Origin of the sequence: Pseudomonas asplenii, from assembly GCF_001293465.1 — a bacterium.
GTDB classification, from domain to species: domain Bacteria; phylum Pseudomonadota; class Gammaproteobacteria; order Pseudomonadales; family Pseudomonadaceae; genus Aquipseudomonas; species Aquipseudomonas fuscovaginae_B.
The window spans coordinates 344,810-399,358 of sequence record NZ_JSYZ01000004.1 but is presented as its reverse complement, the minus strand read 5'-3'; the positions used below and the strand labels follow the sequence as shown (position 1 = coordinate 399,358).

Sequence of the window (54,549 nt, the reverse complement as noted above, 5' to 3'; positions counted from 1 at the left end):
CGGCAAGCTGCTGCAGCGCCGTGCCCACACCTTCGAGCCGCTTGTACTTGAGCATGTCCTCGAGCATCTGCCGGTTGACCAGCGCCGGGGCGGAGAACAGTTGCACCAGCTGCGGCTTGAGCTCGTTGCGGCTGTTGGCCCTGACGAAGCCTTGCAGGTAGTCGCCGTTGATCTGCGTACCCAGCCCGGCGCTGGCCAGCAGGCTCAACGTGCGCACCCGCCGAGGCGCCAGCCGTGCGGTATTGAGCGCCACCGCGCCGCCCATGGAGTGCCCGGCCAGGTGTGCCTGCTGGATATCGAGGTGATCGAGCAGGGCGAGTACCGCGCCGCTCAATTCGTCGAGGTCGCCGCGTTGCAGCGTCTTGCCCGACTCGCCATGGCCCGGCAGGTCCAGAGCGATGACCCGGCGTCCGGCCGCCAGCGCCTCGTGGTTGAACAGCCAGTTGTTCAGGTCGCCGCCGAAACCGTGGATCAGCACCAGCGGTACGCCGCCTTCGCCGCGCTCGAAGTAACGCACGACACGCCCCTGCAGCTCGACTTTCTGTGGTGTGGGCCCGCTGTCAGCCTCGCTGCCGCCGTTCGGAACGAACTCGGCCTGGAAGCGCCTGACCACTTCGTCGATCTCTTCGTCGCTGGCTTCACCTTCGACGACCACGCCCAGCAGGGCGCCGACCGGCAGGACTTCTTCCTCGCGTGCCACCTGCCGGCGAAGGATGCCGCTGAAGGGCGCCTCGACGCTGCTGCTGATCTTGTCGGTCTCCACATCGAGCACCTCGTCGCCTTTCTCGATGACGTCGCCGTTATCTTTGAGCCACGAGTCGATACGCCCCTCGGTCATCGACAGGCCCCACTTGGGCATGGTCAGGGTATGGATTCGGCTCATGCCACCTTCCTCCCTTGCACCAGTTCCAGGACCGTGGCCTCGATCTTCGCCGCGCTGGGGATATACAGGTCTTCCAGGGCGTCGGAGAAGGGCACCGGTGTGTGCGGCGCGGTGACCTGGCGGATCGGGCCCTTGAGCGAATCGAACGCCTGTTCGGCCACCAGCGCGGCGATGTCGGTGGCCATGGAGCAACGGGGGTTGGCCTCGTCGATCACCACCAGGCGACCGGTCTTTTCCACGCTTTCGAGGATGCTGTCGGCGTCCAGCGGGCTGGTGGTGCGCAGGTCCAGCACCTCGCAGGAGACTCCCTGGCGCGCCAGGCTGGCGGCGGCGTCCATGGCCAGGTGGACCATGCGCCCGTAGGTCACCAGGGTCACGTCATCACCCTCGCGCAGGAAGTTGGCTTCGCCGAAGGGCACGGTGTACAGCTCCTCCGGCACCTCGCCCTGCATCGAGTAGAGCAGCTTGTGTTCGCAGAAGATCACCGGGTCGTTGTCGCGGATGGCCTGGATCAGCAGCCCCTTGGCGTCATACGGCGAGGACGGGCAGACCACCTTGAGCCCGGGGATATGCGTCCAGAGCGCGGTGAGCATCTGCGAGTGCTGGGCGGCGGCGCGCAGGCCGGCACCGACCATGGTGCGGATCACCAGCGGGGTCACCGCCTTGCCTCCGAACATGTAGCGGAACTTGGCCGCCTGGTTGAGGATCTGGTCCAGGCAGCAGCCGGCGAAATCGACGAACATCAGTTCGCACACCGGGCGCAGGCCACGGGTCGCGGCGCCCACGGCGGCACCGACGTAGCCGATCTCCGACAGCGGGGTATCCAGCACGCGGCCGGGGAACTGGTGGAACAGGCCCTTGGTGACGCCGAGTACGCCGCCCCAGGCGTCGTCCTCACCGGGTGCGCCAGCACCGCCGGCGTTATCCTCGCCCATGATGAACACCGTCTGGTCGCGGCGCATTTCCTGGGCCAGGGCTTCGTTGATGGCCTGCTGGTAACTGATCTTTCTGGCCATGATGGCTCTCCTCTTGTTGTTCCATGGGCCGGGGTGCGGGTCTGTCGCACGGCGCCCGGCGGCTGATCTCAGGGGTAGGCGACGTACACGTCGCTCAGCAGGTCGGCTGGCGACGGCTTGGGATCGGCCTTGGCCCGCAGCACGGCTTCATCGATGCTCGCGTGCACTTCGGCGTCGATGCCGTCCAGGGCGCTGGCCTGCAGCAGGCCGGCGCGCACGGTGCGTTCGCGGAACTGCATCAGGCAGTCGCGGGTTTCGCGGTAGTGCTTGACCTCATCGGGGGCACGGTAGGTCTGGGCATCGCCTTCGAAGTGGCCGTAGTAGCGGGTGAGTTTCACCTCGATCAGCGACGGGCCCTCGCCGGCGCGGGCGCGTTCGATGGCGGCCCCGGCGGCTTCGTGCACGGCGAAGAAGTCGAAGCCGTCCACCGTCACCCCGGGCATGCCGAAACCGGCGGCACGGTCGGCGATGTGATCGCAGGCCACCGACCAGTTCGAGGCCGTGGCCTCGGCGTAGCCGTTGTTCTCGGCAACGAAGATGCACGGCAGGTTCCACACCGAGGCCAGGTTCATCGCCTCGAACACCGCACCCTCGTTGGAGCCGCCGTCGCCGAAGAAGGCCACGGCCACCGCGCGGTTGCCCTTGAGTTTGGCGGCCAGTGCCGCACCGGCCGCCAGCGGTGCGCCGGCGCCGACGATGCCGTTGGCGCCGAGCATGCCCTTGGACAGGTCGGCGATGTGCATGGAGCCACCCTTGCCCTGGCAGACGCCGGTCTTCTTGCCGTAGATCTCGGCCATCATGCCGTACACGTCCACCCCCTTGGCGATGCAGTGACCGTGGCCGCGGTGGGTGGAGGCGATACAGTCCTCGTCGTCGAGGTGGGCCATGACCCCGGCGGCGGAGGCCTCCTCGCCGGCGTACAGGTGCACGAAGCCGGGAATCTCGCCGGTGGCGAACTCCACGTGCAGGCGTTCCTCGAAGGCGCGAATGGTGCGCATCACGCGATAGGCATGGAGCAGTTGTTCAGTCGGTAGCGTGGACATTTTCTTGTTCTCCAGGGTGGTTCACGGGCTTGCCGGCAACGGCCAGCAGGTGATGGTGGGCGGCGAAGGCCAGGGCGGCCTCGACGTCGATGCTCAGCGGGCCGTCAAGTTCGAGGGTGATGCTGGGGCGGTCGGCGGCGACGAACTCGATCTCGCGTTCACCGTCCAGCGCCAGGGTGCCGGCGGCCAGCAGCGGCAGGCGCGGCACACCCGGTTCGAGGCTGCCGCTGGCGACGATGCCGCAGGCTTGCAGCAGGCCCGGGGCCAGCGGCGCCAGCAGTGCCTCGTCAGCCTGCGGGGAGAGGCGCAGCCAACTGCCGCGGGGACAGCGCCGCGACACCGGGTTCCACAACCCGCACAGCGAGGACAGGCCGATGGCGTGGGGCTCGGCGAACGCCGCGTGGATTTCCGCCAGGTCCTCGGCGCGGCTGATGGCGCGGGCGCCGGTGAAGGTCAGCGGCGAGGCGGCGACCTCCACCAGGGCGATCTCGTCGATACCCCGTGCCGCCAGCCGCACGCGCAGGCGCTTGTTGCGCCGCAGGCCGACCTGCGGGGGAATCCGCCCGCTGGCATAGAGCCCGCCGGCCAGCCCGGCCCCGGTGGCCTCGCGCAGCTCCGGGAAGGCGTTGTTGGTTCCGGTGGACAGGCACAGCAGGGGGATGTCACCGACCTCGGCGGCCACTGCCTTGTGCGTGCCGTCGCCACCGAGCACGGCCACCAGGCTGACGCCTCGCTCGACCAGCAGGCGCGCGGCCAGGCGGGTGTCCTCCACGCTCTGGCGCAGCGGCATGTCGAGGAACTCCAGGCGTGGCCAGCGGCTTTCGCGGGCGTGGCGGCCGCTGCTCGCCTTGAGCACGGCGGCGGCGATGCCGGTCATGTCCGGAGGCATCAGCACCTCCTCGATGCCGGTGGCACCGAAGGCGCCCAGCAGGCGCTGGACCACGGCGGCCTTGTCGGTGCTGGAGTAGAGCCCGGCATTCGCGGTCAGGCGGCGCAGGTCCCGTCCCGAGGCGGGGTTGGCGATGATGCCGACACGCAGGGCGGCGCTCATAGGGACAGGCCGCCACCTACGGCGTTGATCAGGGCGACCTTGGCGGCCAGGAAGCAGGGCGAAGCAACAGTTGCGGACATGAGGCACCTCTGATTGTTGTTGTGGGTGCGGGATGACGTCCCGGTGTCTGCCGGGTCATAGCAAGGGCGGTGCCAGGGCGCTATTCATGACGGCACATGTGGCGGGCCAGAGCGGTTGGTGCCGTATCGGGCGGGGCCTGGGACCACAGCCGAATGAGACGGGCCATGTCAGCCTGCCCGGCGTTGCGGTGAGACGTTGAGACGCTGCGTCTCAGTCGGCCGCCGTCTGTTCGTGGCACTTGTCCCGCAGGCGAGGCGGGGCTTAAATGAGCGCAACAAGAACAATGAAACACGCCGTGGAGGCCCCATGCTTCCTGCCTACTCCAGAGCCCACGTGGACTGTGTCAGCCGTGTGTTGCGTCATGCTGGCCGCTTGCCTGAAGCGCCGGTACCGAACCTGATCCTCGACTCCTGGCGCCGCTCGATGGAGCAGCACCACCTGGATCCGGGCTCCCTGCAGGGCCCGCGGATCCTGAGCCAGACGCTGCTCAGGGAATACCGCGAGCGCGCCGAGAGCTTCCTGTGCATCGCCGGCGAGGAGGTCTCGCGGTTGCATGGCCGGGTGCGCGACGCCGACTACTGTGTGCTGCTCACCGACGCCCAGGGCAATACCATCGACTATCGCGTGGAGTCGGCGATCCGTGCCGATTGCCGGCGTGCCGGGCTGTACCTGGGAACCTGCTGGTCGGAAGGCGAGGAGGGCACCTGTGGCGTGGCCGCGGTGCTGACCAATGGCGTCCCGGTGACGGTGCACAAGCGTGACCATTTCCGCGCCGCCTTCATCGGCCTGACCTGCTCGGCGGCACCGGTGTTCGACCCCTGGGGCGAGCTGCTCGGTGTCCTCGACGTGTCGGCCGTCGAATCCCCGGATGACCGCCGCAGCCAGCACCTGATCCGGCAGATGACCGTGCAGAGTGCCCGCGACATCGAAAACGCCTTCTTCATGCACAGCACCCGTGGCCTGTGGGTGTTGCGGGCCCACGCCGCCCCGGGCTATGTCGACAGCCAGCCGGAGTTCCTCTTCGCCTGGGACGCCGACGGTTGCGTGCAGGCGCTCAACCCCTCGGCCCGGCATTACCTGCTGGAGCGCCATGGGCAACTGCCACGGCACATCGGCGAGGTCTTCGACCCGGACCTGTTGCACGCGGCCGCCGACGAGCACCCGCGGCATGCTGCCGAGCACGGCCTGCATATTCGTCTGAGCGTTCCCCGGGGCGCGCACAAGAGGGCGGCTGCGCGCCACGCCGCCGGCGAACCGGACCGGCGGATCGCCGAGAGCCTGCGCCTGGCGGTCCGCGTCAAGGACCGCAACCTGCCCGTGCTGATCCATGGCGAAACCGGCGCCGGCAAGGAGGTCTTCGCGCGCCAGTTGCATGAGCAAAGCGCGCGGCGCGACAAGCCCTTCGTGGCGCTCAATTGCGCCGCGATCCCCGAGAGCCTGATCGAGAGCGAGCTGTTCGGTTATGTCGCCGGCGCCTTTACCGGCGCCGAGCGCAAGGGCGCGCGCGGGCTGCTGCAGCAGGCCGATGGCGGCACGTTGTTCCTCGACGAGATCGGTGACATGCCGCTGGCCTTGCAGACACGCCTGCTGCGGGCGCTGGCCGAGGGCGAAGTGGCGCCGCTGGGGGCGGCGCGGCGGCAGGCGGTGGACATTCAGGTGATCTGCGCCAGCCACCGCGACCTGTCGACCCTGGTGGCCGAAGGCGCCTTTCGCGAGGACCTGTATTTTCGTCTCAGCGGTGCGCGTTTCGAACTGCCGCCGCTGCGCGAGCGTAGCGACAAGCTGGAGCTGATCAACCGCATCCTCGACGAAGAGGCCGCACGCTGCGGCTTGCGCCTGGGGCTGGGGGCTGCGGCCCTGGAGTGTCTGCTGGGCTACAGCTGGCCGGGTAACGTGCGCCAGTTGCGCCATGTCCTGCGCTATGCCTGCGCCATCTGTCCGGGTGACAGCATCCGCCTGGAGGACCTGCCCGAGGACCTGCACGGCCGCTTGCCACCGGTGCGGGCGGAGGTCCCCGCCAGCCCCGAACGCCAGGCGTTGCTCGAGGCCCTGGTGCGCCATCGCTGGCAGCCGGGGCCGGCGGCGCAAGCCCTGGGTATCTCCCGGGCGACCTTGTATCGGCGCGTGAAGCAGCATGACATCGTGATGCCGCGGGTCAAGCCCCATGAACCGGTGCCAGGCCGTTGAAACCCTCCAACGGTCGGCAACGGAGGCGGGCGCCGGGGCAGCGCCCGCAGCGAATCAGAAACCGTACAGGCTGACAGGGTTGTCGCGCAGGATCAGGGCGCGGGTGCTTTCCTCAGGCGCCCAGGCCAGCAGCAGGTCCAGGACAGAGGCATCATCCGGCTTCTGCCCGCTGGCGAGGGTCGGGTGTGGCCAGTCGCTGCCCCAGAGCATGCGCTGGGGGTAACGACCGATCAGGTGGCTGGCCACCCTCCCGACATCCTCGAACCCCGGAGCGCCAACCTTCGAGCGCACGTACGGTGCCGAGACCTTCACCCATGCCCGACCGCTGTCGAGCAATTGCACGAGCGAGGCAAATGCCGCCGACTTGAGGCCTTCAGGCTGGGGGACGTGGCCCATGTGGTCGATGACGATGCTCCCTGGCAATTTGAGCAGCCGCGGCGCCACTTCCGGCAGCAAGGGCCCGGTTGCGAACTGGACATTCCAGCCCAGCTCGTTGACCCGTGCGCCCAGACGCTCGAGATCGTCCAGGGCGGTACCGCCGAGGCTGAGGTTGAAGCGGATACCCCGTACGCCGGCGTCCTGCAGGCGGGCCAGTTCGGCGTCGGTGACCGAACCATCCACCACGGCGACTCCGCGCGCATCCCCCCGGCTGCGCAGCAGGCCATCGAGCATGACGCGGTTGTCGGTGCCGTAGGTGGACGGCGTCACGATCACCATGCGGCGGATGCCCAGGCGTTTCTGCAGCGCGCGGTAGTCCTCCAGCGAGGCATCGGGTGGCAGCAGGGTGGCGTTGGGGGCCGCCGGGATACGGCTGTCGTACAGGTGCATGTGGCAGTCCACGCTGCCAGCCGGCGGAGTCAGTCGGGGGCTGGCTTCCCCCTCGCTGAAGGGCACCTTGGCCAGGGCGCCCATGGAGGCGGCGGCGCCGAGTGCGCCTCCCGCCAGCAGGAAATGACGACGTGACAGGGACATCGGGTATACCTCGATTATTGTTGTTCTGGGGGCACGATACCCACCGCCGAGGGCGGAGGTGGGTATCGCGGGGAGGGGCAGCGACTTACTTGGCGCTGGCCGCGGGGACGGGTGCGGCCTGCTCAAGCTGGCGTTTGCGACCGATGACCAGCACGCTGATGCCGGCGAAGGTGCACAGGGCTGCCAGTGGCATCAGCGCCAGGGCATAGCTGCCGGTGGCATCGTGGATGGCGCCGTAGGCGTTGACCATCAGGCCGCCACCGATCAGGTTGGCCATGGCCCCGACGGCGGCCAGGCCGGCGGCGGCGGTGGATGACGAAAGCCAGCCGGAAACCAGCGCCCAGAACGGTCCTTTCATCGAGTAGGCACCGACCAGCACCAGGGTCAGCATGAACACCGTGGCGGCCAGCGACGAGGTGAACAGGGTCATCAGCAGGCCGGCGGCGATCAGCAGCAGGGTCATGGCGGTGTGCCAGCGGCGTTCACCGGTACGGTCCGAGCTGCGGCCCCAGATGATCATCAGTACCGAGGCGATGCCGTAGGGGATGGCATTGACCAGGCCGATCTGCAGGGAAGTCAGGCCGAAGGTCTTGAGCAGTTGTGGCGCCCACACGCTCATGGTGCTGCCCGCCGCGGAGGCTCCCGAATAGATCAGCGCCAGCACCCAGATATCCTTGTGGCGCAGCAGCTTCCACAGGGAAATGTGGCCGATGGCGGTCTTTTTAGAGGCTTCGTCAGCCAGGCGGCTGGTGAGCCAGGAGCGTTGCTCGTCGGTGAGCCACTGGGCCTGCTCCGGACGGTCGGTCAGCACGAACAGGCAGGCGATACCCAGCAGCACCGCCGGGATGCCTTCGAGGATGAACAGCCAATGCCAGCCGCGCATGCCCATCCAGCCGTCCAGTCCCAGCAGCAGGCCCGACAACGGCGAACCGATGAAGTTGGCCGCCGGAATGGCCACCATGAACAACGCCACCATGCGGGCACGGTAGGCCGACGGCAGCCAGTAGGTGAGGTAGAGCAGCACGCCGGGGAAGAAGCCGGCCTCGGCCGCCCCCAGCAGGAAGCGCATCACATAGAGCGAGTTGGCCCCCTGGACGAAGGCGGTGCCGGCGGAGATCAGGCCCCAGGTGATCATAATCCGGGCAATCCAGATTCGTGCGCCGTAGCGCTGCATGGCCAGGTTGCTGGGGACTTCGATGAGGAAGTAGGCGAAGAAGAACAGGCTGCTGGCGAAGCCGAAGACCTTGGCTGTCAGGTTAAGGTCCGCATTCATCTGCAGCGAGGCCATGCCGATGTTGCCGCGGTCGATGATCGCGATCAGGTAGCAGACGATGAGGAAGGGTAGCAGTCGCCAGGCGACCCGCCGCATGGTACTGCGCTCGAGTGCGTCAGGCTGGGAAGTTGCAGGATTCATGGGGCTCTCCGATTGTTTTTTTTCTGGAGTTTCGCTGGGTGAAGGCGCTCGGCCGGGCAACGGCCGGGCGCCTGTCTATCGATCAGTTGTCGAGCAGGTGGCGATTGACGACGCAGCGCGGATCCAGGGCCTTGCCCGCCCAGGTGTCGAGTACCTGGCCCAGGGCGACCAGTCCGACCCGATCCCTGGCTGCTGAGGTGTTGGCGCCGACATGGGGAGTGGCAACCAGTGTTGGCAGCCCCCACAGCGGGCTGTCGGCAGGCGGCGGCTCGGGGTTGAAGGTATCCAGGCCGGCACCGGCGATCCTGCGCTCGCTCAGCGCCTGTACCAGGGCGTCGGTGTCGATCAGCTCGCCCCGTGCGGTGTTGATCAGGATGCACTCGGGACGCATGCGGGCGAACTGATCGGCAGCGATCAGGTTGTGGTTGCTCTCGGTCAGCGGGCAATGCAGGCTGATGATATCGCTTTCGCTCAGCAGGCGATCGAAATCCTCCTCCCGCTCGACATGGGCGCGCTCCGGTAACTGCTTGAGGTAGGGGTCGTACACCTTGACCTTCATGCGCAGGGGCGCGACCAGGTCCATGAGAATGCTGCCGATCGAGCCCAGCCCGACCAGGCCGAGGGTCTTGCCGAACAGCTCGATGCCGTTGGCCGAGCTCTTGTCCCAGTGCCCATCGCGCATCCGCGCATCGAGCAGCGCGGTTTGCCGGGCCACGCTGAACATCAATGCAAAGGCATGCTCGGCCACGGACTGGGCGTTGGCACCGACCGCGATGGAGACCGGGATACCGTGATCCGCGGCGGCCTGGATGTCGATGGTGTTGTAGCCGACACCATGCTTGGCGATCACCTTGAGTTTGCTCGAAGCCTGGATCATGTCGCGGGTCAGCTTGCCCTGGCGAACGATGATCGCGTCGGGCTGCTCGGCGCGGATGATCGCTTCCAGCTCCTGCTCCGGCAGATACGGTGTGGTGGGGATCACTCGGATGCCGTGCTCGGCGGCGAGTGTCATGGCATCGGCGGCGAGTTCAGGGCCGGTAAGCAGCAGGGTGCGGGACATCGTGAGTACCTTGTTCTTGTCTGGGCAAATGCGCTCGCTCGGAAGCGGCGATGGATTAACCCTAACATAATGAAATGACGTTGCAAGAAAATGATTCTGCTATTCGTCTAGTCCACGAATTTAGGTTGAAAAAGCATTTGCCAATGCAAATATGAAATGACATTCTAAAAATGTGATTCGGCAGCCGTCGAAGACATCCAATAAAAACCAAGAGAGGTAGGTCACATGAGCATTGGCTTCCAAGTGCTTGAGCGCGCGCGCAAGGTCGGCACAGAATGGGTTGGGCGCTATCGCGAGGTTCCGGTCGCCAACGTCAGCGACTCGATGAATCGCATGACCGCAGGCGGAGCCCGTCTGCGCCCGATGCATCGCGCAGGCGTACTCGCCGGCCCGGCACTGACCGTCAAGGCGCGCCCTGGTGACAACCTCATGCTGCATTACGCGATCGATATCGCCGAGCCCGGCGATGTCATCGTGGTGGACGCCGGAGGCGACCTGACCAACGCCCTGATCGGCGAAATGATGGTGGCCTACGCGGTCAAGCGGGGTGTGGCCGGTATCGTGGTCAATGGCGCGATCCGTGATGCCGCGAGCATTGGCGAAGGCGACTTCCCGATGTTTGCCGCCGGTATTTCGCACCGGGGGCCGTACAAGGATGGTCCGGGTGAGATCAACGTACCGATCGCCATTGATGGTATGGTGATCGAGCCGGGCGACCTGGTCATCGGTGATGACGATGGCCTGCTGTGCGTGCCTTACGACCATGTTGCCGAAGTCTACGAGCGTGCGACCGCCAAGCATGCTGCCGAAACCGCCCAGATGGAGCACATTGCCCAGGGTACCAATGACCGCTCCTGGGTCCTGGATTCCCTGAAGAAGAAAGGTTGCCTGCTGCCGGGCTGATTCAGCACAGAATGCATACCTCGCCACCGGTATGCACGAGGCGATGAGTTGGACACGGACGCGGGCCTATTGAGGATACGCAGTCTTGTCCGATTCATCGTCGTCTCGTCGTAACCCGTGGCCCGCGGCCGTTCGGGCGCTCGCTTATCGCAACTTCCAGATCTACTTCATTGGCCAGGGTGTCTCGACCCTGGGCAAATGGGTGCAGCAGGTCGCCTTGTCCTGGCTGGCCTATCACCTGACAGGCTCGGCCGTCCTGCTGGGCCTGATCACCTTTCTTTCGCTGGCCCCCCAGCTGGTGATCGGTCCGCTCGCCGGTGCCTGGATCGACCGCCATGACAAGCGCCGGTTGTTGATCGCCGTGCAGGGGATGCTGGTGGTGCAATCGCTTGTCCTGGCCCTGGCAACCAGCCAGGGCTGGATCGATGGAGTGTTCATCGCCGGGATGGCGCTGCTGCTGGGTTTGCTCAATGCCCTGGAGACTCCTTTGCGCCAGGCGCTGATCGGCAGTTTCGTCGACGACCCCGCGGACTTGCCGAACGCCCTGGCGCTCAATGCCATGCTCATCAATGCGGCGCGTTTCGTCGGCCCACCCCTGGCGGGCGGCCTGATCGCCCTGGCTGGCGAAGCGCCCTGTTTCCTGCTCACGGCCCTGGGGTTCCTGGCGTTGCTCGGTGGCCTGCTGAAGGTGCGCGGCACGCCGGCGCCCAAGGCCGCCGGATCGACTGCCCAGGTGTTTCGCGAGGGGCTGGCCTACATGTGGCGCAGCCGAAGCGTTCGCCAGCTCATGGGCAACGTCATTATGGTGAACCTGCTGGCCTCCTGCTACGCCGCCTTGCTGCCCATTCTGGCCAAGGCCGTGTATGCCGGCGATGCGCGTATTCTCGGCTGGCTCTGGGGGGCGGCAGGGGCGGGCGCATTTGTCGCCACCCTGGTGCTGGCGGTCGGGGGCGCGCAGCAGCGCTTGCGGCGCTTTACCGATGCCGGTGCGCTGCTCTGCGCGGTGGCCCTGATCGGACTGTGGCTCTCGGAGGCGCTGCCATGGGCGCTGCTGGCCCTGGGGCTGCTGGGGTTTGGCATCACCTTGAACAACGTCAGCACCAACATGCAGTTGCAGAGCACTGCGCCGGCCCAGTTGCGTGGTCGCGTGGTCGCGTTCTACATCGCCATGCGTTTCGGTTTCGAAGCGCTGGGCGGCATGTTGGCGGGGTTGATGGCCGCCCATTGCGGTGCGCCGGCAACCCTGGGGATTGCCGGCGGCCTGTTGGCGGTCGGTCTGCTGGTGATCCTGTTCGCGCGGCGCCCTTTGCGATAAGGCGCCACGCGGCGGCTCAGGCGTGACTGTCGAGTGCCCGGGGCTGTGCCGGCTGCTGTTTGGCCGGGTCGCCCAGCCAGATCATCAGGCAGGTACCGATCAGCAGGATCGACGCCACGGCGAAGAACGGCAGGGTAAAACTGTGGGTCGCATCCTTGATCAGGCCGATCAGGAAGGGACCGGTGAAACCGCCCAGGTTGCCGATCGAAACGATCATCGCCAGGCCTCCCGCCGCGGCGCGGCCGGTGAGGAATGTCGAGGGAATGGCCCAGAACGTTGCCTGGAACGACAGGATGCTGGCCACGGCCACGCAGAGGCTGGCGATCCTGAGCACTGGATGGGTCGTAAGGGCGGCGGCAACCAGGGCCACTGCGGCCAGCGCCAGGGCCGCCACGACATAGGGCAGTCGCCGTTGGCTGCGGTTGGCCAGACGGGCCCACAGGGTCATCGACACCGCACCCAGCAGATAGGGCAGGGCCACCACCAGGCCAACCATCCCGTTGCTGATGCCCAGGCCCTTGATGATCTGGGGTAGCCAGATACCGATGCCGATGGAGCCGACGATACAGCAGAAATTGATGGCGGCCAGGGTAAACACCTTGGGGTTGGTCAGGGCGGCGCGCAGGGTATTGCCGTGCGATGCGCCAATGGTCCGCTGCTCTTTGGAAATCCTTTCGCTGAGCCAGGCTTTTTCGCGCGCGGTCAGCCACTTGGCCTTCGCCGGGGTATCGACCAGCACGAACAGGCAGGCAACGCCCAGCAGCACGGCCGGCATGGCCTCGGTCACCAGCAGCAACTGCCAGTTCTTCAGCCCCCAGACGCCGTGCTGTTCCAGCAGCCAGCCGGACAGCGGCGAGCCGACGATGTTGGCAACGGGAATTCCCAGGAGGAATGCCGCAGTCGCCTTGGCCCGCCATTTGCCCGGGAACCAGTAGGTGAAGTACAGGTACACCCCGGGGGTGAAGCCCGCTTCGGCCAGGCCCAGCAGGAAGCGTGCGATGCTGAAACTGATGGGGCCGGTGGCGAACGCTGTCGCCATGGAGACCAGGCCCCAGGTGATCATGATCCGCGCAATCCACACGCGTGCGCCGAAGCGTTGCAGCAGCAGGTTGCTGGGTATTTCAAAGATGAAGTAGCCGAAGAAAAACAGCCCTGCGGCCCAGCCGAACAAGGTTGCGGTCAGGCCCAGGTCCTGGTTCATGCTGATGGCGGCGAAGCCGACGTTGGTGCGATCCAGGTAGCTGATCACATAGCAGAGGAAGATGAACGGGATCAGTCGCCAGAGAACGCGGCGCATGAGGCGTTCGCCCTCGGCGTCGTCGAGCGGCGCCGCAACGTGGGGAGTGTCGTGGGACATGTCGTTACTCTTTTTGTAATTGTTGTGTGAGCCGTATGGCTGTCAGCTATGGGAATACAGGGGCAGCCCAGGGCTGGCGGTGCGAACCTGGAGGATGCTGCCGGTCTCGGATTCGGTGATGAACAGGGTCTGCCCATCGTCGCCACCAAAGGCCAGGTTGGTGTTGCTGATCCCGGCGCAAGAGACGATGCGCTCCAGGGGCTCCGCGACTCTGGACAGCTTCCAGACCGAACCGAAACCGGTGTGGGCGACATAGAGGTTGCTCTGGGCATCGAGGGCCAGGCCATCCGGCCCGCCGAGTCCGCCATGCAACTGGGCGAAGACGCCCACCTTGCCGATGATCGAGCCGTTGCCCAGGGGGATTCGCCAGATCTGCTGGGCGCGGGTCACCGCGATCAGCAGGTGGTTCAGGTGCGGGTCGAAGACGATGCCGTTGGGGCTGGGGATCGTATTGAGCAGGCAGGTGAGATTGCCGCCGGCGTCGAGCTTGTACACGCGCCCACTGGCATCCTGCAGGCCGGTCTGGCCCTGGTCAGTGAAGTACAGGTCGCCGTTGGGGGCGAACACCAGGTCATTGACGCCCTTGAAACCTTCCGAGCCTGCGGACTCCAGCAATGGCTCGATCTTTGCGCTCTGCGCATCGAGCACCATGATGCCGCGCTTGTAGTCGGTGATGAAGATTCGCCCATCCTGGTGGATTTTCAGGCCGTTCGGCCAACCGTCGTACTGGCAGACCAGTTCCCATTCTCCCTGGCGGGAGATGCGAAAAATCCGGCCGTTGGGGATGTCGGTCACGTGGAGGTTGCCTTGACGATCAAAGGATGGGCCTTCGAGAAACGAGTCGATGGCCCGGCCCTGGCGATTGGCATTGGCCCACGCAGTGGGGCGGACATCGCGGTAGCGATCGGGCAGGCGTGTGAAAACGGTGGTTTCGGTGCGCGGTGGCGCGGCGAAGAAGCTCATGGAGGCTCCGGGCGACAGGGGCGCAACAGGGCGCCTGGTTGTTGTTATGTTTCGCAATCTAATGAAATGCAATTTCAAAATAAATCATGGATTTTAAAAAAGCGATGCCGAATGTCTGGTATTCCGGATTTTTCTGCGTTTTAAAAATGCGGTTGACGGTTGGCACGGTTGTGAATAGCTTGAAAAAGGAATGTCATTCTAAAAACAAGAAAAATGGAGGTTCTCATGCACAGCCATTCCCGGCACGGAGCGTGCCGTCCAAGGTTGTCGTTCAAGGCGCTGTCCCTGGCCGTGAGCGTCTTCACCCTCAGTGCTGCGGCGCAGGCCGAGCAGGCCAGGGTGACCCTGGCGATCCAGTACGGATATGCCTATCTGCCCGTCACGGTCGCGGACAAACTGGGGTTGTTCCAGAAACAGGCCCAGGCCCATGGGCAGCCGGAAACCACGTTCGAGATCAAGCGCATCAGTGGGGCTCCGGCGATCAACGATGCCTTGATCAGCGGTAACGTCGACATTGGCGGCTACGGCTTGTCCGGTACCCTGATCGCCTGGGAGAAAACCCGAAAATCCCTGGATGTGCGGGCGCTCTGTGGGCTGGTGGCCGGTGATAATGGATTATTCGTGAACGATCCCGCGATCCGCTCGCTGGCCGACTTCAAGCCCGATGACAAGATCGCGGTGAGTTCGCCCAGTGGCCAGCAGGCCCTCTTGCTGCAGATGGCCGCCGAGCGCGAGTTCGGGCCCGAGCAGATCCACCGTCTCGACCGGCTGATGGTCAGCCTGCCGCACCCCGATGCGACCTCCAGCCTGATAAACAAGGCAGGCATCAAGGGCTACATCGGGCCCAACCCCTACCGTTACCAGCTGGCCCAGGACCCCCGAGTCAGCAAGCTCTACGACTTTTCCTCGGCACTGAACCTGCGCATGACCAGCGGCGTGCTGACCAGTAGCGGCCGTTTCGTGAAAAACAACCCGCAGTTGAGTGCCGCGGTGGTCGCGGCGATCGATGAGGCCAACGACTACATCCGTCGGGAGCCGCGCAAGGCCGCGCAGTTGTTCCTGTCCAGCGAGCCTTCCAGCCTTTCGGTCGAGCAGATCGAGGACATGCTGCGGCAGGTGGAAAGCGAGTGGTCGGTGGAGCCGACAGGGGTGATGGTGCTGGCCCGTTTCATGGTGCGATCCGGAGCCTTGAAAAAGGCACCGGACGATTGGCGCGAAGTGTTTTTCGCCCCGGTTTCGAACGGGGAGGGCAGCTGATGAGCCTCCTGTCGCCTATCGCCGTATCCAGCGATCTCGGTGCTGCTGCACTGCTGAGGGTCGAAAACGTCACGTTGCAGTACAAGACCCGGGATCAGTTGATCACGGCAACCCATGGCGTTTCGTTCGATGTGCAGCGCAACGATCGCTTCGTCCTGCTCGGTCCTTCGGGCTGCGGCAAGTCCAGCCTGCTCAAGAGCGTGGCCGGCTTCGTCGAACCGGTGGCCGGGCAGATCTGCCTGGATGGGCAGTTGGTTCGCGAGCCGGGCCCCGACCGCATGATGGTGTTCCAGGAGTTCGACCAGCTCATGCCGTGGAAAACGGTGATCGGCAACATCATGTTCCCGATGCAGGTCACCGCCCGCTTTCCCCGTGAGGAGATCGCCGAGCGTGCTGCCCGGGCCGCGACCAAGGTGGGGTTGGAAAAATTCAGGGATGCCTACCCCCACCAGTTGTCCGGGGGGATGAAGCAACGGGTGGCCATTGCCCGGGCCCTGGCCATGGAGCCGGCGATGTTGCTGATGGACGAACCGTTCGCCGCCCTCGACGCGCTGACCCGTCGCCGCATGCAGGAGGAACTGCTGGAACTCTGGGACCAGGCACCGTTCACCCTGATGTTCGTCACCCATTCCATTGATGAGGCGATCGTGCTCGGCACGCGCATTCTCGTGCTGACCCCGCATCCGGGGCAGGTGCGTGCCGAGCTGGACGCCAGTGCCTTCGGGTTCGCCGAGCAGGGCATGACGGCTTTCGCCCAACTGCACCAGCGCATCAGCCACATGCTCTTCGGTCACAGTGAGACTGCCCATGACTAAGCCAGTGATTCAAGCGCGTGCGGATGTCGAGTACGCCCCGGTAGCGCCCGGCCAGGTGGGCGATATCGCCCGGCGCCTGGGCCTGTTCGAACGTCTCTTCGCTCACGCCGGTGTCCGCCGGACATTGGTATTGGTGGTCCTGGCGGTGCTGTGGGAGGTGTATGCCCGCTACCTGGACAATTCGCTGATGTTCCCCACCTTCAGCGAAACCGTGGTGGCCATGACCCGGGACCTGCTCAGTGGCGTATTACCCCAGGCCGTGGTGAGTTCGCTCAAGGTGCTGCTGATGAGCTATGCCCTGGCTATCGGGCTTGCCGCGATACTCACGTCGCTGGCCGTGTCGACGCGCCTGGGCACCGACGTACTGGCCACCCTCACGGCCATGTTCAACCCGTTGCCGGCGATCGCCATCCTGCCGCTCGCCATGCTCTGGTTCGGCCTGGGTATCCAGAGCCTGATGCTGGTGATCGTGCACTCGGTGCTGTGGGCCGTTTCGCTCAACACCTACTCGGGCTTTCAGGTGGTCAGTCAGACCCAGCGCATGGCGGGGCGCAACTACGGGCTGCGTGGCTTGAACCTGGTGCTGCGCATCCTCATTCCCGCTGCGGTGCCGTCGATTCTGGCCGGCCTGAAGATCGGCTGGGCGTTTGCCTGGCGTACGCTGATCGCGGCCGAGCTGGTGTTCGGTGTCTCCGGCAATTCCGGCGGGTTGGGCTGGTACGTGTTCCAGCATCGCAACGCGCTGGAAACACCCAACGTGTTTGCCGGCCTGCTGATGGTCATTCTTATCGGCCTGGTGGTGGAGGGCCTGGTATTCCGCAGTATCGAAATGCTCACCGTGCGCCGTTGGGGCATGCAGAGCTGATGCAACGCCACTTCTCGTAAAGCGTCACCTTCCATAACAAGAAAACCGGCACCCATTCCCCGGGTGCCCAGGGAGCTTTTGTCTTGAATATCTCGTCGTCCGTCCGTTGCCTTGCCCTCGCCGCTGGTGGCAGCCTTCTCGGCCTTCCGGCCTATGCCGATCTGCTTTCCGACAGCCATGCCAAACTGTCGATGCGCAACTTCTATTTCAACAGCGATAACCGCGATGGCACGGCGAAACCGTCGAAAACCGAGGACTGGGCGCAGGGCTTCCTGCTCGACTTTCGCTCCGGCTACACCGATGGGCTCATCGGCTTCGGGGTGGATGCGACCGCCATGATGGGTATCACGCTGGACAGTGGCCGGGGCAGGCATAATGGCAGCTCGATGATCCCGTCCGATGGTGAGCGTGCTGCGCACCAGTGGGGCAGCGCCGGCGTCACCGCGAAGATGAGGCTGAGCCAGAGCGAGTTGCGCGTGGGCCAGTTGATGCCGAAGGTGCCGGTGCTGGTGGCCTCCGACGGCCGACTTCTGCCGCAGACCTTCCAGGGCGTGCAACTGCAGTCCCGGGAACTCGACAACCTCACGTTCATCGGCGGTGCGCTCAACCGTGCCAGGGGGCGTGCATCCACCGATCTGACCGGCATGGCCGTGAGTGGCGGCACTCGCGAGAGTGACCGGTTCTATTTTGCCGGGGCCGACTATCGCGCGACGGACTCGTTGTTGCTGCAGTACTACATGGGTCAATTGCAGGACTACTACCAGCAACATTTTGCCGGCCTCAATCACACCCTGTCCCTGAATGACTATGGCTCGCTGACCACGGACCTGCGCTATTTCCGCACGGGGTCGCAGGGCGCCAACGGCAGTGCCTCGGGCCGCCGGCAGGGGTACAAGGTCGGGGGATACACCGCCGAGGGTGATGGCGAGATCGACAGCGACCTGTGGAGCGCCGCCTTTACCTATCGCCTGCGTGGTCACGCCCTTGCGCTGGGCTACCAGAGTGTTTCGCAGGGCAGCAACTTCGTACAGCTCAACCAGGGTTCGATCGACAAGGGCGCTGGCGGCAGCAGCCTGTACCTGTGGACCGACAAAATGCTGCTCAGCTTTACCCGGGCCGGTGAGCGCACCGGGTTCGCCCAGTACGGCTATGACTTCGCGGAACTCGGTGTGCCGGGCCTCCAGGCATCGGTGATGTACCTCAAGGGCGACAATATCCAGACGGCAAGCGGTGTGGACCAGTCGGAATGGGAGCGCGACTTCTCCCTGGAATATGTCATCCAGAGTGGGACGTTCAAGGGGCTGGGCATCGTCTGGCGCAATGGTGAGGCCCATAGCGAGGCCACCCGCAATGGTGACCAGAACCGTCTGATCATCAATTACACCCTGGCACTTTTCTAAGCCTTGTCACCGGAGTCAGCCATGCACTCTCCCCATGCCCCCGTTCGGCCAGAATGGCTCGCCCAGGTCAGCGAAGCGCCGCTGGAGCCGCAACGGGCGATCATCGACGCCCATCACCACCTGTGGGACCGGCCCGGCCAGCGCTATCTGGCCGAGGACTACCTGGCCGATATGAACTGCGGGCATCGGCTGGTGGCGTCTGTTTATGTCCAGTGCCGTTCGATGCTGGACCTGGACCGCCCCGGGCCTTTCCAGGCCGTGGGCGAGGTGGAGTACGCCAATGGTGTGGCCGCCTACAGCGCCAGCGGGCTGGTGGGGCCGCTACGCCTGTGCGCCGCGATCGTCGCCGGTGCCGACCTGATGCTCGGCGATGGCGTCGTGCCGGTCCTGGAGGAGATGCGTCACCGTGGTGGCAACCGCTTGCGGGGTGTGCGCAACACCACCGCCTGGCACGTCGATCCTCGACTGGTCTCCAATCCCCGGCCGCCGCCCGCGGGTGTATTGGCGGAGCCGGCGTTTCGTCGGGGAGTGGCGCACTTGCAGCGTCACGAACTGGTCCTGGATATCTGGGCCTACCACACCCAGCTCGCCGAAGTGATCGAGCTCGCCGAGGCGTTTCCGGAGCTGGTCGTTGTCCTCGATCACCTCGGCGGGCCGTTGGGGGCCGGGCCTTATGCGGGCCAGCGCGAGGAGGTTTTTCAACGCTGGTCGATCGACCTGCGCAGGCTGGCGCAATGTCCCAACGTACGGCTCAAGCTCGGCGGGCTGGGCATGCGGGTCGCGGGCTTCGACCTGGATGCTCAGGCGCGGCCACCGGGTTCACTCAGGTTGGCAGCGCTGTGGCGACCTTATCTGCTGCAGGCTATCGACTGCTTTGGCGTGGAACGTTGCATGTTCGAGAGCAACTTCCCGGTGGACAAGGGCATGTACGGTTACGGGGTGTTGTGGAACACCTTCAAGCGCGTCGTGGCGGACTTCAGCGACAGCGAGAAGGAGTGGCTGTTCAGTGGTACTGCCCGTGAGGTCTACCGCATCCCCTGAACGGGGGAGGTAGCCTCGACCATCGGTCCTGCCAGTCTCGGGCAACTGCGCGATCTCTTCGACGCCAGTCCACCGATTACGCCGAGGCCAGGGACGGCTGGCCTTCTTCTTGCCCGAATCCATCCAGGGCCGCATCGGCGGCACAAGGATGGCGAGGAGCAGGGGGTTGTCGGATAATGCGTGCATTAGCCCTTGCGAAACATGAGGGCACCAATCACGTGAGGTCTTTCTGATGGTAAAAGCGCGGCCGCGTCCAGCGGTAAACGGTGTGGCTTCGGCCGACCGTGTATTGACTGTGCTCTCAGCGTTTCAAATGGGCGATTCGGCGTTGAGCCTGGTGGAACTCACGGAGCGTACGGGGCTGATCAAAAGCACGATCATGCGGCTGATGGTGTCGCTGGAGAACCACGGTTTCATCACTCGAATGAGCGATGGCCGCTATCAACTGGCCAGTGAGGTCATGAGGTTGAACGCGGTGTACCAGGAAACCCTCGACCTTGAGCGGCATGTCATGCCTCGGTTGCATTATCTGGCCGAGCAGTCCGGCGAGACCGCCTCGTTCTACGTGCGTCATGGCGCCTATCGGATGTGCCAGTATCGGGTCAACTCCTCCCATCGCCTTCGTCTCAACATGCAGCCAGGCGACATGCGGCCCATGGACGAGGCCGCCGGTGCCCAGGCCCTGCGCGCGCCGTTCCAGACCGGCATTACCCTGGAGAAACCCTATTATTCCTGTGGTGCGACCGACCCGCATGCCTCATCTATGGCCTTGCCGATCTATGGTGCGCAGCATGAATTGATGGGCGCGCTGGTCATCTCCGGGCCTGCCAGCCGGTTGACGGAGGAATGTGCGGACAGCTTCAAGCAGGTGTTTTTCGAAACGGCGCGCGATCTGATGCGCAGCCTGGGCTACAAGCCTTCCAATGCGGAGCTTGACGCTGAATGACGGGGAGCAGCCCTTCGCCGATGGTGTGAAAACCCGCTGGTCCTCGTCTGAAGCCCCCGGTTTTGTAACGTCGACTGCTGCTCGGGCAATGGCAGGGCCGCGCTTCGGCATGATGCTGCAGAGTGAATAAAAGTATTGCGAATGAGCATTTGTTCATTTTAGCATCCTGGGCTTACCCTCATGGGTCACACCAATCGCTATCGGAGCCCCTTTCATGAAGACCATCACCAGCGCCAATGCCCCCGCTGCAATCGGCCCGTACTCCCAGGCCAAGGCTTTCGGCAATCTGATTTTCACCTCCGGCCAGATTCCGCTGGACCCTGCCAGTGGCCAGGTGGTGGAAGGCGGCATTCGCGAGCAGGCGCTGCAGACCATCAAGAACCTGGAAGCTGTCCTGAAGGAAGGTGGGGTCGGCTTCGAGCAGGTGATGAAAACCACGTGCTTCTTGCATGACATGGCCGATTTCGCCGTCTTCAACGAGGTTTACGAGCAGTTCTTCGTGTCCAAGCCGGCACGCTCCTGCGTGGCGGTCAAGACCCTGCCAAAAGGTGTGCTGGTCGAGATCGAGGCGATCGCCGTCTCGGCCTGATGCCCCGGAGCATGGTCAAGCTTTCGCCGGCAGACCAGGCCATCCTGCAGTCCCATTCGACGCTGCTGGACGGCCTGGCAGCCTACCTGGGGGCGGGCTTCGAGTTCGTCCTCCACAGCCTGGACAACCTGGACGCCTCGGTGATCAAGATCATCAACGGGCACCTGACCGGGCGGCAGGCGGGGGCGCCGATCACCGACCTGGCCTTGCGCATGCTCGCCGAGATCAACGATTCGCCGAACCGCTCCGGCATGAGCTACTTCTGCAGCAATCGCAACGGTGAACCGCTCAAGTCCACCACCCTCGTTATCCGCGGCGAGCAGGGCACGCCGATAGGGCTGTTGTGCATCAACTTCCACCTGAACACGCCGCTGCACGAGATCCTCGGCAGTTTCACGCAACTGCCCGCCGGCGCCCCCGAGGTGCTGTCGGAGAACTTTGGCGCTGACGTCAATGAAACCGTGCTGGTGGCGCTGAGCACGGCGCGCAGGAAGGTCGCCGAGACGATGGCGGTGTCCTCGGGCGGCTACAACAAGGCGGTCATCAACCTGCTTCACGAGCAGGGCATCTTCAAGCTCAAGGGCGCCGTCATTCGGGTTGCCCAGGACCTGGGGGTTTCCAGGAACACCGTCTATCTGCACCTGCGTTCGGCACAGGACGGCGAGTCGTCTGCCTGAGCGCAGCCACCCTGTTCCAGCTTGCCTCAGAGCAAGGGCCGAGAGCAAAGCTCAAGGCCAAGCACGAGGAGCAACAGCAGGAAACACTGGCGGAAGCGCAGGGGGCTGATCCGCCTCCGTACACGTTGGCCCACCCACATGCCGATCAGTGCCGGCACGACGGCTGCTGTCGACATACCGAACTGCTCGACGTGAAAGGCGCCGTGGGAGAACAGCCCGATGGCCAGGGCCACCGTGGAGAGAGTGAAGGACAGGCCCAGTGCCTGAACCAGTTCCTCACGGTTCATGTTCAGTGACCCGAGGTAGGGCACCGCAGGCATCACGAACACACCTGTTGCCCCTGTCACCACCCCGGTTATCAGGCCGATGACCGCCGATAGCCATTTTTCCACCCGGCCCGGCACCGCGAGGGTGGGCGCAACCAGGGCGTAGACGGCATAGACGATCAGCGCCATGCCCAGGCCGAAGCCTGACCAGACGGGGTCTGCCTTCACCAGTAATGCCGAGCCGCCCACGGTGCCGAGCAGGATGCCCAGCATCATCGGCCAGAGCCTGCGCAGCAGGCGCGTTATCGATGGGCCGCAAAACAGTTGCCAGACGTTGGTGACGAAAGACGGTATGAGCAGCATCGCGGCAGCGGCCGCCGGCGGCATCGCCGTGCCGAGCAATCCCATGGCCACCGTTGGCAGCCCCATGCCGGTGACGCCTTTGACCAGGCCGGCCGCCAGGAAGGTGCCCGCCAACAGAACAATGTACAGCGTGTGATCGTGCATGAGTGATCCGCTTCGAGGGGGGGAACAGGGCTGAATTGAAGCCTCTGGCGGAACGCTGCACAATGCGGAAATATCAGCACAGCCTTCGGATGATCCGAAGGCATGAGCGAGGTGATCCATGCGTTTCGACTTGGCGGACCTGCAGTTGTTCCTGTGTGTCGTGGATGCCGGCAGCATCACCGCCGGCGCGGCCCGGGCGAATCTGGCCCTGGCCTCGGCCAGCGAGCGATTGCGCAGCATTGAAAGCGCTGCCGGCGTGGCCCTGTTGCATCGACGCCCGCGAGGAGTGGTGACCACCGAGGCGGGCGAGGTGCTGGCGCATCACGCCCGGCTGATGCTTCGGCAGCAGGAGAGGCTCAAGGGCGAACTGCAGGACTTTGCCACCGGTGTCCGGGGCACGATCCACCTGTATGCCAACACCGCCGCACTCACCGGGTTTCTGCCGAACCGCCTTGCACCGTGGCTGGCCGAGCGCCCCCGTTTACGCCTCGAACTCAGGGAGCGCACCAGTGCCGACATCGTCAGCGCGGTGGCGGCCGGATTGGTCGAGGCCGGTGTCGTCTCGGATGCCGTTGACGCGCAGGGCCTGCAGTTGCAGGCCGTGGCGAAGGATCACCTGGTGTTGATCGCGGCGGCCGGGCAGCCGTTTCCGCCAGGCAAGGACGTCACGTTCTCGCAGGTCGTGGATCTTCCCTTCGTCGGCCTGTCCCCCGGAAATGCCCTGCAGGATCACCTCAACGACCATGCCCATGCCGCGGGCAGGCCTCTCGATCTCAGGGTTCGCATGAAAACCTTCGAAGATTTGTGCGAAATGGTTGCCCATGGCGTCGGTGTCGGGATCGTGCCCCAGGACATCGCCCGGCGTTACAAACGGCGGTACCCCCTTCGGCTGCTTGCCTTGAACGATGACTGGGCACGGCGGCAGCTCTGCCTCTGCTTTCGGCAGTGGCATGAATTGGCGGCGCCGATGCAAAGCCTGCTGGTTCATCTGGGAGGCGGGCCGCAAGCGGTTTGAGCCTCTGCTGGCACGGCGCACCGGCTTCGGGGCAGCTACATTGATAGCGGTGAGACATTTCCTTTTCAGGAGGACGACCATGCGTAACGCTCGTTTGTTGGCGGCCCTGACCACCGCCCTGGTGCTGGCTGCCGGCTCCGCCTGGGCAGATCCGGGCAATGGCCAGGGAAACGGCAAGAAGTTTTCCCAGGGTTTTCAGGGCCAGGACGATCAGGGCGGTCACGGTAAAGGCAGGAAATCCGCTCATGGCGATCGGGCGCAGGGTCCCAGCATCGACCGCAATGGGGTGCTCGTCGTGCTGGGTGGATACCGTGACTACTGGAGCCCGGGGCCTGCCTTGCCGCCGGGGATTCGCAAGAACCTGGCCCGGGGCAAGCCGCTGCCACCCGGTATCGCCAGGAAGCTCGATGGTCGACTGCTGGGGCAGTTGCCGCGTTACGACGGCTATGAATGGCAACAGGCAGGGGCCGACCTGATCCTGGTTTCGATTGCCAGCGGGATCATCTATGAAGTGCTCAGTGGTGCCTTCAATTGACCCGTTCCACCGGCCATTCGCTTCGGCGGTGGCCGGTTGTCGAAGGGATCCAGGGAGAGGCGTTCTCATTCACTTTATAAAAGGCCATGAAGGCTTCCGTCTGTCGTCTTCCATTGAACGGCAACCCATTGATCGAGTCCCAGGCAGTGCAAAAGACTCACTCAACTGGAAGCCATCATGCGTTTCAAAAAAACCAACCTGATTGCCGTCATGTCCTGCTTCATGATGTTTGCAACTGCTCCGCTGCTACCGGCACAACTCTCCCTCATGACCTCCGCGTATGCCAAGGGCGGTGGCGGTGGAGGTGGAGGTGGCAACGGCGGTGGCGGCCACGGTGGGCATGGGGGAGAGGGCGGCGGTCACGCCGGTGCCGGGCGCTCGGCGAGCGCCGAGGGGCGAGGCCAGGCACTGGGTCACCAGAGCGATCATGTCGGCAAGGCGGTTCGGGATCATGGGGTGAGCGGCCAACATACTGGCCTGGCCCGTAACGGTTCCAAGGGACATGGCGTTGCCACTTCCGGCGTCGCCCACTCCAAGGCGACCCAGGGCCTGTCGAAGGCGACCGCCATTTCGGCCACCACGCCGGGCGATCACAATGCCAAGGGGCTGAGCAAGGCCAGCGTGTCAAAGGCCAGGTAGGGCGGTCGATCAGGCTGCGTTCGTGCGGTATAGCCTATAGCTATAGCCGGGGAGGGGCGGCGGCGAGCGGACAACAGCATACCGTAGCCTTCGTGCCAACAAAGGCTTGTCCCGTGCCGCTGCCGGAAAACACGGATCCATTCACCTGTTTTCAGTCAGCTGCGAAACCTGGGCAATGGACGCTCGATGCTCAGCGAGGTGAGCGTCTTGCGCACCTGGGCATCCTCGGCCTCCAGCGCCTTGAGACTCGCGCGGATCTTGCCGGCCGCCGGCATGTCGCCCTGGCGGTCGATCCAGTCGGCTATCTCCTTGCAGGCACTGCTCAGGCAGGCCTGGCGCTGGTTCATCAACGACAGCAGGTTGGTGAGTTCTCGTTCGGACATGATGGGATCCTCCGTTCGACCTCATCAGTGTAGCAGCGCTCTGTCGGAACATGGCGGCAGCTTGTCTCGGCGTTTGGCCCGCCGGCCTACAGCGCCGAGCGCAACCCTGGCTCCACGAGTCAGGCCTGTGGCCGCCCTGGCCCGGGCGGTGTTGGCAGATACCTGGGCAACAGCAATTTTTTCCAATATTCCGCCGCCGCGTTCTGGCTCAATCAGCGACCTGTTTACGTTTGCCTGGGTTTGTCCGTGCAGTTCACCAGTGGTTTTCTTCTCAGTCTTTCGCTTTGTCTCGACATCGGCCTGGCCAATATCGCCATGATCACCCTGGCGATGCAGCGGGGCTTTCTGCAGGGTTTCTGGCTCGGGCTGGGTACCTGCTTCGGCGACCTGATCTACGCGATCCTGGCCCTGGTCGGGATGACCGTCCTGCTCCAGTTCACCTGGGTGAAATGGAGCCTGTGGATCGGAGGATCGGCGCTGCTGATCTACTTCGCCGTGCGCATGATCATCAATGCCTGGCAGAGCCATGGCACCATGCAGAACGCGGGGCAGGTCGTGGAGCGCTCGGCGATCAAGGCGTTCCTGCGGGGAATATTCATGGCCGTCTCTTCTCCCAGCGCCATCCTCTGGTTCGCGGCGGTGGGCGGCACGCTCATCTCCCGCTCCGGTGCCGGTGGGCTGGGCAATGCATTCCTGTTTCTCGCCGGTTTTTTCGTGGCGGGCGTGTGCTGGAGCGTCGGTTTGTGCACCGCGGCCAGCCACGGCGGCAAGCTGCTGGGTGACCGCATGCTGAGGTACAGCTACATCGCCTCGGCACTGATCTTCGCCTGGTTCGCGGTGTACGTGATCGCAACGGGGTACCAGGAGTTCATCCTCGGGCAGCCTGTCGCCTAACGCCGTGGGCCCTTGCGTGGCATTCGCGGGCTGTCCCTGTAAGCGTCCGAGTAGGCCTGGGGAGAGACGCCCATCACCTTGCGAAAGGCGTTGATGAAGTGGCTCTGGTCGTAGAAGCCCAGTTCGGTGGCGACGTCCAGCACGCTGGCCCGATCACGTAGCCGCCGGCGCGACTCGATCAGCCGCAGTTGCATCTGGTATTGCAGGGGCGCCAGTCCGATCTGCTTCTTGAAACATCGCACCAGGTGGTATTTGCTCAGACCCACGGCTGCGGCCAGGTCATCCAGATCGGCCTTGCGGGTCAGGCAGTCACGCAGGTACTCGACGGCCCGCGAGACGGCGGCGTGCTGTTCGCCGAACCGCGTATTGCGGGGTTCCAGCCATTGGCAGAGCAGGCACAGAAAAGCTTCCTCCCGCTGCCTGCGATGAGCGGCCGGTGTCCGAGCGAAGTCGAGCAGGGCCTGGTGCAGGCCCGGATGACTGAAAACGCCTTGCTCAAAGGTGCTGCTGGCCAGGTTGTTGTCCCTGACCACGCGGGCAATACCCTCAGGGTCCAGATGCAGGCTCACATACTCGACCCCGGTCGGACAAAACTCCGAGGCCTGCATGGCCAGCGGGTTGTACAGGGTGATCTCGCCGGGCCTGGCGGTCAGCGTCCGGCCATCGAGCCAGATGTGTTCGGTGCCCTTGAGGTTCGTGCCCAGCACATACTCATCATGGGTATGGCGGGGGAAACTCGCGGCATCGGCACGCACCCATGAGGCTTCGATCAACGTGCCAGCTTGCCAGTCGTCGGTGACAAGGGGCATGAGTCACGTCCTCCTGGTCAGCGCATCAGACTGTGGCGGGGTTATCGGCTGGGGATCGGGCAGGAAAGTCATGCTGCCATTGTGCCAGAGCGCAGTCCTGGCGGCGATAAACTCCGGGGTGAATCGTCAGGCAATCGTGGCTTTTGGCGAGGCCTTTGGCTCGCAGGCGGGTACACTGGCCAGATCGATTACGCAGACAGGAACAGGTGATGATCGAGTTTGAGGAGCAACGCTTGCGTGATGCACGCCATGTGGTGGTATTCACCGGTGCAGGCGTTTCGGCGGAGAGTGGCATCCCGACATTTCGCGACGCCTTGACCGGTTTATGGAGCCGCTTCGACCCGGCGGCCCTGGCCACCGCCGAAGCCTTTCGCAACGATCCTGCGCTGGTCTGGGGATGGTATGAGTGGCGACGCTCGAAGGTCCTCGCCGCCAGCCCCAACCCCGCCCATCTGGCTATTGCCGAACTCGCCAGACGGGTCCCCCGGCTGACGGTCATCACCCAGAATGTCGATGATCTGCATGAGCGTGCGGGGTCTCGGGACGTCATTCACTTGCACGGCAGCCTCCATTCGCCGCGCTGCTTTGCGTGCACGCGGCCGTATCAGGGCGTCAGTGGGCCACTGGCTGAACCTGAGGAGGGGCGCAGGGTCGAGCCGCCACGCTGCCACAAATGCAATGGCAAGATCCGCCCCGGTGTGGTCTGGTTCGGCGAGGCGCTGCCGGCACAGGCCTGGCGGGACGCACTGGCGGCGGCCGGCGATTGCGATCTGCTGTTTTCAATCGGCACTTCGGGCGTGGTGCAGCCTGCGGCGCAGATCCCCCAGGTCGCCAGGAAACAGGGCGCGGTCGTCGTGCATGTCAACCTGCAGCCGGAGTCGGTCGAAGGGGAAAACGAGTTCGCCCTTGTCGGCCAGGCGGCAGACATTCTGCCGCGGCTGCTTGCCCGGATGGACGCATAGCCTGGAAGTATTTCAGCCAGGCCCGCTGAGTCACGCCTGGCGAACGCTGATCCTGTTGGACGCCTTCACTTCGCGCAACGAGAAGCTCGACTGCATCTCCTTGACGCCGGGGATGGTGCGCAGGCGGTTGAGGGCAAACGCCGAGAAGCTTTCCAGGTCATCGGCCAGCACCTGCAGCAGGTAGTCGTGTTGCCCGGAAATGTTGTGGCAGGCGGTGACCTCGGGCATTTGCCGGACCCGCTCTTCAAAGATCCGGCAGGTGGCTTCGGTGTGGTTGTCCAGGAGGATGCTGACGAAGGCGACGACACCCAGGCCCATGAGGTGCCTGTCCAGGATGGCCTGGTAGCCCCTGATTGCACCGATCGACTCCAGGCGCTTGAGGCGTTTCCAGCAGGGCGAGGGCGAAAGGGAAACGCGCTCCGCCAGTTCGGCGTTGCTGAGTCGACCATCGTCCTGGAGGATCTTCAGGATTTTCAGGTCTGTGTCGTCCAGTTCGATCTTCGCAGTTCTTGTTTTCATCATTCTGACTTTTTATGGAAGAATATTTCCCATACTAGGTTTTTCGTGATGGAAATGGAAAGAATCTTTTTGTGGGCAGTGGATACACTGGATGGGTTCACCACCCGCTCGGTTCGTCGTGTCTCGCGTGGCTGAGACGAGGTGCGTGGGCTCTATTTCAGTTCAGGGAAGACTCACGAATGTCCTACTCCAGCTACCACAAGAAGAAAATTGCCGATCACGAGCTGCACCCGGAAACGCTGATGATGTCGTACGGCTACGACCCGTTTCTGTCCGAGGGCGCCGTCAAGCCGCCGGTCTTTCTGACTTCCACGTTTGCCTTCCGTACCGCTGAAGACGGTGCGCAGTTCTTCGATATCGTTTCCGGCCGCAAGCCGCTGCCCGAGGGGGAGGCCGCCGGGCTGGTGTACAGCCGTTTCAACCATCCGAACCTGGAAATGGTCGAGGACCGCCTGGCGGTGCTGGATGGCGCGCAGGCGGCCGCGGTGACCTCCAGCGGCATGGCCGCCATTGCCGCGGTGCTGCTCGCCTTCCTGCGGCCAGGAGACCAGATCGTGCAGTCGGCACCGCTGTATGGCGGTACCGAAACCCTGATCGCCAAGATCCTGCCCGAGTGGGGCATCGGTTCCCACGGCATCGACAACGGCCTGTCGCGCGAATCGATCCGTGAGGCACTGGAGGCCGCCGCGCGCCATGGCGCTGCGCGAATCTGCTACATCGAGACGCCGGCGAACCCGACCAACACCCTGGTGGACTTCGAGGCGATCCGGACGGAGGTCGATGATTTCACGGCCCGGCATGGCTACCGTCCGTTGATCGTGTGCGACAACACGCTGCTGGGGCCGATCTTCCAGCAGCCGATCCGCCATGGCGCCGACCTGTGCGTCTACTCGTTGACCAAGTACGTCGGTGGGCACAGCGACCTGGTCGCCGGCGGCATCACCGGCAGCAGGGAACTGATCGCCAAGGTGCGGGCGATCCGCAGCGCCTTCGGTTCGCAGTTGGACCCGCATTCCTCGTGGATGATTTCGCGCTCCATGGAAACCCTGGTGCTGCGCATGAAGCAGGCGGCTCGCAGCGGCAGCGCCATTGCCCACTGGCTGGCGAACAACCCCTATCAGAAGATCAAGGTGCTGCATCCGGAACTGATTGACGATTCGCGTTATCAGGCGGTGTACGAGCGCCAGTGCAGCGGGCCGGGCTCCACCTTCTCGTTCATCCTCGACGGTGGCCGCGAGCGGGCGTTCAAGTTCATCAATGCGCTGACCCTGTTCAAGTCCGCCGTGAGCCTGGGGGGCACCGAGTCGCTCATCTGCCATCCGGCCTCGACCACCCAGTCCGGCGTGCCCGCGCAACTGCGTGCCAAGGCCGGTGTGTCCGAGGGACTGATCCGTGTTTCGATCGGGTTGGAGCACGAGGCGGATCTGATTGCCGACCTCGAAAACGCCCTGCGCAACAGCTGAGGCAAACGCAAGGTTCCAGGGCTACTCGGCAAAGCAGAACTCGGTTTGCCGAATGGCCTGGGATGAATCGCGCAGGCGGGGCTGGGCACGACGCGGCGGTACCCGTGGTTCCTCGCTGAACGGAATCTGCAGTTCCTTGAGCACCCCCGACTGCGCCAGCTCGGCGGCTTCGCGTTCCAGGCGGCCGAGCAGCACCTGGATCGGTTCACCGGTCTGCGCGCCAAGCGTGACAGCCATCAGCGTCAGCGGGCTGACGTTCAGCGGGACGCTCAGTGCGCTGATCATCTCCAGGGTCGGGCAGCATTGCCCACGTTCCAACTTCGAGATGTACGTCCGGCTGCTGACTTCGGCGAGTTTTTTCTGGGAGAGTCCACGGGTGGCGCGCATGGCCTTGAGCACAGCGGCAAAGGTTGCTTTGAGCGACATAAAACGTTCCTGAGAGAGCGGCATTTCTGTGTCAGTCAGATGAGGATCAACGTGCCAGAGCTGACGCGGCCAGGCTCTGTACAAAATGGATCTGCGCTGGCCCAGGCTGCGTTGAAAACCGGCTCGCCATGCTCGTTGACTCCAGTCAACTGGGCTTGCTCGCCGGTTTTTGCCTTGCCTGGCCCTCGCTCGAAAACATTTCGTACAGACCGCTGACACAGCGGCGTGCATGATCGCTTCAGCCCTGGCGCTGAGTTTCGGCGTTGACCGACCATTGTGCAACCAGGCTATCGATTGAATCGTTCGACCAGGGAGTATTGCGTGGAAGCGGTCCTGGTCAGGTCCTTGCTCAGTTCCGTGGAGAGGATGGCCTGCTCCGAGGACTGATCGGCCAGCTGGGCGATCGTGCTGATATTGCGGCTGATCTCGTCGGCGACCGCCGTCTGTTCTTCCGTGGCGGTGGCAATCTGCGAGGTCATGTCGGTGATATGGGCGACGGCTTCGCTGATCCCCACCAGCGCCTTGTCCGCCTCGAGCACCCAGGCCACGCCTTCCTCGGCCTGGCGATTGCCGTTCTCCATGGTCTGCACGGCATTGCTGGATGAGGTCTGCAGCTTGGTGATCAGTTCGTGGATCTGGTTGGTGGATTGCGAGGTGCGCTGGGCCAGTTGTCGAACCTCGTCGGCCACCACGGCAAAGCCGCGCCCCATGTCGCCGGCGCGGGCCGCCTCGATGGCGGCGTTCAGAGCCAGCAGGTTGGTCTGGTCGGCAATGCCCTTGATCACGTCGACCACGGTGCCGATCTCGTCGCTGTCCCTGGCCAACTGCGCCACGGTCATGCCGGTTTCGCCGACCACCGCCGAAAGGCGCTCGATGGCCTGGCGTGTGTCGCGGGCCACATCGCGACCGTGGCGGGTGAGCTGGTTGGCCTGCTGGGTGGCATCGGCGGTGCGCTGGACATGACTGGCCACTTCCTGGGTGGTCGTGGCCATCTGGTTGACCGCGGCCGAAACCTGTTCGGTTTCCAGGCGCTGGCGCTCAAGGCCCTTGGAGCTGTCGGTGGCCAGCAGGTCGGACTGTCCGGCCAGTTCGCTGACCTGCTCGGCAGTGTCCTGCAGGCGGGTGAGGCAGGTCTTCAGGCGCGAATCCTGGCTGACCAGGGCGGTTTCCAGGCGCGCCTGGTGGCCTCGCGCATCGCTGTACATCTTCGCCAGCAGTGCATCGCTGGTCGAGGGCTCGACCAGTTGCAGCAGACGCTGCAGACCTTGCCGTTGCCAACGCGAGGACAGCAGCGCGATCGGCACGGAGAGGCCCACGGTCACGGCGATCGCCAGCGGTGCGCTGAGGAACAGGCCGCTCACGGCGGCCGCCAGGCCCAGTCCCAGGTAGGGCAGGTAGTCGAGCAGCAGCGGCAGCCAGGTGTCCTGGCGCGGCACGGCGGTCTTGCCCTGGCTGATACGCCGGTACAACGACTCGGCACGACGGACCTGTTCGGCCGTCGGCTTGACCCTGACCGATTCGTAGCCCACCACCTGGCTGCCTTCGAAGATCGGCGTCACGTAGGCGTTGACCCAGTAGTGATCGCCAGTCTTGGAGCGGTTCTTGACGATGCCCATCCAGGGCCGCCCCTGCTTGAGGGCACCCCACATATGGGCGAATACCGCTGGAGGGACATCGGGGTGGCGGACGATATTCTGGGGTGCGCCGATCAGGTCGGCCCGATCGAAACCGCTGATTTCCACGAACGCGTCATTACAGTAGGTGATCACGCCTCGGGCGTCTGTCGTCGAGATAAGCTTTTGTTGCGGGGCAAGCGAGACTTCACGCTGTGTAACAGGCTGGTTGTTTCTCATTCCGACTGCTCCTGTCTTCCATACAAAGCTATCTGCCGACTCTATGAAAAGAATTAGGCTGATGCGGATAAAAACTCTAGCCCAATCGTGCGGGCGTGCCGGGGATGCAGGTTGGAATGGTTTGAATATGCCACTATTTGTAGAATGACCGATACCCGATTGCCGATAAATCGTACTTTTTCCGTTTCGTCCCTTTGATAACAAGCTTTTGCAAGTGGCCTGGAGGCCATCCAGCCTGGAGATCAAGGGAGATCGGGTAAATGGTGGATGTAACGCGTCGTTCGGTGGTGGGGTTGATGGCAGCACTGCCGTTGTTAGGGGGTTCGGCAAGGGCATTTTCGGCGGCCTTGCCCGCCGCTTCGAAGGCTTCGTCCAGCGAGGTCCATCTCGACTTCAACGAGAACCCCTGGGGGCCCTCGGCGGCGGCTCGGCGGGCCATGGAGCAGGGCGTCGCCCTGTCCGGACGCTACCCTTACCGGTTCCAGTACCAGCTGGTTGACTTGCTGGCGCGGCAACTGTCGGTGCCCGCAGAACACATCGAGATATACGCCGGCTCCAAGGTCGCCCTGCAGCAGGCGGTCATGGCCTTTACCGGTGGCAGCCGCAGCCTGGTGCTGGCGACACCCACCTACGAGGCACCGGCTCTGGCCGCCAGGGCACAGGGAGCGGCCGTGCATGAGATCGACCTCGATGCCCGGCATGCCCATGACATCGGCGCCATGCTCGCGGCGGATGCCAACCTGGGCGCGATCTATATCTGCAACCCGAACAACCCGACCGGCACCCTCACGCCGATGGTGCAGATCGAGCGGGCCCTCAGGGAAAAGCCTGCCGGTGCGCTGGTGGTGGTCGACGAGGCCTATATCCACTACTGCGATGCCCCCAGTTGCGTACCGCTGGTCAAGGACCATCCCGATCTGCTGGTGCTGCGTACCTTCTCCAAGATCTACGGTATGGCGGGGGCGCGACTGGGCTATGCCGTCGGCCAACCGGCGCTGCTGGAAAAGCTGAACGTGCTGGGCGAGCAGAATGTCGCCGCCGCTTCGTCGTTGCTGGGTGGCATCGCCAGCCTGGAAGACCGTGCGCTGCTGCCGGAGCGCCGGCAGGCCAACGCCCGTATCCGCAGTGAGAACATGGCCTGGTTCCGCGACCGCGGCTTCACCTGCACCGATGCCCAGGGCAATTTCTTCATGGTCGACCTGCGTCGCCCGGCCAGTGACGTGGCCCAGGCCCTGGCGCAGCACGGAGTGCGGGTGGCGCGAACCTGGGAAAACTGGCCGACCTGGATGCGCGTCACCGTCGGCAAGGAAGAGGAAATGGCCCGCCTGCGCAAGGCGTTCGCCCTGGTGGCACTGCCGGCCAAGCACTGATTCGGGGTTGATAGCGTGACGGGGTTCACATTTCCTTAAAGTGGTGAGCCAGGAACGGTTCCAGACCGTCACGCCGCAGGCACTTTGCGGCAGGTGGTCTACGCTGGTTCGGCAAGAGCTGCCTCGAGCTCGCCTTCAGGGATGACCGCCATGCTTCCAGAACGTGAACTGTGCCAGATCATTGAGTCCGGTTTTCTCCCGTTGTCCTGCACCTGCACCGCCAACGGCAGCGGTGCGCTGATGATCAAGATCTTCGACCCGGTGTCCGGACGCGTGGACCTTCAGCTCAATGGTGTCGCCATCAGCAGTTTCACCAGCATCAGGTCGGTCGCCAACTTCATCGGCGAACTGCGCACCGAGATGCAGGCTGGGCGCCGGGCCTTTGCCGGCGCCCTCTAGGCGCGATCAGCCCGCTACTGCGGCGAGGGGGCGGCGGGCGCCTTGCAGGTGGGTGGCGATCACGGTGTTCTTCAGCAGGTAGGCAATGGTCATCGGCCCGACGCCGCCCGGCACCGGCGTAATCGCGCTGGCCACCGTGCGTGCGCTGGCATAGTCGACATCTCCGACCAGCCGCGCACCCGCTTCGGTTTCAATGCGGTTGATCCCCACATCGATCACCACGGCGCCTGGCTTGAGCCAACTGGCGTCGACCAGCTGCGGCCGCCCGACCGCGACCACCACGATATCGGCCAGGCGGCACAGGGCGGCGGCGTCGACGCTGCGCGAGTGGATCACGCTGACCGAGCAGTGGGCCTGCAGCAGCAGGGTGGCCATCGGCTTGCCGACGATGTTCGAACGGCCGATGACCACCGCGTGCAAGCCACTGATGTCACCGCAGGTTTCCTGCAGCAGGCGCAGGCAGCCGCTCGGTGTGCAGGGCGTCAGCACTTCGGCACCCTGCACCAGGGCGCCGACGTTTTCCCGATGAAAGCCGTCCACGTCCTTGATCGGGTCGATGGCGTGGATCACCGCCTGTTCCTCGATGTGCGCCGGTAGCGGCAATTGCACCAGGATGCCGTTGACGGTCGGGTCGGCGTTGAGTTCGGCAATCAGGTGCAGGACCTCGGCCTGGCTGGCGCTGGCCGGCAGGCGATGCTCCAGGGAGCGGATACCGGCTTCCCCGGCACGCAGCAGCTTGTTGCGCACGTAGACATGACTGGCCGGGTCGTCGCCGACCAGCAGCACTGCGAGGGACGGCACGACACCTTGCCCGGCCAGGGCCGCGACATCCTCGCGGACTTCTTCGAGTACCCGGGCGGCAATGGCCTTGCCGTCGATATCGCGGGCGAGGGGAAGGGGATTGCTCATGGAATGCGTCACCGTCGTCTGTAGCCAAAAGATCGCCAGCGCCTCGGGGCAAGGCCCGGGGCGCTGGCGGAGTGACGGGAATATAGCACCTGCGCAGCGGCCGGCGGTGTGACATAGCGCAGCAGCCTGGCCGGAAAATCACACCCCTGTGACGAGAGAAACTCCTCTGGGGGAGCGGGCTTGCCCGCGAAGCTTCTGGCGCACTCGAGAGCGCCTTCGCTGGCAAGCCAGCTCCCGCAAGGGGGGCTATGGAGGACTTCAGCGGAACGCCGGCACCACGTGCTGGATGAACAGCTCCAGGGACTTCTTCTTCTCGGCATGCGACAGGCTGTTGTCACACCAGAAGCTGAACTCGTCGACCCCCAGTTCCTGGTAGTAGCGCAGGCGGCAGATGATCTCCTCCGGCGTGCCGATCATGGTGTTGCGGCGGATGTTCTCCAGTTCGAACTCCGGGCGCTCGGCGAACTTTTCTTCCGGGCTCGGGGCGAGGAACCCGTTCTGCGGCACCTGCTTGTTGCCGAACCAGGCATCGAAGGTGCGGTAGAACCGGTTGATCGCCGTGGCGCCGACTTTCCAGCCTTGCGGATCGTCCTTGGCGTGCACGTGGGTGTGGCGCAGCACCATCAGTTGCGGACGTGGCACGCCGGGGTTGTTGTCCAGCGCGGTCTGGAACTTGTTCCTCAGGTCCAGCACTTCCTCGTCGCCCTTCATCAGCGGCGTGACCATGACATTGCAACCGTTGGCCACGGCGAAGTTGTGCGAGTCCGGGTCGCGGGCGGCGATCCACATCGGCGGGTTGGGCTGCTGGACCGGCTTGGGCACGCTGGTGGAGGTCGGGAATTTCCAGATCTCGCCATCGTGGGCGTAGTCGCCTTGCCACAGGGCACGGACCACCGGGACCATCTCCCGCAGGGCCAGGCCTCCGGAAGAGGCCGGCATGCCACCGGCCATGCGGTCGAATTCGACCTGGTAGGCGCCACGGGCCAGGCCGACTTCCATCCGGCCGTTGCTGATCACATCCAGCAGGGCGCATTCGCCGGCGACCCGCAGCGGGTGCCAGAACGGCGCGATGATGGTGCCGGCGCCCAGGCGGATGGTGGTGGTACGGGCCGCGAGGTAGGCCAGCAGCGGCATCGGGCTGGGCGAGATGGTGTATTCCATCGCGTGATGCTCGCCGATCCACACGGTGCTGAAACCACCGGCTTCGGCCATCAGCGTCAGTTCGGTGAGGTCTTCGAACAGTTGGCGGTGGCTGACGCTTTCGTCCCAGCGTTCCATGTGCACGAACAGGGAAAATTTCATGACGCTTACCTCGGGTCTCTTGTAGTTGGCCGGTCGACTGCGGGCCTGTTGCCTGGATGGCGCGCGGGGCGCTGCCGGATATGTTCAAGCGGGTTCGAGTCGGCCAGAGAAACTGGCTCATCGATAGGTTATTGGTATACCATAATATGGAATGTCTGCAAAAGTTTTCTCACCGACGATTCGCACTCACCTGACAAGGAACGCGTCCTACCCGATGAACATAAAACAAAAACTGATCCTGGCATTCGCCGCAATTGCCGCCTTGCCTGTCATCCTCGTGGCAGTCCTGATCATCATCAACCTGCGCAACGAGGCCCGCGAGGCGTTCCTGGACAGCAGTGGCCGGGAAATCCGCCAGGTCGAGAACGCCATGCAGCTGTTTTTCGAGGGCATCACCCAGAACGTCGAGTTCCTCGCCGAAGCCCCTCAACTGCACAATGTGGATGGCCAGCTCAAACGCTATCTGGATGCCGAGGCACCGAAAGTCGCCATGGGCGAGCAGGACCAGCAGGTGTTCCGGCTGTTCGCGCAATTGGCCAAGAGCCATCCGGCCTACAGCTATCTGTCCCTCGGTACCCGTGAGGGCGGCTATGTGTTCTGGCCGGGCGATCCCAATCTCGCCAACTATGACCCGCGTACCCGTCCCTGGTACCAGGCGGCCATGGCCCAACCGGGCAAGACCCTGCGCACCGGTGCCTACTACTGGGCTGCGGATAACGTGGTGCTGGTCAGCACGGTGCGCAGTTTCGCCAATCGCCTGGGCGAGCAGGGCGGGGTGGTCAACATCGACGTTTCGCTCAAGCAACTGACCGACCTGGTCAAGCAGATCCGCCTGGGGGACAGTGGCTACCTGATGCTCACCGAAGGCAGCGACAAGGTCCTGGTGGACCCGCAACAGCCCGAGCACAACTTCAAGAACCTCAGCCAACTGGGCGATGGCTACGCGGCCCTGGCCAAGGCCGGCAAGGGGCTGGTCGAGGTCGAACTGGCCGGCGAGCGCTACATGGCCAACGTCCAGCCTTCCGAGGCCCTGGGCTGGCGCTTCGTCGGCCTGGTGCGCGAAAGCGAGGTGATGGCCGGCGTCACACGCCTGACCTGGATCATCGCCGCCATCGCGGTCGTCTGCGCCGTGCTGTTCGCCTTTGCCGGGGCGTTTTTCGCCGGCCTGATCGTGCGGCCGATCCGTGGGGTGGCCAATGGCCTGGAGGGCATCGCCCAGGGCGAGGGTGACCTGACTGCACGGCTGCAGGTGCGCGGGCGCGATGAAACCGCGCAGCTGGCGGGCTGGTTCAACCAGTTCCTGGAAGCGATCCGCAGCCTGATCCAGCGTATCGGCGAGGCGGCGGTGCAGATCCACAGCACCTCCGGCAGCACCACCGCGGTCTCCCGGGAAATGGCCGAGGTCGCCGCGCGCCAGCGCGAGGCGGTGGACATGGTCTCGACCGCCTTCCATGAAATGGTCGCCACCTCCAATGAGGTCGCGCGCTCCTGCAACCAGGCCGCCGACTCGGCGGACAACGGCCAGCGCCAGGCCCACAGCGGGCAGAAGCAGATCGAGACGGCGGTGAACAAGGTCGACCGGCTGAGCCAGGAGATCGGCCTGTCGGCCGAGGCCATGCAGCAACTGGCGCAGGACAGCAATGACATCCAGTCGATTCTCGGCACCATCCGCTCGATTGCCGAGCAGACCAACCTGCTGGCGCTCAACGCGGCGATCGAAGCCGCCCGTGCCGGTGAGCAGGGTCGCGGTTTTGCCGTGGTCGCCGACGAGGTGCGGGCGCTGGCCAAGCGCACGGCCGACTCCACTGGCGAGATCGATGAGCTGCTCGGCACCCTGGCCCGTCGTACCCACCAGATGGGCCAGCAGATGCACGCCAGCCTGGAGGTGTCCCAGGAAACCGTGGTGTCGATCAATGAGGCGCGGGCCAGTTTCGAGCTGATCCGTGAGTCGGTGGACGTCATCCGCGACATGAACACCCAGATCGCCACGGCGGCCGAAGAGCAGCACCAGGTGGCCGAGGACATCAACCGGCACATCAGCCAGATTCATGGCGATGCGCAGTTGGTGGCGGATCTGGCGGACTCGACCAGTCAGGATGCGCAGAACCTGACGCACCTGTCCGAGACCTTGAATCAGTGGGTCCGGCGCTTCCGGACCTGAGGCGGGGGAGCGCGGCGGTGCCCACGGGCACTGCCGCAGCAAGGCCGGTCGATCAGGCCACGGCGGGCAGAGAGCCCATCTTGCCGTGGCAATACACCAGCGGGCCGCAGTCACGTTGCGGCACGATCAGGTTCTTCACCGCGCCGACCATGATCGCATGGTCGCCACCCTCATATTCACGCCACAGCTCGCACTCGATGATCGCCGTGGCGTTGCCCAGCAGCGGGTTGCCCAGCTCGCTCAGGCTCCACTCGATGCCCTGCGCCTTGTCCTTGCCCTTGCGGGCGAAGGCATAGGCCTCCTTCTGCTGGGCTTCGGACAGCACGTGGATGGCGAAACGCTTGCTCCTGATCAGGTGCGGGTACGAGTCGGAGCTGTAGTTGGGGCAGAACAGCACCAGCGCCGGTTCCATCGACAGCGAACTGAAGGCGCTGGCGGTCAGGCCGACGATCTGGCCGTCGTCGTCCAGGGTGGTGATCACGGTGACACCGGACGGGAACGAGCCCATGACTTGCTTGTAGAGGGTTGCGTCGATCATTGGAGAAACCTCGGCCGCCGCCAGCGGCATTTTTTGTTGAATTATTGTCTGATGGTATACCGTAATTCTGTCTTTGCAAGGGCTTTTTCAGGAGGCCGACAAACGTTTAATCATTGACGAAATCCCAATGTTTACGGGGCCTTCAGTTGATTCTACCGGGTTTTTTCGGAGTAGAATTGCGGATCAGATGCCGTCAGGAAATGCGGATCAGTCTTGTGGATTTTTTGGAATACCATAATATGGTGTTCATTGGGCGGTGCCGTAGAGCACCCCCTGGTTTGGCTTCGTACAAAGATAAGAACAGACAGAACCGAGTTCATGACTATGTCCCAGCAAGATCCGTTGATCGAACAGCATACGGTCGACTACGTGCCGTTGTCCGAGCGCCATGGCCAGGCGCGTGACCTGTTTACCCTGTGGTTCAGTACCAATATCGCGCCCCTGCCGATCGTCACCGGGGCGATGGTGGTGCAGGTGTTCCACCTCAACCTGTTCTGGGGGTTGGTCGCCATCGCCCTCGGGCACCTGGTCGGCGGCCTGGTGATCGCCCTGGCATCGGCCCAGGGGCCCAGGATGGGCATTCCGCAGATGGTCCAGAGCCGCGGCCAGTTCGGCCGTTACGGCGCGTTGCTGATCGTGTTCTTCGCGGCGATCATCTACATCGGCTTCTTCATTTCCAATATCGTCCTGGCGGGCAAGTCGATCACCGGGATCGTGCCGTCTATGCCGATGTCGGCCAGCCTGCTGATCGGTGCCCTGGGCGCCACCGCCATCGGCGTGATCGGCTACCGCTTCATCCACAGCCTGAACCGCCTGGGTACCTGGGTCATGGGCGGCGCCTTGCTGGCCGGGTTCATCTACATCTTCGCCCACGACCTGCCGGCGGACTTCTTCAGCCGGGGCGGTTTCAACCTGTCCGGCTGGGTGGCCACGGTATCGCTGGGGGTGATCTGGCAGATCAGCTTCTCGCCCTATGTCTCCGACTACTCACGCTACCTGCCGGTCGACATCGGCATCAGCCGGCCGTTCTGGGCGACCTACCTGGGCGCGTCTCTGGGGACCATCCTGTCGTTCTCCTTTGGCGCGGTGGCGGCACTGGCCACGCCCGAGGGCACCGAGGCGATGCTGGCGGTCAAACAGGCCACCGGCTGGCTGGGGCCGATCCTGATGGTGCTGTTCCTGCTCAACATCATCAGCCACAACGCGCTCAACCTGTATGGCGCGGTGCTGTCGATCGTCACCTCGATCCAGACCTTCGCCGGGCACTGGACGCCGAGCATCAAGGTACGGGTGCTGTTGTCCGGGGTGATCCTGGCGGGTTGCTGCCTGGTGGCGCTGGGCGCTTCGGCGGACTTCATCTCGCACTTCATCGGCCTGATCCTGGCGCTGCTGCTGGTGCTGGTGCCGTGGGCTTCGATCAATCTGATCGACTTCTACCTCATCAAGCGCGGGGCGTACGACATTGCCTCGATTTTCAGTGCGGATGGGGGGATCTACGGGCGCTTCAATCTGCATGCGATCGTGGCGTATTTCATCGGGATTCTGGTGCAGTTGCCGTTTGCCAATACGTCGCTGTATGTCGGGCCCTATGCCAATCTGGTCGAGGGGGCGGATCTGTCGTGGCTGGTGGGGTTGGTGGTGACTTGTCCGCTGTACTACTGCCTGGCGACGCGGACTCGCCAGGAGCGGGTCGGGGTGGGGCGGTTGGGGGTTGCCGACTGACCTCCACTCAGCCTGCCGGGAACTGGGCCGAAGATCAAAAGCTTCGCGGGCAAGCCCTGCTCCTACAGTTTGGTGGTGTACACGAGTGTGTACGACATAGCCCTGTAGGAGCAGGGCTTGCCCGCGAAAGCGTCATCACGGTCACTGCAAAATTCCCAGGCTTCTCCCTGCTGCCTGCTTCAAAGCGCTGCTGGCACCGACTTCAGTGCTGCAGGTCGATGCGCCAGGCCAGTCGGGTGCCGAGCAGGTCGATGAAGCCTTGCAGGGCCGGCAACTGGAAATGCGCCTGCAGCGCTGCGGCGGACTGCCAGTGGCCGGTGACGGTCCACTCGCCGGGTTCGCCCGCGCAAGTCACTGCGTAGTCCAGGCAGCCGGGGGCATGGCGCAGGGTTTCGGCCAGCGTTTCCAGGCGCCGCCCGAGTTCGGCGCTGCACCCCGGGGCGGCCTTGAATCGAAGGGTATTGGTCGCCTGGACAGACATTGGCGGTTCTCCTGTTTGGACGGCCCCCCGATAAGCAGGGCGGCGTGAACAAGAGTAGAGGCGGTAGGCGAGCGCACCTATAGCCAATTTCCGGCAAAACCCACGGGCCAATTGCGGCGGTGCTACTGGCCCGAAACCGGCCGCTGCGGCTTGACCGAGGTGCCGAAGGTATTGCCCATGCGTATGTGGGTGGCGGCTGGCGTGGCCAGGCCGGCCTGGTTCGGCGCCTTTGTGCGGATATCCGGGTTCATCGCTTCCAGGTTGCGGCGCCTGGCTTCGCGGTTTTCCGGGCTGCTCATCTGCTGGCTCAGACACGGGTAGTCCGGTGCCTTGTAGCCGTCGACGCTGACTTCGACGCAACCGCTCGGCTCGCCCTGTGCGGCGTGGCCCAGGCCGGGCAGGGTGGCGAGCACAAGCATGCTGGCAAGACGTGAAAGGGCTTTCATGTGGCCTCCTGGCTGACCGCGCGACGGCGGTCCTGGTGCCCTGAAGTCTAGTGCAAAGCCCGGCCGGCCTGGGTGATGGTTTTTTTGCGGCGACCGTCATACCAGGTTCATAAACAGCCCTCAGGATGACGGTTTTCAGGGACACGTCAGCAGTGCAGGGACTTCGATCCGTGGCCGTGCGTCTGTCGTTTTTTCGCCTGGGTCCGCTACTCATCGCCCTGGCTGCGCTGCTGGCCGGGCAGGCGCCCGTCTGCCTGGCGGCCGAGCCGCTGAAGGTCGATCCACAGGCCCTTGTCGAGCTCGATATCGCTGCCCAGGACCTGGCCGGTGCGCTGGATGCCTTCAGTCGCCAGACCGGCATGGCGGTGCTGGTCGACCGCGACCTGACCCGGGCCCGCCGCTCCCTGGCGGTGCACGGCCACTACCGGGCCGGCGAGGCCCTGGCCCTGCTGCTCACCGGCAGCGGGTTGATGGCGCGTTATGCCCGTGCCGACGCCTTCACCCTGCAGGTGGCCCAGGTCAGCGAGTCGTCGGCCCGGGCGCCGGCCGGCAAGGGCGGGGCCCTGGCCGGCAGTTACGCACGGGCGATCCAGCAGGCCATCGAGCAGGCCCTGTGCGCCGTCCCCTTGACCCGTCCCGGCACCTACCGGGCGGTATTGCAGGTCTGGATCGGCCAGGACGGTGCCCTGCAGCACAGCCGTCTGGTCAGTTCGACCGGGGATGTTCAGCGCGATGGGGCGCTGGTCGAGCGTTTGCGTACGGTGCGGGTCGAGCGTTCGGCCCCGTCGTCGCTGCGCCAGCCGGTGACCCTTCTTTTAACACCGGATTCAGCAGGAACGAGCATGGATTGCACAGCACCAAAGGGAGCCGCTGGGGTATGAAGAATATCGGGCACAGTCCGATGGTCCGGTTGTTCCTGACCTCCTACGACGATTTCAAGCTGCGCCTGCGCCGCCGGCTGGGGTCGGAGGAGTTGGCCAATGACGTGCTGCATGAGACCTACCTGCGGGTCGACCGCATGGAGCCGCCGCTGAACCTGACCCAGCCCAACGCCTACCTGTACCGCATGGCCCTGAACATCGCCGCCGACCGCCGCCAGGCCGATGCGCGCCTGCTCACCGGCGAAGAGGTCGAGGAACTGCTGCACCTGAGTGACGAGGCCCTCGACCCGGAGCGGGTGGTCGGTGGCCAGAAGGAGATTCAGGCGCTGCTCGACGCGTTGTACGAACTGCCGGCCCGACGCCGGCGGATCTTCATCGCCGCCCGCCTGGAGGAGGCGCCTCACCTGGAGATTTCCCAGCGTTTCGGTATTTCCACGCGCATGGTCGAGAAGGAACTGAAGGCCGCCCTGGGGCATTGTGCGGCCCGTCTGGAAAGAAAAGTGATTCAGCGGTTCGGTCCCGGGGCGGGAAAACCGTCTTAGTCATACATCAGCGAAATCTTCGTGAGTATCTGTGCGCTTGAACACGACTTCCATCACCCCATTGCGGGCCGGCCCGAGCGCCCGCCTGCAGAGCGAAGCCCGGGATTGGCTGATTCTCCTGACCTCCGGCCAGGCCACCGTCGCCGATGCGCGGGCCTTGCGCCAATGGTGCGAACAGAGCCCCGAGCACGCCCGGGCCTTCGAACAGGCCAAGCTTTTGTGGCAGTCGCTCAAACCGGCTCTCGAACACCAGCAGCATCCACCACGGGCCCGGCATTTCGGGCGCCGGGCCTTCCTGGGGGGGGCGATTGCCGCATCGGCGGCGTTTTTCCTGGTCCGCGGCACCGTGCCGGGCGGTTTCTCCGGCCTGGGGGCGGACTATCGCACCGAGGTCGGCGAGCAACGGCGCGTCGACCTCGCCGATGGCGTCAGCCTGGAGCTCAACACCCAGACCCGGATCAACCGGCTGCCATCGGATAACGGTGATGCGCGGATCGAACTGCTCAGCGGCGAGGTCGAGGTGTTGGCACGGGCCCGGGCACCGGTCAAGGTCCAGGCCGGCGGCGGGCTGATGACGGCCGAACAGGCGCGCTTCAATCTGCGCAACCTCGACCGGAGCGTCTGCGTCACCTGTATCGAAGGCACCCTGACGGTGGAGATGCTGGGCCGGCGTTTCCGCCTGGAGGGCGGCCGGCAACTGGTGTACGACACCCGCCAGGCCGGCGAGCCGCAGACTGTCGACCCGACGGCGGTGATTGCCTGGCGCAACAGGATGCTGGTGTTCAACGATGCGACCCTGGCCACGGTGATCAGCGAGATCAACCGCTATCGACCGGGCATGCTGGTGCTGCTCAACAGCGAACTGGGCAAGCGCAAGGTGCAGGCGCGGTTCAGCCTGGATCAGTTGGCGGGGGTGGCGTTGCTGATTCGCGATGCGTATGGGGCCAAGTGCACCGAATTGCCGGGTGGGGTGGTGTTGCTCAGTTGAGTATTGTGGGCCCGCCCATCTTCCGCCCACTTTCCGGATTCACTCCAACGGCCCCAACACCTGCCGATAGCGCTCCACGCCTTGTGGCGTATCCCGCACCAGGCTGATCTCCAGCCCTGTCGGATTGTCCTGGCGATTGCCACTCAACGGCCGCCAACCCTTGCCCGGCTGCCACACCCGCAGCTCCATCGAGGTCACCTGTTCCAGCACCGCCACTCCGTCCTGCGGCGCCGGTAGCGGAAACCTCGAGCGCGCCTCTGCCGCCGACCGGTAAAGCGTCCCACCCTTCAACCACCAGCGCACCCGTTGCAGGCGGCCATCCTGCTGCGGCGACGCGCGAATCAGGTCCAGCCGAAAGCCCTTGCCCTCGGCGCTGCGCACGCTCAACGGAACTGGCCCGGCCGACGACGAAGGCGCCTGGTCGGGCGGCAGCGGTTCCACCAGCTCGATCCCGGCGCGCAGCGCCACGTCACGCTCCAGTTGGCCCAGTGCGGCCAGCAACTGTTGGGTCTGCGCGCTGCTGCGCCTGAGGTGTTCGTCGGTGCGATTGACGCTGTCCAGGCCACGCCAGGCAATGAGGCTGACCACCGCCATGAGCATGAGCGCGATCATCACCTCGATCAGGGTAAAACCGGCCTGGCGCTTCATTGCACGTGCACCTCGCCGTTGGCGCTGCGTACCACGCCAATGCTGTGCAGCCCATCGGAGAGCGACAGGCGCATGGGCTGGGCAATCCACTCGGCGTCGAGTATCAGGGGCCTGTCGCGATCCCGTTGCACCTTTATCGACGCGCTCTGCCAGCGGGTCGGGCGCAGTTGCGGGTCACCGTCGAACTGCTCCTTGCCGCCCTGGCCATCGGTACGGATGAACTGGTAGCCCTGGCGGTCGCTCAGCCAGAGAATCGGCCGGCCATCGGCGCGGGCTTCGGCCTGGGCCACCTGGATAGCCTGGGCCAGGCGCTCGGCATCCTTGCGCAAGAGTTGCCGTGGGTCGGGCCGGATACTCAGGCTGATGGCGGCGCTGGCGATGCCGACGATCACCAGCACCACCATCAGTTCGATCAGGGTGAAACCCGCCTGGGCGGGGCGTAGGGCATCCATTCGACAAGGCTCCTCGAGGCTGGCTCCATGCTGCCTGGCAAAGATGATGGGCGTGTGAAATAAAAACGTGAGAATTGCCCGGTAGGCTGTTCGGACGTGCCCCTGTGGGCCCTTCGTTGTGGCGCAGACCGATAGAAAAGGAGCCTCAAGCATGCAATGGACCCCGCGCTTTTCCCCGGTGCAGATCGTTCAGTCGGCGGCCCTGCTCGCCGCCCTGGCCGGTGTGCTGGTCTGGTCGACGCTGCTGCTGACGCCGGCCGTGTCCCAGGTGCCCGCGGCTCAGCCGGCGGTGGCGGCGACGCGCAGCGACAATCCGGCCTTGCAGTGGTTTTCCAACCAGCCGGTCCGGCTCGACATCAAGGTCTCCGGGGTGATGGCCAGCTCGCGTGGCGCGGTGGCGATCCTCAGCCTGAACGATGGCCCGCCGCGCAGCTTTCTCGCCGGTGAGCGGCTGGGCCAGGGCGTACGGCTGCTGGCGATCGAGCGCGACGGCATTCTGATCGAGCAGGGCTCGCAGAAGTTGCACCTGGCGGTGACCCGGCTCAGCGAAGCGCCGTTCCTGCCGCAACTGACCCGGCCTTGAGGTCGGGCAGGCTCATCAGGGTTTCCAGGCGCGCCAGCGGCGGCCCTTCGTGGCGCCGGTCCACTACCAGGATCTCGACCTGCCACAGCCGTGGGCTGCCAGCCGGGCCGATGGTCTGATCACAGCGCAGGGCCAGGCGGCCCTGATCGCACTCGAAGGACTTGCGTCCCGTGCCCAGCCGACCCTCCAGGCGCAGCTCGGCCAGCCGGCTCTGGGCAGCCAGCAGGGCCACGGAGCGATCGCGCAGCAGGCCGTTGCTCTGGGTCATCAGACCGGCCACGCGCACCGCGGCGGACATCGCCACGGCGATGATCGCCAGCGCCACCAGCACTTCGATGAGGGTGAAGCCTTGTTGGCGGAACGGGCGCTGCATGGGCTGTCTCGACATGGGGAAGCGAATCCGGAGCCTAGCGTGCCTGTTTGACCGCTTGCTGACCAAAGCTCCCGAGTTTTTGCCCGGGCGATTCACCCGAGGATTTTCAATATCGGTGACATATCTTCTTGCAACAATCCGCCGCGAATCGAATCAAGCCAAGGACTGTCGAGATGGATATCGCGCGTATCAATTCCCGTTCCAGAGGTCGTCGGGCACAGCAGGGATTCACGCTGATCGAGATCATGGTCGTGGTGGTCATCCTCGGGATTCTCGCCGCCATGGTGGTGCCCAAGGTCCTCGACCGGCCCGACCAGGCGCGGGCCACCGCGGCCAGGCAGGACATCGGCGGGTTGATGCAGGCGCTCAAGCTCTACCGCCTCGATCACGGCAGCTACCCGAGCCAGAACCAGGGCCTGAAGATCCTCGTCGAGCGGCCGGCCAACGCCAAGGACAGCAACTGGCGCTCCTATCTGGAACGCTTGCCCAACGACCCCTGGGGACGTCCTTACCAATACCTAAACCCGGGCGCCAACGGTGAAGTCGACGTGTTTTCCCTCGGTGCCGACGGCCAGCCGGACGGTGACGGGGTCAATGCCGATATCGGCTCCTGGCAGTTGTAGTCGCGGTCATGAAGGCTCATTCCCCGATGGCCGCGAAGCAGGAGGGCATGGCGATCATCAGCGCGCTGCTGATCGCCGCAGTGGTGGCGGTGATCGCCGCCGGCATGCTCACCCGCGAGACCGTGTTCACCCGCAGCCTGGAGGCCGAGCAATCGCGGGTCCAGGGCGCCTGGCAGTTGCGTGGCGGCCTCGAAATCAGCCGCCAACGGCTGTGGGAGGCCCGCCAGCGCGACCCGCTGACCCACCAGGCCCAGGCCTGGGCCCGGCCGATCCTCGGCGAACGTGGCGGCCAGTTCGACGGCCACCTGGAGGATGAGCAGGGCAAGTTCAACCTGCGCAACCTGGTGCGCGACGAGCGCGTCGATGACGAACAGATGGAGGGTTTTGCCCGCCTGTGCGAAATGCTCGGCGTCAAGGCGGCGGTCGCCCAGCGCATTGCCCAGCGGGTGATCAGTTCCTACCCGCGCCTGCCGAATCCGCAGCGCCAGGCCGCGGCGAAGGAGCAGGGCACCTTCGACAGCGGTCGCCTGACCTCGCCGGGAGCTGCCGACAAGCCGCTGCCCGCCAGCCGGCCGATGCTGCGCAGCCTGGATGACCTGCGCAGCGTCGACGGCGTGGACGACGAGAGCCTGGCCCGGCTGGCGCCCCATGTGACCATCCTGCCGGCCAACACCTGGGTCAACGGCAATACCGCCAGCGCCGAGGTGCTCGCTTCCCAGGTGCCGGGTTTGTCGCCGCAGCGGGCCCGGGGCCTGATCGGCGAGCGTGATGCGGGGCAGTGGTTCATCAACCGTGGCGACTTCGTCAATCGCTTGCGCATGCCGCAAGTGGCGGTTGCCGACATCAAGGTCGGTATCACCAGCGAGTGGTTCCTGCTGGTCGGCCAGGTGCGCAACGACCGGCGCCGGGTCAACCTGGCCGCGTTGCTGCACCGTAGCGAGCTGGAAATGCCCCAGGTGATCTGGTCGCGGGTGGGCGTATGAGCCTCTTGCGTATCGTCCTGCCGCCCTTGCAGGCGCTGGAACTCGACAGCCCGCTGGCGTTCGCCCGACTCGACCGCCAGGGCCGGCTCGCTGAAACCGGCCGGGCCAACCTCAGGCAGTTGGGGCAGGCCAACCAGGGCGTGGCCGTGGAATGTTACCTGCACCCGCAGGACAGCCTGCTGGCCAGCCTCGAACTGCCGGCGCTGCCGCCAGCGAAGATCCGCGCGGCGGTCGACTGCGCGGCCCAGGCGCTGATCCTCGGCGCCTGCGAGTCGATGCACATCGCCCATGGCCCGCGCGATGCCCAGGGCCGGGTGCCGGTCGCCTGGTTGCCACGGGAGGTGCTCGAACGTTTCGGCGCCCTGGTGCGCCAGGCCGGTCTGGGCCTGCGTGGCCTGTATCCGGCGGCCTATTGCTTGCCGGTGATTGCCGGCGAGCCGGTGCTGGAGGCCCGCGACGAGCATCTGCTGATTCGCCAGGGCGTGGACCTGGCCGAAGTGCACCCGGATATCGACCAGGCGCTGGCGCAATGGCAGGGCCGCGGCGAAGTGCTGCATTGGCTGGGTGAAGCGCCGGCGGCGAATCCGCTGTTCCAGGCAGTGCCCGCCGACCGCCGTTGGACCGGCCAGGCACCGGGCTGGGGGCTGCACGGTGCCCTGTGGCAGCCGGGCGCCAGTGCCGGTCACTGGGGACGGGCGCTGGCCTGCTGCGCGCTGGCGGTGGTGGTCTGGACCGCAGGCCTGAACCTCCACGCGGCGCGGCAGGCCGAGCAGGGCGAACAGCTCAAGGCGTGGATGGTACAGCGGGTCAGGCAGGCCTTTCCGGCACTGCCGGTGGTGCTCAACCCCTTGCAGCAGGCGCGCCAGCAGTTGGCCCGGCGGGAGGCCGGCGCTGCCGGCGACAGCGATTTCTCCCGGCTGGTACGCCAGGCCGGCCTGGCGATGCCGTTCGTGGTCGGCGGTGTGCAGGGCCTAGTGTTCGAAAACGGCGAACTGCACCTGAACCTGCTGCCCGACAACCGCAAGCCGGGGGCGGCCGGCGCCTGGCAGGCCGAACTGGCCCAGGCCGGGGTGCTGGCGAGCGCCGCCGCCGAGGGCTGGACCCTCAAGGCCCAGGCCGAACCGGGGCAACCGCTGGCGGAGACGGAAAATGAATAACCCCAGGTTGGCGCAGTACCGGGCCCGCTGGCAGGCCCTGTCGGCCCGGGCGCAGGGCTACTGGCGCAGTCTGGCGCCACGGGAGCGACGCCTGGTCGGCGGCATGGCCCTCGGCGTCTCGGGGCTGCTGGTCTGGCTGGTGCTGATCCAGCCGCCGTTGAAGACGCTCGATTACTGGGCCGCCGAAACACCCAGGCTCAAAACCCAGGCCCAGACCCTGGAAGGCCTGCTGCAAGGTCTTGCCCGACCGGCCACCGGTGACCTGGAAGCGGGGCTGCGCGCCAGCCTCGAAGCCAGCGGGTTGTCCGGGCATTACCGGTTGCAGGGCAGTGGCGCAGGCTGGCTGTTGACCGTCGACGACGCACCGGCCGACGTGCTGCTGGACTGGCTGCTGGGCAAACCCCGCTCATTCTCCCTGGATGTGGTCGAGGCCCGCCTGCAACGGGCGGCCGCAGCCGAACCCGAAGGCTCGGCGGGCAGACTGTCGGGAACCGTTCGCATGGATCAGGCGCTTGGCGCTAAGGAAGCTTCATGAAGTGCTCAGGCTGGTTGTATGGGGTGCGCTGCCGCCAGGCGGCGGCCCCGTGGTTGCTGTTGGCATTGACCGCGTGCAGTAGCGGTACGGCGCCGCAGGCTCCGTTGCTGGCCGAAAGCGAACTCGGGCGGCCACTGGGTTCGACCGTGAAGAGCGGCGACGTCCTGGCGGAGCGGCAGCGGGCCCAGGCCCAGGCCGAGCAGCCGCGGCGCGTGTTGCATCCCGTGGGCAATTCGGCACGGGCCGGCCATGGGCCGGGCAAGGCGCTCCCGGCCAGCAACCCGCTGGGCGACCAGCCGGTGCAACTGAATTTCGTCGACGCCGATATCCAGGCGGTGGTGCGCGCCTTGTCGCGTTCCACCGGACGGCAGTTCCTGGTCGATCCACGGGTCAAGGGCAACCTGACCCTGGTCTCCGAAGGTGAGGTACCGGCCTACCGGGCCTACGACATGCTGCTCTCGGCCCTGCGCATGCAGGGCTTCAGCGTGGTCGATGTCGGCGGGGTCGCCCAGGTGGTACCGGAGGCCGATGCCAAGCTGCTCGGCGGACCGGTCTATAGCTCGGACAAGCCGGCGGAAAACGGCATGGTCACCCGAACCTTCCGCCTGCAGTACGAGAACGCGGTGAACCTGATTCCGGTGCTGCGACCGATCGTTTCACCGAACAACCCGATCAACGCCTACCCGGGCAACAACACCGTGGTCATCACCGACTACGCGCAGAACCTGCAACGGGTGGCCAGCCTGATCGCCAGCATCGACACCCCGAGCGCCATCGACACCGATGTGGTGAACATTCAGAACGGCATCGCCAGCGATATCGCCAGCATGGTCTCGGAGTTGCTGGAGAACCAGGGCAACGACCCGACGCAGAAAATCAGCGTACTGGGCGATCCGCGCTCGAACTCGGTGATCATCCGCGCCAGCAGCCCGGAGCGCACGCAACTGGCCCGGGAGTTGATCTACAAGCTCGACAACGCCCAGAGCAACCCGAGCAACCTGCACGTGGTGTACCTGCGCAACGCCCAGGCCGGCAAGCTGGCCCAGGCCCTGCGCGGGCTGCTCACCGGCGAAAGCGACAGCAGCGGCGAGGGCGACCAGACCCGGGCCATGCTCGGCGGCGGCAGTAACAGCAACAACAGCCAGAACGGCAGCCAGGTCAACAGCCCCCCCCAGACCGGCAGCAGCACCAGCGGCAGCAATTCGCTCTACGGTCAATCCGCCCGCAACGGTTCCAGCCAGGCTTCCGGCACGGGGCCGGGCAAGGAGCAGAACCTGGCGTTTTCCGCCGGCGGCGTGACCATCCAGGCCGATGCCACCACCAATACCCTGCTGATCTCCGCGCCGGAGCCGCTGTACCGCAGCCTGCGCGAGGTCATCGACCAGCTCGACCAGCGCCGTGCCCAGGTGGTGATCGAGAGCCTGATCGTCGAGGTCAGCGAGGACGAGGCCAACGAGTTCGGCGTGCAGTGGCAGAGCGGCAACCTGGGGGGCAGCGGGGTGTTCGCCGGCACCAACCTGGGCGGTGCTGGCATTGTCACAACCGCCAAAAACAGCATCGATGCCTTGCCTCAGGGGCTGAGCGTCGGCGTGGTGCGCGGATCGGTGAACATTCCCGGGGTGGGGCAGGTGATGGACCTCAAGGTGCTGGCCCGTGCCCTGAAGAGCAAGGGCGGCTCCAACGTGCTGTCGACGCCGAACCTGCTGACCCTGGACAACGAAGTGGCGAGCATCTTCGTCGGCCAGACCATTCCCTTCGTCAGCGGCAGCTACGTGACCAACGGCAGCAGTTCGAGCAACAACCCGTTCCAGACCATCCAGCGCGAGGAGGTCGGGCTCAAGCTCAACGTCCGGCCGCAGATTTCCGAGGGCGGCACGGTGAAGCTGGACGTGTATCAGGAGGTCAGCAGCGTCGACGACCGCGCCACCGCGACGGCGGCGGGCACGGTGACCAAGAAGCGCGCGATCGACACCAGCATCCTGCTCGACGATGGGCAGATCATGGTCATGGGCGGCCTGCTGCAGGACGGCTACAGCCAGAGCAACGACGGCGTGCCGTTGCTGTCGAGCATCCCCGGCATCGGCGCGCTGTTCCGCCATGAGCGGCGCGACAGCAACAAGACCAACCTGATGGTGTTCCTGCGGCCGTACATCATCCGTGACGGCGCGGCGGGGCGGTCGATCACCCTGAACCGCTACGACTTCATCCGCCGTGCCCAGGGCAGCCTGACGCCGGAACGCAACTGGGCCTTGCCGGACATGCAGGCCCCGCAGTTGCCCAGTGCGGCCCACGCCATTCCGGGCTCGCAGCCGGTGCCCGTGCCGCAGGCACCCAGGCCGATCCGCGCGGTGCCGGTGTCGCTGAATGAGGCGCAGCCATGAGCGCATTACCGTACGCCTGGGCCAAGGCCCAGCGGCTGGTGCTGGTCGACGGCGTGCTCACCGCCTGTCCCTCGACCCCCGGCTGGGCCATCAGCGAGGCGCGCCGGCAGTTCGGGCCGGCGCGGCTGGAGCGCGTACGCGATGAGGAACTCGACAGCCTGCTGACCACGGCCTATGCCGACACCGGCAGCGCCGCCGCCGTGGTCGGTGCCGCGGAAAACGAGGTGGACCTCGACCGGCTGATGCAGGACATGCCGGAAGTCACCGACCTGCTCGACACCCAGGACGGCGCGCCGGTGATCCGCATGATCAACGCCTTGCTGACCCAGGCGGCGCGCGACGAGGCCAGCGATATCCATATCGAGCCGTTCGAGACCCATTCGGTGGTGCGCTACCGGGTCGACGGCACCCTGCGCGACGTGGTCTCGCCACGCAAGGCGCTGCACGGCGCGCTGGTGTCGCGGATCAAGATCATGGCGCAACTGGACATCGCCGAAAAACGCCTGCCCCAGGACGGCCGTATCGCCCTGCGCGTCGCCGGACGGCCGATCGACATCCGCGTCTCCACCGTGCCCACCGGCCACGGCGAACGAGTGGTGATGCGCCTGCTGGACAAGCAGGCCGGGCGCCTGCAACTGGAAACCCTGGGGATGGACCCGGACCTGCTGGCGCGGCTCGACCACCTGATCCGCCAGCCCCACGGCATCGTGCTGGTCACCGGCCCCACCGGCAGCGGCAAGACCACCAGCCTCTATGCCGCCCTGGCGCGGCTCGACGCCAGCACCAGCAACATCCTCACCGTCGAGGACCCGGTGGAATACGACCTGCCGGGCATCAGCCAGATCCAGGTCAATGCCAGGATCGACATGACCTTCGCCCTGGCCCTGCGGGCCATCCTGCGCCAGGACCCGGACATCATCATGATCGGCGAGATCCGCGACCTGGAAACCGCGCAGATTGCCGTGCAGGCCTCGCTGACCGGGCACCTGGTGCTGGCGACCCTGCACACCAACGATGCGGTGTCGGCGGTCAACCGGCTGATCGACATGGGCGTGGAGCCTTTCCTGCTGGCCTCGTCGATGCTCGGGGTGCTGGCCCAGCGCCTAGTGCGGCGGCTGTGCCAGCACTGTCGCCAGCCCGATCCCGCCACGCCGGGCACCTGGCGCCCGGTCGGCTGCAGCGCCTGCAGCCACACCGGCTACAGCGGCCGCACCGGCATCCACGAACTGTTCTGCATCGACGACGAGATCCGCACCCTGATCCACCAGGGCGCCGGCGAGCAGGCGTTGCGCCAGGCGGCACGGGCGGCGGGCATGCTGAGCCTGCGCGAGGACGGTGAGCGCTGGGTCCGCGCGGGTGCCACGGCGCCGGAAGAAATCCTGCGTGTGACGAGGGACGCCTGATGAACCGCTATCGCTTCGAAGCGGCCGATGCCCAGGGCAAGATCGAGTCCGGCCATCTGGAGGCCGACAGCCAGGGCGCGGCCATGGCCACCTTGCGCGGGCGTGGGCTGACCGCCTTGTCGCTGCGGGCCGAAAGCAGCGACAGTGGCGAGACGGCCGGCGGGCTGTTCAGCGCAAAACTCTCGGACAACGACCTGGCTTGGGCCACCCGTCAACTGGCGAGCCTGCTGGGAGCGAGCCTGCCGCTGGAGGCGGCGTTGAGCGCCACGGTCGAACAGGCGGAAAAAAAGCACATCGCCCAGACCCTGAGTGCGGTGCGTACCGATGTCCGGGGCGGCATGCGCCTGGCGGACGCGCTGTCCCGGCGGCCCCGGGACTTCCCGGAAATCTACCGGGCGCTGATCGCCGCCGGCGAGGAATCCGGCGACCTGGCCCTGGTCATGGAGCGGTTGGCCGACTACATCGAGGAGCGCAACAACCTGCGCGGCAAGGTGCTCACGGCGTTCATCTACCCGGCGGTGGTCGGGCTGGTGTCGGTGGGCATCGTGATCTTCCTGCTCAGCTACGTGGTGCCACAGGTGGTCAGCGCCTTTTCCCAGGCCCGCCAGGACCTGCCGGGGCTGACCCTGGTGATGCTCAATGCCAGCGACTTCATCCGTGAATGGGGCGCGTTGTGCTTTGCCGGGCTGGCGGGGGCTTTCTGGGGCTGGCGGCTGTACCTGCGCCAGCCGACGGCGCGGTTGGGCTGGCATAGCCGGATCCTGCGGTTGCCGATGATCGGTCGTTTCGTGCTGGGGCTGAACACCGCACGGTTCGCCTCGACCCTGGCGATTCTCGGCGGCGCCGGGGTGCCGTTGCTGCGGGCGCTGGAGGCGGCGCGGCAGACGGTGTCGAACGACCGCTTGAGCCTGAGCGTGAGCGAGGCCACGGCGCGGGTCAGGGAAGGGGTGAACCTGGCGGCGGCGCTGAAGGTGGAGAAGGTGTTTCCGCCGTTGCTGATCCACCTGATCGCCAGTGGCGAGAAGACCGGTGCCTTGCCGCCGATGCTGGAGAGGGCGGCGCAGACCCTGTCGCTGGATATCGAACGGCGGGCGATGGGGATGACGGCGTTGCTCGAACCGTTGATGATCGTGGTGATGGGCGGTGTGGTGCTGGTGATCGTGATGGCGGTGTTGCTGCCGATCATCGAGATCAACCAGTTGGTGCAATAACCGGGATTTATGCTGTCTGGTGGGGCCCCTTCGCGGATAAATCCGCGAAGGGGCCCCAGGTTCAGCGAAACATCATGAAGCCTTGCGCCGCACCAGCTTCATCACCACCACGAAGAACACCGGCACGAACACCACCGCCAATGTCGCCGTGACCATCCCGCCGATCACCCCGGTGCCGATCGCCTGCTGGCTGGCCGAGCTGGCGCCGGTGGCGATCGCCAGCGGCACCACGCCGAGGATGAACGCCAGCGAGGTCATGATGATCGGCCGCAACCGCAGCCGCGCAGCCTGGACCGTCGCTTCCAGCAGGTCATGCCCCTCGTCGTACAGGCTCTTGGCGAATTCGATGATCAGG

General features: G+C 65.2%; 56 protein-coding genes and 1 pseudogene (2 of these 57 only partly in view). 33 read left to right on the top strand and 24 right to left on the bottom strand.

Annotated elements, in window-relative coordinates:
• The 4 genes from PF66_RS08200 to PF66_RS08185 form a co-directional block, all read right to left on the bottom strand.
• Positions 1 to 883 carry the 5' portion of an acetoin dehydrogenase dihydrolipoyllysine-residue acetyltransferase subunit gene (locus tag PF66_RS08200; protein ID WP_054062390.1) on the bottom strand. 230 nt of this gene lie to the left of the window's left edge, so only the first 883 of its 1,113 coding nucleotides appear in the window; the start codon lies at positions 881 to 883; the stop codon falls past the left edge of the window.
• Positions 880 to 1,899 (bottom strand): alpha-ketoacid dehydrogenase subunit beta, encoded by a 1,020-nt coding sequence (locus PF66_RS08195; protein WP_054060718.1) that lies wholly within the window; start codon positions 1,897 to 1,899, stop codon positions 880 to 882. Before PF66_RS08195 ends, PF66_RS08200 begins: the two co-directional genes overlap by 4 nt.
• 68 nt (positions 1,900 to 1,967) lie before the next feature.
• Positions 1,968 to 2,942 (bottom strand): thiamine pyrophosphate-dependent dehydrogenase E1 component subunit alpha, encoded by a 975-nt coding sequence (locus PF66_RS08190; protein ID WP_054062389.1) that lies wholly within the window; start codon positions 2,940 to 2,942, stop codon positions 1,968 to 1,970.
• Positions 2,923 to 3,993 (bottom strand): ATP-NAD kinase family protein, encoded by a 1,071-nt coding sequence (locus tag PF66_RS08185; RefSeq protein WP_054062388.1) that lies wholly within the window; start codon positions 3,991 to 3,993, stop codon positions 2,923 to 2,925. Before PF66_RS08185 ends, PF66_RS08190 begins: the two co-directional genes overlap by 20 nt.
• Before the next feature lie 387 nt (positions 3,994 to 4,380).
• Here PF66_RS08185 and PF66_RS08180 point away from each other — a divergent pair, with 387 nt between their 5' ends.
• Positions 4,381 to 6,261, top strand: a complete 1,881-nt coding sequence (locus tag PF66_RS08180; protein WP_054062387.1) for a sigma-54-dependent Fis family transcriptional regulator — start codon at positions 4,381 to 4,383, stop codon at positions 6,259 to 6,261.
• Positions 6,262 to 6,315: 54 nt separating this feature from the next.
• On the opposite strand, the gene PF66_RS08175 is transcribed toward PF66_RS08180, so the two are convergent.
• From PF66_RS08175 to PF66_RS08165, 3 genes are all read right to left on the bottom strand, one after another.
• The gene (locus PF66_RS08175) at positions 6,316 to 7,233 is read right to left on the bottom strand and encodes an amidohydrolase family protein (RefSeq protein WP_054062386.1); all 918 of its coding nucleotides are present in this window, start codon (positions 7,231 to 7,233) and stop codon (positions 6,316 to 6,318) included.
• Positions 7,234 to 7,318: 85 nt separating this feature from the next.
• The gene (locus PF66_RS08170) at positions 7,319 to 8,647 is read right to left on the bottom strand and encodes an MFS transporter (protein ID WP_054059560.1); all 1,329 of its coding nucleotides are present in this window, start codon (positions 8,645 to 8,647) and stop codon (positions 7,319 to 7,321) included.
• An 82-nt stretch (positions 8,648 to 8,729) separates the two neighbouring features.
• Entirely contained in the window at positions 8,730 to 9,707 is a 978-nt protein-coding gene (locus PF66_RS08165) for a hydroxyacid dehydrogenase (protein ID WP_054059559.1), read from the bottom strand.
• 225 nt (positions 9,708 to 9,932) lie between these two features.
• On the opposite strand from PF66_RS08165, the gene PF66_RS08160 reads away from it, so the two are divergent.
• Together PF66_RS08160 and PF66_RS08155 are read left to right on the top strand one after the other, a co-directional pair.
• Entirely contained in the window at positions 9,933 to 10,610 is a 678-nt protein-coding gene (locus PF66_RS08160) for an RraA family protein (RefSeq protein WP_054059558.1), read from the top strand.
• A gap of 85 nt (positions 10,611 to 10,695) precedes the next feature.
• On the top strand, positions 10,696 to 11,925 hold the full coding sequence (locus tag PF66_RS08155; protein WP_054062385.1) for an MFS transporter: 1,230 nt from the start codon (positions 10,696 to 10,698) through the stop codon (positions 11,923 to 11,925).
• A 16-nt stretch (positions 11,926 to 11,941) separates the two neighbouring features.
• Here PF66_RS08155 and PF66_RS08150 read toward each other — a convergent pair whose 3' ends face one another.
• Positions 11,942 to 13,282 carry an MFS transporter gene (locus PF66_RS08150; RefSeq protein ID WP_054062384.1) on the bottom strand — a complete coding sequence of 447 codons (1,341 nt, stop codon included), beginning with the start codon at positions 13,280 to 13,282 and terminating at the stop codon, positions 11,942 to 11,944.
• Positions 13,283 to 13,324: 42 nt separating this feature from the next.
• Positions 13,325 to 14,245 (bottom strand): SMP-30/gluconolactonase/LRE family protein, encoded by a 921-nt coding sequence (locus PF66_RS08145; RefSeq protein WP_054062383.1) that lies wholly within the window; start codon positions 14,243 to 14,245, stop codon positions 13,325 to 13,327.
• Between the two features lie 225 nt (positions 14,246 to 14,470).
• Between PF66_RS08145 and PF66_RS08140 the strand changes: the two genes are divergently transcribed.
• The 8 genes from PF66_RS08140 (at position 14,471) to PF66_RS08105 (ending at position 21,835) form a co-directional block, all read left to right on the top strand.
• Positions 14,471 to 15,502: an ABC transporter substrate-binding protein gene (locus PF66_RS08140; protein WP_160320652.1), complete on the top strand. Its 1,032-nt coding sequence runs from the start codon at positions 14,471 to 14,473 to the stop codon at positions 15,500 to 15,502.
• Positions 15,502 to 16,317, top strand: a complete 816-nt coding sequence (locus PF66_RS08135) for an ABC transporter ATP-binding protein (protein WP_054056729.1) — start codon at positions 15,502 to 15,504, stop codon at positions 16,315 to 16,317. Before PF66_RS08140 ends, PF66_RS08135 begins: the two co-directional genes overlap by 1 nt.
• Positions 16,310 to 17,182 carry an ABC transporter permease gene (locus tag PF66_RS08130; protein ID WP_054062381.1) on the top strand — a complete coding sequence of 291 codons (873 nt, stop codon included), beginning with the start codon at positions 16,310 to 16,312 and terminating at the stop codon, positions 17,180 to 17,182. Before PF66_RS08135 ends, PF66_RS08130 begins: the two co-directional genes overlap by 8 nt.
• 89 nt (positions 17,183 to 17,271) lie before the next feature.
• The gene (locus PF66_RS08125; protein ID WP_054056755.1) at positions 17,272 to 18,582 is read left to right on the top strand and encodes an OprD family porin; all 1,311 of its coding nucleotides are present in this window, start codon (positions 17,272 to 17,274) and stop codon (positions 18,580 to 18,582) included.
• Between the two features lie 21 nt (positions 18,583 to 18,603).
• Positions 18,604 to 19,623 carry an amidohydrolase family protein gene (locus PF66_RS08120; protein ID WP_054062380.1) on the top strand — a complete coding sequence of 340 codons (1,020 nt, stop codon included), beginning with the start codon at positions 18,604 to 18,606 and terminating at the stop codon, positions 19,621 to 19,623.
• Between the two features lie 232 nt (positions 19,624 to 19,855).
• A complete protein-coding gene (locus PF66_RS08115) occupies positions 19,856 to 20,569 on the top strand; it encodes an IclR family transcriptional regulator (RefSeq protein ID WP_081009815.1) in 714 nt (237 codons plus the stop codon).
• A gap of 214 nt (positions 20,570 to 20,783) precedes the next feature.
• Complete coding sequence (locus tag PF66_RS08110) at positions 20,784 to 21,158, top strand: RidA family protein (protein WP_054056733.1); 375 nt, start codon at positions 20,784 to 20,786, stop codon at positions 21,156 to 21,158.
• A gap of 11 nt (positions 21,159 to 21,169) precedes the next feature.
• Positions 21,170 to 21,835, top strand: a complete 666-nt coding sequence (locus PF66_RS08105) for a helix-turn-helix transcriptional regulator (RefSeq protein ID WP_241494289.1) — start codon at positions 21,170 to 21,172, stop codon at positions 21,833 to 21,835.
• A 26-nt stretch (positions 21,836 to 21,861) separates the two neighbouring features.
• Here PF66_RS08105 and PF66_RS08100 read toward each other — a convergent pair whose 3' ends face one another.
• The gene (locus PF66_RS08100; protein ID WP_054062377.1) at positions 21,862 to 22,608 is read right to left on the bottom strand and encodes a sulfite exporter TauE/SafE family protein; all 747 of its coding nucleotides are present in this window, start codon (positions 22,606 to 22,608) and stop codon (positions 21,862 to 21,864) included.
• Between the two features lie 118 nt (positions 22,609 to 22,726).
• Here PF66_RS08100 and PF66_RS08095 point away from each other — a divergent pair, with 118 nt between their 5' ends.
• From PF66_RS08095 to PF66_RS33005, 3 genes are all read left to right on the top strand, one after another.
• On the top strand, positions 22,727 to 23,623 hold the full coding sequence (locus tag PF66_RS08095; RefSeq protein ID WP_054062376.1) for a LysR family transcriptional regulator: 897 nt from the start codon (positions 22,727 to 22,729) through the stop codon (positions 23,621 to 23,623).
• 79 nt (positions 23,624 to 23,702) lie between these two features.
• Positions 23,703 to 24,158, top strand: a complete 456-nt coding sequence (locus PF66_RS08090) for an anti-virulence regulator CigR family protein (RefSeq protein ID WP_054062375.1) — start codon at positions 23,703 to 23,705, stop codon at positions 24,156 to 24,158.
• Positions 24,159 to 24,335: 177 nt separating this feature from the next.
• Entirely contained in the window at positions 24,336 to 24,797 is a 462-nt protein-coding gene (locus tag PF66_RS33005; RefSeq protein ID WP_054062374.1) for a hypothetical protein, read from the top strand.
• Between the two features lie 155 nt (positions 24,798 to 24,952).
• Here the strand turns inward: PF66_RS33005 and PF66_RS08080 are convergent, their stop codons facing one another.
• The gene (locus tag PF66_RS08080; protein ID WP_054056739.1) at positions 24,953 to 25,180 is read right to left on the bottom strand and encodes a hypothetical protein; all 228 of its coding nucleotides are present in this window, start codon (positions 25,178 to 25,180) and stop codon (positions 24,953 to 24,955) included.
• 246 nt (positions 25,181 to 25,426) lie between these two features.
• Here PF66_RS08080 and PF66_RS08075 point away from each other — a divergent pair, with 246 nt between their 5' ends.
• On the top strand, positions 25,427 to 26,074 hold the full coding sequence (locus PF66_RS08075) for a LysE family translocator (protein WP_054062436.1): 648 nt from the start codon (positions 25,427 to 25,429) through the stop codon (positions 26,072 to 26,074).
• On the opposite strand, the gene PF66_RS08070 is transcribed toward PF66_RS08075, so the two are convergent.
• Entirely contained in the window at positions 26,071 to 26,883 is an 813-nt protein-coding gene (locus PF66_RS08070) for a helix-turn-helix transcriptional regulator (RefSeq protein WP_054056740.1), read from the bottom strand. The genes PF66_RS08075 and PF66_RS08070 overlap by 4 nt on opposite strands.
• Before the next feature lie 209 nt (positions 26,884 to 27,092).
• On the opposite strand from PF66_RS08070, the gene PF66_RS08065 reads away from it, so the two are divergent.
• Positions 27,093 to 27,845, top strand: a complete 753-nt coding sequence (locus PF66_RS08065; RefSeq protein WP_054062373.1) for an SIR2 family NAD-dependent protein deacylase — start codon at positions 27,093 to 27,095, stop codon at positions 27,843 to 27,845.
• A 30-nt stretch (positions 27,846 to 27,875) separates the two neighbouring features.
• Here the strand turns inward: PF66_RS08065 and PF66_RS08060 are convergent, their stop codons facing one another.
• A complete protein-coding gene (locus PF66_RS08060) occupies positions 27,876 to 28,367 on the bottom strand; it encodes an Lrp/AsnC family transcriptional regulator (protein WP_425357886.1) in 492 nt (163 codons plus the stop codon).
• Between the two features lie 176 nt (positions 28,368 to 28,543).
• On the opposite strand from PF66_RS08060, the gene PF66_RS08055 reads away from it, so the two are divergent.
• The gene (locus tag PF66_RS08055) at positions 28,544 to 29,827 is read left to right on the top strand and encodes a cystathionine gamma-synthase family protein (protein WP_054056744.1); all 1,284 of its coding nucleotides are present in this window, start codon (positions 28,544 to 28,546) and stop codon (positions 29,825 to 29,827) included.
• Between the two features lie 21 nt (positions 29,828 to 29,848).
• Here PF66_RS08055 and PF66_RS08050 read toward each other — a convergent pair whose 3' ends face one another.
• The gene (locus tag PF66_RS08050) at positions 29,849 to 30,253 is read right to left on the bottom strand and encodes a helix-turn-helix domain-containing protein (protein WP_054062372.1); all 405 of its coding nucleotides are present in this window, start codon (positions 30,251 to 30,253) and stop codon (positions 29,849 to 29,851) included.
• Between the two features lie 287 nt (positions 30,254 to 30,540).
• Positions 30,541 to 32,106 (bottom strand): methyl-accepting chemotaxis protein, encoded by a 1,566-nt coding sequence (locus PF66_RS08045; RefSeq protein ID WP_054062371.1) that lies wholly within the window; start codon positions 32,104 to 32,106, stop codon positions 30,541 to 30,543.
• Positions 32,107 to 32,366: 260 nt separating this feature from the next.
• Here PF66_RS08045 and PF66_RS08040 point away from each other — a divergent pair, with 260 nt between their 5' ends.
• Both PF66_RS08040 and PF66_RS08035 read left to right on the top strand, forming a co-directional pair.
• Positions 32,367 to 33,476, top strand: coding sequence for a pyridoxal phosphate-dependent aminotransferase (locus PF66_RS08040; RefSeq protein WP_054062370.1), 1,110 nt, complete (start codon positions 32,367 to 32,369; stop codon positions 33,474 to 33,476).
• Positions 33,477 to 33,626: 150 nt separating this feature from the next.
• Positions 33,627 to 33,875 carry a DUF1652 domain-containing protein gene (locus PF66_RS08035; protein WP_054056758.1) on the top strand — a complete coding sequence of 83 codons (249 nt, stop codon included), beginning with the start codon at positions 33,627 to 33,629 and terminating at the stop codon, positions 33,873 to 33,875.
• 6 nt (positions 33,876 to 33,881) lie between these two features.
• On the opposite strand, the gene PF66_RS08030 is transcribed toward PF66_RS08035, so the two are convergent.
• Entirely contained in the window at positions 33,882 to 34,784 is a 903-nt protein-coding gene (locus PF66_RS08030; protein ID WP_054062369.1) for a bifunctional 5,10-methylenetetrahydrofolate dehydrogenase/5,10-methenyltetrahydrofolate cyclohydrolase, read from the bottom strand.
• A 258-nt stretch (positions 34,785 to 35,042) separates the two neighbouring features.
• On the bottom strand, positions 35,043 to 36,086 hold the full coding sequence (locus tag PF66_RS08025; protein WP_054056748.1) for an LLM class flavin-dependent oxidoreductase: 1,044 nt from the start codon (positions 36,084 to 36,086) through the stop codon (positions 35,043 to 35,045).
• A gap of 151 nt (positions 36,087 to 36,237) precedes the next feature.
• On the opposite strand from PF66_RS08025, the pseudogene PF66_RS33855 reads away from it, so the two are divergent.
• Both PF66_RS33855 and PF66_RS33850 read left to right on the top strand, forming a co-directional pair.
• A pseudogene (locus PF66_RS33855) lies at positions 36,238 to 37,341 on the top strand (cache domain-containing protein); the annotation flags it as partial.
• A 138-nt stretch (positions 37,342 to 37,479) separates the two neighbouring features.
• Positions 37,480 to 38,247, top strand: coding sequence for a methyl-accepting chemotaxis protein (locus tag PF66_RS33850; protein WP_425357888.1), 768 nt, complete (start codon positions 37,480 to 37,482; stop codon positions 38,245 to 38,247).
• Between the two features lie 52 nt (positions 38,248 to 38,299).
• Here PF66_RS33850 and PF66_RS08015 read toward each other — a convergent pair whose 3' ends face one another.
• Positions 38,300 to 38,785: a flavin reductase family protein gene (locus PF66_RS08015; protein ID WP_054056759.1), complete on the bottom strand. Its 486-nt coding sequence runs from the start codon at positions 38,783 to 38,785 to the stop codon at positions 38,300 to 38,302.
• A gap of 324 nt (positions 38,786 to 39,109) precedes the next feature.
• Here PF66_RS08015 and PF66_RS08010 point away from each other — a divergent pair, with 324 nt between their 5' ends.
• Positions 39,110 to 40,507 carry a purine-cytosine permease family protein gene (locus PF66_RS08010; protein ID WP_054062368.1) on the top strand — a complete coding sequence of 466 codons (1,398 nt, stop codon included), beginning with the start codon at positions 39,110 to 39,112 and terminating at the stop codon, positions 40,505 to 40,507.
• 202 nt (positions 40,508 to 40,709) lie between these two features.
• Here the strand turns inward: PF66_RS08010 and PF66_RS08005 are convergent, their stop codons facing one another.
• Both PF66_RS08005 and PF66_RS08000 read right to left on the bottom strand, forming a co-directional pair.
• Complete coding sequence (locus tag PF66_RS08005) at positions 40,710 to 40,988, bottom strand: putative quinol monooxygenase (RefSeq protein WP_054062367.1); 279 nt, start codon at positions 40,986 to 40,988, stop codon at positions 40,710 to 40,712.
• Between the two features lie 122 nt (positions 40,989 to 41,110).
• The gene (locus PF66_RS08000; protein ID WP_054056752.1) at positions 41,111 to 41,434 is read right to left on the bottom strand and encodes a hypothetical protein; all 324 of its coding nucleotides are present in this window, start codon (positions 41,432 to 41,434) and stop codon (positions 41,111 to 41,113) included.
• Between the two features lie 170 nt (positions 41,435 to 41,604).
• On the opposite strand from PF66_RS08000, the gene PF66_RS07995 reads away from it, so the two are divergent.
• The 3 genes from PF66_RS07995 to PF66_RS07985 are packed head-to-tail and all read left to right on the top strand — an operon-like array spanning position 41,605 to position 43,845.
• Positions 41,605 to 42,315 (top strand): STN domain-containing protein, encoded by a 711-nt coding sequence (locus PF66_RS07995; protein WP_081009814.1) that lies wholly within the window; start codon positions 41,605 to 41,607, stop codon positions 42,313 to 42,315.
• Positions 42,312 to 42,857, top strand: a complete 546-nt coding sequence (locus PF66_RS07990) for an RNA polymerase sigma factor (protein ID WP_054061534.1) — start codon at positions 42,312 to 42,314, stop codon at positions 42,855 to 42,857. The genes PF66_RS07995 and PF66_RS07990 overlap by 4 nt, the downstream gene beginning before the upstream one ends.
• 37 nt (positions 42,858 to 42,894) lie before the next feature.
• Positions 42,895 to 43,845: a FecR family protein gene (locus tag PF66_RS07985; protein ID WP_054062433.1), complete on the top strand. Its 951-nt coding sequence runs from the start codon at positions 42,895 to 42,897 to the stop codon at positions 43,843 to 43,845.
• Between the two features lie 39 nt (positions 43,846 to 43,884).
• Here the strand turns inward: PF66_RS07985 and PF66_RS07980 are convergent, their stop codons facing one another.
• Positions 43,885 to 44,493: a prepilin-type N-terminal cleavage/methylation domain-containing protein gene (locus tag PF66_RS07980; RefSeq protein WP_054062366.1), complete on the bottom strand. Its 609-nt coding sequence runs from the start codon at positions 44,491 to 44,493 to the stop codon at positions 43,885 to 43,887.
• Entirely contained in the window at positions 44,490 to 44,945 is a 456-nt protein-coding gene (gene gspH / locus PF66_RS07975) for a type II secretion system minor pseudopilin GspH (protein ID WP_054062365.1), read from the bottom strand. Before gspH ends, PF66_RS07980 begins: the two co-directional genes overlap by 4 nt.
• A gap of 151 nt (positions 44,946 to 45,096) precedes the next feature.
• On the opposite strand from gspH, the gene PF66_RS07970 reads away from it, so the two are divergent.
• Positions 45,097 to 45,528 carry a general secretion pathway protein GspC gene (locus PF66_RS07970; protein ID WP_054062364.1) on the top strand — a complete coding sequence of 144 codons (432 nt, stop codon included), beginning with the start codon at positions 45,097 to 45,099 and terminating at the stop codon, positions 45,526 to 45,528.
• Here the strand turns inward: PF66_RS07970 and gspI are convergent.
• Positions 45,488 to 45,901, bottom strand: coding sequence for a type II secretion system minor pseudopilin GspI (gene gspI, locus PF66_RS07965; RefSeq protein ID WP_054062363.1), 414 nt, complete (start codon positions 45,899 to 45,901; stop codon positions 45,488 to 45,490). The two genes, PF66_RS07970 and gspI, sit on opposite strands and share 41 nt — an antisense overlap.
• Before the next feature lie 173 nt (positions 45,902 to 46,074).
• On the opposite strand from gspI, the gene gspG reads away from it, so the two are divergent.
• Genes gspG through gspF form a run of 7 tightly spaced genes read left to right on the top strand, consistent with a single transcriptional unit; the run spans position 46,075 to position 54,194 of the window.
• Positions 46,075 to 46,524, top strand: a complete 450-nt coding sequence (gspG, locus tag PF66_RS07960; RefSeq protein WP_054062362.1) for a type II secretion system major pseudopilin GspG — start codon at positions 46,075 to 46,077, stop codon at positions 46,522 to 46,524.
• An 8-nt stretch (positions 46,525 to 46,532) separates the two neighbouring features.
• Positions 46,533 to 47,507, top strand: coding sequence for a type II secretion system minor pseudopilin GspK (gspK, locus tag PF66_RS07955; RefSeq protein ID WP_054062361.1), 975 nt, complete (start codon positions 46,533 to 46,535; stop codon positions 47,505 to 47,507).
• On the top strand, positions 47,504 to 48,664 hold the full coding sequence (gene gspL, locus PF66_RS07950; RefSeq protein WP_054062360.1) for a type II secretion system protein GspL: 1,161 nt from the start codon (positions 47,504 to 47,506) through the stop codon (positions 48,662 to 48,664). The genes gspK and gspL overlap by 4 nt, the downstream gene beginning before the upstream one ends.
• A complete protein-coding gene (gene gspM / locus PF66_RS07945; protein ID WP_054062359.1) occupies positions 48,657 to 49,199 on the top strand; it encodes a type II secretion system protein GspM in 543 nt (180 codons plus the stop codon). The genes gspL and gspM overlap by 8 nt, the downstream gene beginning before the upstream one ends.
• Entirely contained in the window at positions 49,196 to 51,580 is a 2,385-nt protein-coding gene (gene gspD / locus PF66_RS07940) for a type II secretion system secretin GspD (RefSeq protein WP_054062358.1), read from the top strand. Before gspM ends, gspD begins: the two co-directional genes overlap by 4 nt.
• Positions 51,577 to 52,983, top strand: coding sequence for a type II secretion system ATPase GspE (gene gspE, locus PF66_RS07935; RefSeq protein ID WP_054062357.1), 1,407 nt, complete (start codon positions 51,577 to 51,579; stop codon positions 52,981 to 52,983). Before gspD ends, gspE begins: the two co-directional genes overlap by 4 nt.
• Positions 52,983 to 54,194, top strand: coding sequence for a type II secretion system inner membrane protein GspF (gene gspF / locus PF66_RS07930; protein ID WP_054062356.1), 1,212 nt, complete (start codon positions 52,983 to 52,985; stop codon positions 54,192 to 54,194). The genes gspE and gspF overlap by 1 nt, the downstream gene beginning before the upstream one ends.
• A gap of 72 nt (positions 54,195 to 54,266) precedes the next feature.
• On the opposite strand, the gene PF66_RS07925 is transcribed toward gspF, so the two are convergent.
• A protein-coding gene (locus tag PF66_RS07925; protein WP_054062355.1) for an efflux RND transporter permease subunit crosses the window boundary here: on the bottom strand, positions 54,267 to 54,549 show its final stretch. 2,810 nt of this gene lie beyond the right edge of the window; 283 of the gene's 3,093 nt are visible here — the last part of the coding sequence; its start codon lies off the right edge, out of view — the gene reads right to left on this strand; the stop codon is at positions 54,267 to 54,269.

Bases quoted from the DNA above. Each gene is read 5' to 3' on its own strand.
- PF66_RS08095 (WP_054062376.1), top strand. From the start codon at position 22,727: ATGCGTTTCGACTTGGCGGACCTGCAGTTGTTCCTGTGTGTCGTGGAT.
- gspH (WP_054062365.1), bottom strand. From the start codon at position 44,945: ATGGATGCCCTACGCCCCGCCCAGGCGGGTTTCACCCTGATCGAACTG.
- PF66_RS08035 (WP_054056758.1), top strand. From the start codon at position 33,627: ATGCTTCCAGAACGTGAACTGTGCCAGATCATTGAGTCCGGTTTTCTC.
- PF66_RS08000 (WP_054056752.1), bottom strand. From the start codon at position 41,434: ATGAAAGCCCTTTCACGTCTTGCCAGCATGCTTGTGCTCGCCACCCTG.
- PF66_RS08115 (WP_081009815.1), top strand. From the start codon at position 19,856: ATGGTAAAAGCGCGGCCGCGTCCAGCGGTAAACGGTGTGGCTTCGGCC.
- PF66_RS08175 (WP_054062386.1), bottom strand. From the start codon at position 7,233: ATGTCCCTGTCACGTCGTCATTTCCTGCTGGCGGGAGGCGCACTCGGC.
- PF66_RS07990 (WP_054061534.1), top strand. From the start codon at position 42,312: ATGAAGAATATCGGGCACAGTCCGATGGTCCGGTTGTTCCTGACCTCC.
- PF66_RS08060 (WP_425357886.1), bottom strand. From the start codon at position 28,367: ATGATGAAAACAAGAACTGCGAAGATCGAACTGGACGACACAGACCTG.
- gspM (WP_054062359.1), top strand. From the start codon at position 48,657: ATGAATAACCCCAGGTTGGCGCAGTACCGGGCCCGCTGGCAGGCCCTG.
- PF66_RS08045 (WP_054062371.1), bottom strand. From the start codon at position 32,106: ATGAGAAACAACCAGCCTGTTACACAGCGTGAAGTCTCGCTTGCCCCG.
- PF66_RS08180 (WP_054062387.1), top strand. From the start codon at position 4,381: ATGCTTCCTGCCTACTCCAGAGCCCACGTGGACTGTGTCAGCCGTGTG.
- PF66_RS08070 (WP_054056740.1), bottom strand. From the start codon at position 26,883: ATGCCCCTTGTCACCGACGACTGGCAAGCTGGCACGTTGATCGAAGCC.
- PF66_RS08130 (WP_054062381.1), top strand. From the start codon at position 16,310: ATGACTAAGCCAGTGATTCAAGCGCGTGCGGATGTCGAGTACGCCCCG.
- PF66_RS08055 (WP_054056744.1), top strand. From the start codon at position 28,544: ATGTCCTACTCCAGCTACCACAAGAAGAAAATTGCCGATCACGAGCTG.
- PF66_RS08010 (WP_054062368.1), top strand. From the start codon at position 39,110: ATGTCCCAGCAAGATCCGTTGATCGAACAGCATACGGTCGACTACGTG.
- PF66_RS08015 (WP_054056759.1), bottom strand. From the start codon at position 38,785: ATGATCGACGCAACCCTCTACAAGCAAGTCATGGGCTCGTTCCCGTCC.
- gspL (WP_054062360.1), top strand. From the start codon at position 47,504: ATGAGCCTCTTGCGTATCGTCCTGCCGCCCTTGCAGGCGCTGGAACTC.
- PF66_RS08145 (WP_054062383.1), bottom strand. From the start codon at position 14,245: ATGAGCTTCTTCGCCGCGCCACCGCGCACCGAAACCACCGTTTTCACA.
- PF66_RS08170 (WP_054059560.1), bottom strand. From the start codon at position 8,647: ATGAATCCTGCAACTTCCCAGCCTGACGCACTCGAGCGCAGTACCATG.
- PF66_RS08030 (WP_054062369.1), bottom strand. From the start codon at position 34,784: ATGAGCAATCCCCTTCCCCTCGCCCGCGATATCGACGGCAAGGCCATT.
- PF66_RS08185 (WP_054062388.1), bottom strand. From the start codon at position 3,993: ATGAGCGCCGCCCTGCGTGTCGGCATCATCGCCAACCCCGCCTCGGGA.
- gspK (WP_054062361.1), top strand. From the start codon at position 46,533: ATGAAGGCTCATTCCCCGATGGCCGCGAAGCAGGAGGGCATGGCGATC.
- PF66_RS08160 (WP_054059558.1), top strand. From the start codon at position 9,933: ATGAGCATTGGCTTCCAAGTGCTTGAGCGCGCGCGCAAGGTCGGCACA.
- PF66_RS08190 (WP_054062389.1), bottom strand. From the start codon at position 2,942: ATGTCCACGCTACCGACTGAACAACTGCTCCATGCCTATCGCGTGATG.
- PF66_RS08100 (WP_054062377.1), bottom strand. From the start codon at position 22,608: ATGCACGATCACACGCTGTACATTGTTCTGTTGGCGGGCACCTTCCTG.
- PF66_RS08150 (WP_054062384.1), bottom strand. From the start codon at position 13,282: ATGTCCCACGACACTCCCCACGTTGCGGCGCCGCTCGACGACGCCGAG.
- PF66_RS08040 (WP_054062370.1), top strand. From the start codon at position 32,367: ATGGTGGATGTAACGCGTCGTTCGGTGGTGGGGTTGATGGCAGCACTG.
- PF66_RS08110 (WP_054056733.1), top strand. From the start codon at position 20,784: ATGAAGACCATCACCAGCGCCAATGCCCCCGCTGCAATCGGCCCGTAC.
- PF66_RS08090 (WP_054062375.1), top strand. From the start codon at position 23,703: ATGCGTAACGCTCGTTTGTTGGCGGCCCTGACCACCGCCCTGGTGCTG.
- PF66_RS33005 (WP_054062374.1), top strand. From the start codon at position 24,336: ATGCGTTTCAAAAAAACCAACCTGATTGCCGTCATGTCCTGCTTCATG.
- PF66_RS07970 (WP_054062364.1), top strand. From the start codon at position 45,097: ATGCAATGGACCCCGCGCTTTTCCCCGGTGCAGATCGTTCAGTCGGCG.
- gspD (WP_054062358.1), top strand. From the start codon at position 49,196: ATGAAGTGCTCAGGCTGGTTGTATGGGGTGCGCTGCCGCCAGGCGGCG.
- gspG (WP_054062362.1), top strand. From the start codon at position 46,075: ATGGATATCGCGCGTATCAATTCCCGTTCCAGAGGTCGTCGGGCACAG.
- PF66_RS08135 (WP_054056729.1), top strand. From the start codon at position 15,502: ATGAGCCTCCTGTCGCCTATCGCCGTATCCAGCGATCTCGGTGCTGCT.
- PF66_RS08120 (WP_054062380.1), top strand. From the start codon at position 18,604: ATGCACTCTCCCCATGCCCCCGTTCGGCCAGAATGGCTCGCCCAGGTC.
- PF66_RS07980 (WP_054062366.1), bottom strand. From the start codon at position 44,493: ATGAAGCGCCAGGCCGGTTTTACCCTGATCGAGGTGATGATCGCGCTC.
- PF66_RS08005 (WP_054062367.1), bottom strand. From the start codon at position 40,988: ATGTCTGTCCAGGCGACCAATACCCTTCGATTCAAGGCCGCCCCGGGG.
- PF66_RS08165 (WP_054059559.1), bottom strand. From the start codon at position 9,707: ATGTCCCGCACCCTGCTGCTTACCGGCCCTGAACTCGCCGCCGATGCC.
- PF66_RS08050 (WP_054062372.1), bottom strand. From the start codon at position 30,253: ATGTCGCTCAAAGCAACCTTTGCCGCTGTGCTCAAGGCCATGCGCGCC.
- gspE (WP_054062357.1), top strand. From the start codon at position 51,577: ATGAGCGCATTACCGTACGCCTGGGCCAAGGCCCAGCGGCTGGTGCTG.
- gspI (WP_054062363.1), bottom strand. From the start codon at position 45,901: ATGCAGCGCCCGTTCCGCCAACAAGGCTTCACCCTCATCGAAGTGCTG.
- PF66_RS08105 (WP_241494289.1), top strand. From the start codon at position 21,170: ATGGTCAAGCTTTCGCCGGCAGACCAGGCCATCCTGCAGTCCCATTCG.
- PF66_RS08140 (WP_160320652.1), top strand. From the start codon at position 14,471: ATGCACAGCCATTCCCGGCACGGAGCGTGCCGTCCAAGGTTGTCGTTC.
- PF66_RS08195 (WP_054060718.1), bottom strand. From the start codon at position 1,899: ATGGCCAGAAAGATCAGTTACCAGCAGGCCATCAACGAAGCCCTGGCC.
- PF66_RS08065 (WP_054062373.1), top strand. From the start codon at position 27,093: ATGATCGAGTTTGAGGAGCAACGCTTGCGTGATGCACGCCATGTGGTG.
- PF66_RS08025 (WP_054056748.1), bottom strand. From the start codon at position 36,086: ATGAAATTTTCCCTGTTCGTGCACATGGAACGCTGGGACGAAAGCGTC.
- PF66_RS08080 (WP_054056739.1), bottom strand. From the start codon at position 25,180: ATGTCCGAACGAGAACTCACCAACCTGCTGTCGTTGATGAACCAGCGC.
- PF66_RS33850 (WP_425357888.1), top strand. From the start codon at position 37,480: ATGGCCGAGGTCGCCGCGCGCCAGCGCGAGGCGGTGGACATGGTCTCG.
- gspF (WP_054062356.1), top strand. From the start codon at position 52,983: ATGAACCGCTATCGCTTCGAAGCGGCCGATGCCCAGGGCAAGATCGAG.